This window comes from uncultured Cedecea sp. (genome assembly GCF_947498825.1).
GTDB lineage: Bacteria > Pseudomonadota > Gammaproteobacteria > Enterobacterales > Enterobacteriaceae > JGM124.
In genome coordinates, this window is record NZ_CANMLV010000005.1 from 173,015 (window position 1) to 230,685 (window position 57,671).

A 57,671-nucleotide genomic window follows, 5' to 3' on the forward strand; every position below is an offset into this window, starting at 1 on the left:
GGTAAGACAGTGGTGACAAGAACAGGATAAACAGGAATAGCACGCCCACAGTCAGCGCTGTCAGTCCTGTTTTACCTCCTGCAGCAGTACCCGCGGCAGACTCAATATATACCGCGGCCGGAGCAGCACCGACAAAACCTGAAAATACGCTACTGACCGAGTCAGTGGTCAGGGCTTTACCGCCATTGATAATCTGGCCGTCTTTATCCAGCAAATTTGCCTGGCCTGCAACGGCACGGATAGTTCCGGTAGCATCAAAGACCGCTGTCATGACCAGCGCAAAAACACTTGGCAGTACAATCGGATCCAGCGCACCAAGGATATCAAGGCTACCAACTAGCGAGTGCCCGGATTCATCTTGCAAAGAAGGCATTGCGAAGATACCGGTGAAATGTACCGATGGATCAAAAATCATCCCCAGAATCGAGATAACAATGATTGTCAGCAGAATACCGCCAGGGACACGTAATTTTTCCAGACCAATGATAGCGGCCAGGCCTGCCAGAGACATAATGACCGGGAAGCTGGCAAAATCTCCCAGAGCAACAGGAAGACCATCCAGTGGGTTTTTGACCACCAGGCCGACGCCGTTAGCGGCTATCAATAACAGAAATAAACCAATACCGATGCCCGCACCATGCGCAACCCCCATCGGTAAGTTACGCAAAATCCAGCTACGGATCCCGGTGACAGAGATAATGGTAAACAGTACGCCCATCAGAAACACAGCGCCCAGCGCAACAGGCACACTGATACTTTGTCCCAGCACCAGGCTAAATGCCGTAAATGCGGTCAAGGAAATAGCACACCCAATCGCTAACGGCAGGTTAGCCCACAGCCCCATCAGAATGGAACCTAGACCAGCAACCAGACAGGTAGCGACAAAAACGGCTGTTGGTGGAAAGCCCGCTTTGCCCAGCATACTCGGCACAACAATGACCGAATAAACCATGGCAAGAAATGTCGTCAGACCAGCAATCAGTTCCTGGCGAACGGTACTACCACGCGCAGAAATTTTAAACCAGGCGTCGAGAGAACCGCCGGCACGTGGAGAAGGAGTAGACATACGAAACATCCCCTGAGATTTTTAGGATTCGACTTATCTGTGCGAGGAAAAACTGACGTTATTCGTTGTTCTGCTCTTCTGACAAATCACGGGTCAAAAAAAGCAAACGTTTACCTGCACACAGACAATGCGTGTATTTGCCCTGAATAATTCGGATTGCGTTCAAGTGTAAAGTTATCGAGTCGATGAACATAAACAGACTATGTGATTCAACTTGATAAACGAAGACAACACCCGGGCAACGTGAAATATGACGGCATAAAGTGAAAGCAAACGATTATCTAGCGTTATTACAGGGATTTTCAACCTGAGTTTGCTGGTTTTCGTTAATAAAACGACAATACGGTCATTTTATCGCCACAACATGCGCAAACGTTATCGTTTATGCGTAACGGGATAACAAAAAAATCACATCTGCCGTTTTATCTCAGGCTCAGGCATCGCAAGAAATGAATAACATCAGGAAGAGGCTATTCGTCCAGAAGCAGCCGCGCTCCGGTTCCTTCATCACCCAGTTTATCGCCCGGATTTCGTAGCGGACAATCCACTCCCGACAGACACCCGCAGCCAATACAGCCATCTAACTGATCGCGCAGAGCAATCAACATACGGATACGGCTATCCAGCTCTTCACGCCATGTTGAAGAGAGATTCTTCCAGTCATTTTTATTAATCACATGGCCATCAGTAAATGCGCTAAAAGCATCACTCACCGTACTTAATGGCAAACCAATACGTTGTGCCACTTTGATGATACCGACCGTTCGTAGCACATCACGCCGGTATCGCCGCTGATTACCTGCATTTCTGGTACTACTTATAAGCCCCTTACTTTCATAGAAATGCAAGGTTGAGACCGCAACACCACTCCGTTTCGCAACCTCGCCAGGGGTGAGTAGCGCCTTAATTCTCTTTTTTTTCTTTTCCAAAATACGCTTTACCTCAAGTTAACTTGAGGAATTATACTCCACAAAAAAGTAATCGGCTAATCTGTAATAGAGGATAATTTATGGCGCATCAGGATATTATTCATACGTTAACTGAGTGGATTGACTCCCATATTGACCAGCCACTTAATATCGATGTCGTGGCAAAAAAATCAGGATATTCAAAATGGTATCTACAGCGAATGTTTCGCACCGTGATGCGTCAAACCCTGGGTGATTATATCCGCCAGCGTCGTCTGCAAATGGCCGCAGAAGAACTCCGTGCCACAAAGAGACCTATTTTCGATATTGCGATGGACTATGGGTATGTATCGCAACAAACCTTTTCCCGCGTCTTCCGTCGCGCATTTGATCGCACTCCCAGCGACTATCGCCATCAGTGTTAGTCTTTCCGGAACCGCCGACAGACATTCGTACTCTTGTTCGGCGGTCGGCTATGGGTGACGACCCATTCGTTTAATCTCCAGAATTCTGTCCCGGCCCCTCATACCCTTCCCTGTCTTCGACGGTCCATAATTAGCGCGACTCAGATCGACCTTGTAATCGATTGTCACAATAAAAAAGTGTGATAGACTTCACATATCAAAGCCAAGTAATCACTTTTATATTTTAATGCTTGTTCATTGACGGTCGATCATCCTTACGGCCTGTATTGATGAATCTGCTTTAGAGGAACCATTTTATGGGGACAATCACTGCTGGTGTCGTATTAATGCGCTGGCCGCTAATCAGTGCGACGCTGATGTTTATGGCAAGTACACTCAACATAAAGCTACGCCGGTCACACTACCCTGCTCTTGCTATTATTAGCACAATGATGGGTGTCAGTGCTTCATGCTGGTTTGCGACCAGCCTGCTTGGTTTGACCAGCGCAGAGATGGCCACCAGCTGGATGGCGGTTAAAGATACGGTGATTGAAGTGATGAGCCAAACGCCCCCAACCTGGCCACTACCTTAGCAACACAGACTTTGTTTAAATCCTGCCATCTGGCGGGATTTTTCGTTTATCGATATCCTGCTGTGTGAATAACCTGCCTCTGACGAACAACCAAGCGATGCCGCCCGCTTTCTGGATTCAGTCATAAATAATTAATATTGCATCTACGTTACAGAAGACAGATTTATATTTTCCACCACATTATCTGTTTGATTGGCGCTCTATTCTCTTAATAACAGCCGACTTAGCAATATAACGGGATACCTTATCAGGTATGTTTGCCATCTTCTCTTTCTGGTCAGGCCAGATATTAAAAACGATGATTATTAGATACCTGACACTCATTTTTTATTTTCCCCGCTGACCATATGCACACAAACTACATGGTTATTACAAAAAACAACAATAAGCATATGTTTTTATTGATGAAAATTAATGATTGAGCAACGGGGTAAAAAGCCATATATTGTCGTCGTTTTTATATGCCGTAGTTCCCTTTTAAATTAATTCAACCGGTGAGCTTTAGCCTCCGGTTGTAGGAGAGATATGATGACGGATAAAGTCCGTATTGACACTTTAGATGCACAATCTGCAAAAACCACCAACGAAACTTATTTAGCAAGACAAGCTGAATTTGAATCTAATGTCAGAAGCTACCCACGCAAATTACCTTTTGCGATAGCTAAAGCTCAGGGTGCATGGATTACCGACGTTGAAAACAATCATTATCTTGACTGTCTGGCTGGTGCCGGAACATTAGCACTTGGCCATAATCATCCTGACGTTCTGCAGAGTATCCAAGATGTCATTACCAGCGGCTTGCCGTTGCATACTCTTGATCTTACTACCCCATTAAAAGATGAGTTTTCTGCTTATCTGCTCTCTTTACTGCCAGGTCAGGGTAAAGAGTATTGCCTTCAGTTCTGTGGCCCGTCTGGCGCGGACGCCGTAGAAGCGGCAATTAAAGTGGCGAAAAAACATACCGGCCGCAGCGGCATTATTAGCTTCTCTGGTGGTTACCATGGTATGACTCACGGTGCACTGTCAGTGACCGGCAACCTGTCACCAAAAGAAGCTATTCACGGTTTAATGCCTGAAGTTCAGTTCCTGCCTTATCCTCACGAGTACCGTTGCCCGTTAGGTGTTGGTGGTGAAGCGGGCGTTGCCGCTCTGAGCTACTACTTTGACAACTTAATCAATGATGTTGAAAGTGGCGTGCGTAAGCCTGCCGCGGTGATCCTTGAAGCCGTTCAAGGCGAGGGTGGCGTTAACCCTGCTCCTGCTGCATGGCTGCAACGTATCCGTAAAGTGACCCAAGAACACGGCATTTTATTGATTATCGATGAAGTTCAGGCTGGATTCTCCCGTACCGGTAAGATGTTTGCCTTCGAACACGCAGGCATTGAACCCGACATTATTGTTATGTCAAAAGCCGTCGGTGGTGGCTTGCCATTAGCCGTGCTTGGCCTGAAAAGAGAGTTTGATGCCTGGGAACCTGGCCACCACACTGGCACCTTCCGTGGCAATCAGTTAGCCATGGCGACCGGCCTGACCACGCTTAAGTATCTGAAAGATAAAAAAGTTGCCAATAAAGTTGCGCAGCAAGGCGAGTGGTTAAAAGATAAACTGAAACAGCTACAAAAACGCTATCCGGCTATCGGACATGTCCGTGGTCTGGGCTTAATGCTCGGTCTGGAAATAGTTAAGCCAGGAGAAGCACAGGATCATATGGGTTGCTACCCGGCAGATGGTGCTGTCTCTGCGCTAATTCAGAAAAAATGCTTTGAACATGGTTTAATTCTGGAGCGTGGTGGTCGCGGGGGTTGTGTTTTACGCCTGCTGCCATCCCTGCTTATCACCGATGATGAGCTGGAAATCTTCCTGAGCAAATTTGAACAGGCTCTGTTAGCTGCTGGTGTTAAACCAGTCTGAGTGGACTGGTCTGAGTGGAGTCGTACCAAATGTCACAAATAAATCCAATTCTGGCCTCGTCAGCACAAAGCATTGAAGCTTATCAGCAGGCGATTACGCAAAGTACCCAGGCAGTCATGCAGTGGTTACAGCAGCCAGAAATGTATCAGGGCAAAACCGTTGCTGAATTACGCGAACGTATTGCACTGGATTTTAATCCTCAGGGCCTGGGTAACCAGGCTGCTATTGAACGTGCAATTGAGTACTTTCTGAAAGACAGTTTGTCAGTGCACCACCCACAATGCGTGGCGCATTTACATTGCCCAAGCCTGGTGATAAGCCAGGCTGCTGAAGTACTGATCAATGCAACCAACCAGAGTATGGACTCTTGGGATCAAAGCCCGTCAGCCACCATTATCGAGATGAAGCTGATTGAATGGCTACGTGCCCAGGTGGGTTATACCGCTGGCGACGCAGGTGTGTTCACCAGCGGCGGCACACAAAGCAATCTGATGGGTCTGATGCTGGCGCGTGATGCCTTTTTTGCGCGCCAGGGGCATTCGGTACAGCAGGACGGTTTAATCGGTAATCTGAAGAAAATTAAAGTCTTCTGTTCTGAAAATGCACACTTCTCTGTGCAAAAGAATATGGCTTTACTGGGCTTTGGTTATCAGTGTGTGACACTTATCAAGACAGATAGCTTTGCCCGCATGGATCTCGATGATTTAGCCGAGAAAATTGCCCAGGCTGAAGCGAATGACGACCAGATCATGGCGATTGTCGCGACCGCAGGTACCACCGATGCCGGTGCTATCGATCCGCTCGCTGACATTGCCCGCCTGGGTGCGCAACACAATATCTGGGTGCATGTTGATGCGGCCTGGGGGGGCGCTCTGCTGCTGTCTGAGAAGTATCGTCATTACCTTGATGGTCTTGAGTTGGTTGATTCTGTTACGCTGGATTTCCATAAACAGTTCTTCCAGACCATCAGCTGTGGCGCATTCTTGCTGAAAGATGAGCGTCACTATGAACTGATGCGTTATCAGGCGGCTTATCTGAACTCCGAGTTTGATGAAGAACAAGGTGTACCGAATCTGGTTTCCAAATCACTGCAGACAACGCGTCGTTTTGATGCTCTGAAACTGTGGATGGGACTGGAAGCACTGGGACAGAAACAGTATGCCGCTATTATCGATAGCGGTGTGACTCTGGCTCAACAGGTTGCACAGTACATCGAAGAACAGCCATCACTGGAGCTGGTTATGCAGCCTCAGCTGGCGAGCGTTCTGTTCCGCTACCGTCCGGCTTCACTGGCACAAGCAGATGACGCAAGTATTGCGCTGCTGAACCAGAAAATAGGTGATGCCTTGCTCGCTTCCGGCCGCGCTAACCTGGGTGTGACTGAGCATAACGGTATAACCTGTCTTAAAATGACCTTATTAAATCCTGTGGTGACACTGGAAGATATTAAGCGTCTGCTGGAGCTGGTTGACGTTACTGCTGCGCCGCTGATTGCTGGCTAATAGCAAAAGCTGTAAACAAGGCCGTTCACGGGAAACCTTGAGCGGCTTTTTTACGATTAACTATCATATAAACGCTAAAAAAACGGCCCGCATTCGCGAGCCGTGAGACTGATGACAAAGCTAAAGTGATATCTGATTATCAGCGCTTATTTACGAAAATAAGCAGGAAAATCAATTCATTGATTTTCGGCTGATAACAATAATCACATCTCCATCAGGTACGAACGCGTAGCTTCGCCTCTATCTTATCGGCAACCTTGGTCACCACATAAGCAATAAACATATAGAACCCGACTGCCACCAGGAAGGCTTCCAGATAGTAGAAGTTCAGCGCGGCAGCCAGCTGAGCCTGAGCAAATATCTCGACAACGCCGATAGCAAACGCCAGGGATAACGCCTTCATCACCACCATAAAAGAGTTGGCAAAATCAGGAATAGCGGTGACGATTATCTGCGGGAACATCACACGCCGAAATAACTGTCCGCTACTGTAACCCAGCGAAGCAGCTGCATCTGACTGCCCGCTATCAAAGGCATTAACAGCGCCTTTCCAGACTTCAGCCTGAAACGCTGAAACACAGGCTGTCAGGGCCACAATAACAATCACCCAGTTAGGAAGTGAGTGGGCATTTACTTCTATCGAAAATTGAGTGGCAATAAAATCCAGCGCTGCAGGAAGGCCATAGTAAGCGAGAAAAATCACCACCACCATCGGCATACCTTTAAAGGCCACTTTGTAAGCAAACACTAACTGACGCAGTACCGGAACACGGCGAAACTCAATAAACGCAAACAATCCGCCAAGCAGTGTCGATAACAAAAATATCACTACCGCCATCAGCAGTGTGGAGGGAACCACACTCAGGATGCTCCAGAAGTCAAAAACCAATACCTCAAAATCAAACATCAAGTTTTCTCCTTCATTCAAACGCTTGGGGTAAGCTTGACGCGAGTCGCTGACTTCGAGCTGTATTTCGCGTGACGCCTTTCAAAGAAGCGGATAACCAGCCAGGCAACCAGACACATGAGCGAGTAGATAACAGCCAGTACCATATAAGTCGCAAATTGATACTGGTTATAGTCATGTTCCATAATCACATGGGCTGTCGCCATCAAGTCAGCTGCTCCGATATACATCACCAGCGCCACGTTATGAATTAAATAAATAATCGCGTTACCGTAACCAGGCAAAGCAAAGTGCACCGCTTGTGGCCCGATGACACGTTTCATTTTTTGCAAGAAACTATAGCCCAGGCTGTCTGCAGCATCATGCTGGCCTTTCTCTACTGCCAGAAATGCCGGACGCATCACTTCAGACAAGTAACCGCCGTGGTAGAGACTCAAGCCAATCATTGCCGCAATGTTGGACGAAAAAAAGTCTTCAACGCCCACCAGACCTGCGAGTAACGGCATACCATAAAAGGCGACGAATAATTGCAGCACGACCGGTACACTACGTGCATAGGACACGTAGACATCGGTCAGTTGACTCAAAACCGGGATACGACGTACCCGAAAAAAGGTGACGATCAGAGCCAGAAAAAACCCGACAATGATCGCAGCGAATAATATACCCAGCGTTAATGGCATTGCCGTTAACAGCTCAGGGAGCATGGTAGAGAGATCCACGGTGCAACACTCCTGCTATCAATGACTGCTGAAGCCCTGTGTTCACAGGGCTTCAGGTAAATCTTCTACTTCATATACTGTGAAACGTCTTCACCAAACCACTTCTGAGAAAGCTGGTCGAGTGTGCCATCCGCTTTCAATTCTTTCAGAGCTTGAGTGATGTCGTCGTTCAGTGCCTGGTTTTTAGCTGAGCGGTTAATCAGAATATAGGTCTGATTAATCACCACAGGTTCACTGGCTTTAATAGACAGTTTCTGGTTATCAATAACGGTTTGCTGGCCGAGGTTTGAAGGCAGGATCAGCGCATCATATTTACCATTCTGTACTTCTTTCAGGCGGTCCGGATAAGGGATACCTGCGCTAGAGGCCGTGATAGTCACTTTTTCATTTGGATGATCTTGCTGCCACTGGGTGACAAATTTATAGACCCCGCCGCCTGCGGTCACAGGAACGATTTTCTTACCGACCAGGTCTTTCATTTCTTTGATGTCACTGTCACTACGACTGTAGATCTTCATCAAACTGGCGCCGATTGGCGCATCTGGTATCAGGAACTGTTTGCTGCGACTTGGCGCTTTATAGTAACCACCGGTCGCCATATCGTACTTACCAGTGACCAGCCCCGTTTCCTGAGCAATATCAGCAGCACCTTCCATCACAAATTTATACTGTGGCAGCTTCGCATTGATAGCTTTCAGAACATCTGGCTCATAACCTTGTGGCTCATAGCCGATAGCTCCCCATGACAGAGGTTTAGACTCTGCGGCAGTAGCGATTTTTATCGTGCGGACTTCATCAGCAAAACTATTAGCACTGAAAAGTGCCAGAGCAATGATGCCGGGCATGGCGAAGCGGGATAACGTTTTTTTAATTGCAGGCATTTGTTTTACTCCCTTTAAAATTATTAGAATGCATGTTCAGTATTAAGAAACTGCGCCAGACGCGGCGAAGCGGGATTATCGAAAATCTCTGTCGGACTACCTTCTGCTGCTACCACACCCTGATCCATAAATACGATACGGTTCGAGACACTTTTGGCGAATTGCATTTCATGTGTCACTAACAGTGAAGTAATACCGGACGAGGTCACATCTTTAATCACTTTTAACACCTCACCCACTAACTCCGGGTCAAGGGAAGAGGTCGGTTCATCAAATAGAATCACATCAGGCTTTACTGCTAAAGCTCTGGCGATACCAGTTCGCTGTAACTGACCACCTGAAAGCTGAGAAGGATAATGGTCAAGCTTTGCTCCAAGGCCTACGCGTTCCAGCTCCTGCGCGGCAATATCACGCGCTTGTTGCTTGGTTTTTTTCTGGATAACCACCAGCGGATCCATCACGTTTTCCAGCACTGTCATGTTTTTAAAAACATTAAATTGCTGGAAAACCATCGCAGTACGTAAACGAATCGCCTGGATGGTCGCTTTATTGGGTGACTGGTAGTCCATCTGGTGCTGATCGAGCACGATAGTGCCGGATGACGGCTTAGCCAGATAATTAATACAACGCAGTAAAGTCGTTTTGCCGGTACCACTTGGGCCAATTATCGAAACCACATCGCCTTTATTAACCGCCAAGTTAACGCCCCGCAGAATAGGTGTCTCGCCGTAGGACAGGGTGATATTTTTCAGTTCTAACATTCTGTTCTGCCTCTATTTATTCATATCAGCATGGCCAAGCACATGCATCAAACGGTTGGCCCAACCAAAAATGGCAATCGCGTGGATAAGATCAATAATTTCACCATCATCCATCCCTGCTGCTCGCAGTGCGGCAATATCTTCCTGGCTCGCTTGTGCAGGTGTCACTGACAGACGTTGTGCAAAACGATAAATAGCCAGGTTCCGTGCATTGAGCAGGTCATCACGTTCAAAGTAAATCGCACTGACTACAGCGTCATCTTCTGATAACTGGACATGGCGGCGGGCATGAACCACAGCGCAATATTTACAGCCATTAACAATAGAAGCACCCAAAGCCCCCAGTTCTCTGTCAGCGCGATCTAATCCACCCTCGACATACATAATGGCGTTAAATAATACGGTACGTGCCACATAGCTTTCCGGATCATGAACCAGGGTACGTACATACTCGGAAACCTTCTTATTAGAAGGCGTTACCGCCATGGCTTCCAGCTGAACAGGCGTCGCTTGTGCCACTTCAACAGGCGTAATATAAGGGTGCCAGTGTAAAGGCTTCAGCGTGACAGAGGGGATCATGATGACCTCAGCAGACGTAAACCCGCAATCACACGAGTCTGGAAATTAACAAACGCAATCAGTTCAGAAAGCGCCACTATCTGTGCATGACTAAAACCAGCCTGCTCCAGTAAACGAATATTTTCCTCTGTTGCCTGGGCTGGAGACTGCGTGACCATGTCAGAATGACGGGCCAGGGTTGCCAGCGGCTCAGCAAGAGTATGTTCGCCACGACCCAGGGCTTGCAGTGATTCTGATGGCTGATACTGCGCCAGCTGAGTCTGGTAATCCTGCTGTAATGCATAGTCGTTATTCAGCGTTGCAATACGCAGCGCCAAGGCCAGACGTAGATCAACCCCCAGCCCTTGGTCATCATGCGGAGCCAGCACGGATTGCAGACATTGCTCTGCACCGTTAACAAATTCAGGGCGTTGGCGGCGAGTAAGCGCTAACGTATCTTCCGGTAACAGCCCGGCTGCTCTATCAATCGCGTCACTCACAACGCATTCTCCTGTTTAAGTAAGGGGGTTGAGTCCACCCATTCATCGCCCTGCAGTTCAGGAATATCGAACGCCTGTAAACTGGCATAATGTTGTTCAACATCTTCGGCAAATAGTGAGGCGATAATGCCGCGAGCCAGACGATCGGCCCCGGCACTGACCGCAGGAATATCGCCTGAAACCTTGCCGTGGGTCAGCATGGCGGCATCATTGAAACAATAGATATGTGCAAGGAGCGGACACTCACCGGGCGTCCGCTCGCGGAATTCAAATGAAGGCCCCAGGTCCGGGGCTTCCAGCATGCTCTGACGCGCATTGCCCATTTCACTGTTATAACGTCCATCAGCCCAGCTACGGATATAAGGAGCAATAGCGGCAAACTCCGGACGCCCGTGAAAGTTATTGGTGAAGCCCGTTGCCGCTATCAAATAGTCGTAATACAACGCGCCCTGAGTGGTGTTTAATTGCAGCCCATTTTCCTGCTGTTTAACACTGTTAACGCCACAATCAAGGAAAAAACGCGCATTTTCATGCCTTGATACGCGTAGCGTAGAAGAGCGCGGCGGTGGTGTCTGAGTAGATGCGGTGTAATCGACAAATTTCCATTTCCAGTCATCCGCCAGCAGATGCATACCGTGAACCACACCCTGGCTGCCGATACCGGTCATTTTATTTATGCGTGGCATGGCTTTGCGACGAATGATCAAATCGACTGCCGCTGCGCCATTTTCCAGGGCAGTGGCCGCATTATCCATCGCCGAAGCACCCGCACCCAAAATAGCGATCCGCTTGCCTTGCAAAGCATCAAAATCAATTTCATCGGCGGAGTGAGCCCAGAATTTACGGTCGATACCAGAGAGGAAATCAGGCACTGCAAAGCCGCCCAGTCCTGAACGGCCAGTAGCCAGAACCAGACGACGGGCATAGACCACTCCGCTTTGCGCTCCACTGAGTTCCAGCGCTAGCAAGCCATCAACAGGAGTAACTCGGGTCACACGCACATTGTTCTGTACCGGCAGATTCAAAACCTTGCGATACCAGACCAGGTAGTCCATCCACTGATCTTTAGCTATTTTATCCAGCGCCTGCCAGGCATCAGAGCCCCACTGTGCAGTGAACCATGCCCGGAAAGTCAGCTGAGGCAGCCCCAAAGCCGGACCATGCAGGCTTTTTGGCGAGCGTAAGGTTTCCATACGAGCAAAAGTCACCCACGGACCTTCTAAACCAGCAGGTGCCGCGTCATAAGCCACCACATTGCTCACACCGGATAGCTGTAATTTTGCTACCGCCGCCAGGCCGCACATTCCTGCACCAATCACGACCACATCACGTACTGGAACACCCTTGTATTGATGTTCAGGCACCCAGGATTTAGCTGGAAGTTCAAGGTATTCCAGATCTTGTCTCAGCTGAGCTTCCAGCGCGACCAGACCATCGGCAGTATGTGTCATATCAGTATTCCCTGGAGTAAACGGCAGCGTAGGCTTGCGAAAATGGCTAAATCACATTATTGACTATGCATTTTCACTATATGCATAACGCATAATCCACCATTAATAATTTTAAAAACGCATAATAAGAACTAAGGTTTCGCATATTCCTCTTGACCCGAAATAGAGTCAAGGAGGAGGCTCATATTTTAACCAATCGATTTATTATATCTTATGCAATAAAAGATATAAGGTGCCGGAGGAACCCGGAGACTCAAGACCTTAATCCTGATTAATTAACCGCATGATGCGCTGATGTTCACCCGCTGGCAGACATTCAAACTCAGGTAGCAGACGTGTCGCAGCCGTCGCCAGCGCTTCAATAAGTGCTTGTACCGGCGCTGAAATTTGTCGTCCTTGTGGTGTGGTGACACCAAAGAAATACGGAATTTTTTCGACTAAGGGACGAATAACGACTCCCGGCACAGGAACACCCCAGCCCGTTACCGGCTCAAGAATAGCCACTCCCAGCCCCGCCCTTACGCAACCAAGAATATTCGCTGAAGAGTTGGTTTCAATCGTCTCAGATAGCGGCGCTTTGATCTTTTTTAACGCCTTTTCATAACGCCCACGTAGCCGCTGCGGACTCCAGGGCACAATAAAACGCCGCCCAGCCAGTTGACTCAATTGTAACTCGGGTTCTGCTACCAGCGGATCGTTTTCAGGTAAGGCCACCACACAACTCGACTGCCCTATCCAATGCAGCTCCAGAGCATGATGTTCTAAAGGCAAACTACACAGCCCCAAATCCGCACTGCCCGTAATAACCGCATGCGCTGTTTGTTCAGCGGAATCACTCAGGATTTGTACTTTATTCTGTAAATTCAGCGCCGCTAACGCCTGGGGGAGCAACCCTGCAGCCAGTGCCGGGGTCGCAGCAATATTTAACGGAGGGTGTTGCTGGTGAGAAATCTCTGTTGCTCGCAGGCGAACTTGCTGTAATGACAGCAGCGCTTTCTGCACATACTGATAAAGCTGTAAGGCTTTTTCCGATGGGTGGATACGTGGGCCATTACGAATAAATAGCGGATAACCCAGCGACTGTTCAAGCTCCTGAATCTGTCGCGAAACTACGGGTTGTGAACGACTCAACGCTTTTGCTGCTGCAGTAACACTCCCGGCAGAAATGACCGCCGAAAAGGCTTCCAGTTGCCGTAAATCCAGGTCATTTAAGATTACCATCGGATGCTTTTTCCTGACTTATTGACTCACTCCCGAACATAATACGGGAAAAAAGCCATCATAGAGAGAGTCGGGACAATTCGCCACTACCCGCCAATATTAGTAATCAATCAGGATACCTTAGATCCCTCCTGCCCCTTACTTGCGTAAATCAAAGCGAATGGGCAGAGCAATGATGATTTTATATGATAGAACTGTGAATATAACTTGAATTAGCGAAACACGGATAAGAAAACTTAAGGCGGAGTATCGTGAATCCCAAGATTGGGATACGAATAAATAAGTGACAGTTCAAGTAAGAAGAAAAAAAATTATACTTTAATTCACTAACTCATGTTTAAAAAATGCCGCATAAAAAATACGGCATTTTACTTGAACCTTTCAGCAAAAATTACTGAACGCTTATAATCAATGAACCTTGAGCAGTAAAAGGCCCTTCTGCCAAATCACCAGGTCCTGGATTCGCTGTTTTGATTAAAGAGAAGGAAAGATCTTCGCTTCCTAATCCGCCTGTCAGTCTTGAAGGAAATTTACCAAAAGGTGGTACTATATTACCATCATGATACATCACAACGCCTAAACCACTTGTTGAAGTTGCAAATCCATCATTAGAAAAACTTAAAGGAGTAGCGCTCAAGTGGATATCAATATTCATATCGATACCTGGATTATCGCAATCAAAACTTATTGTTTTATCAACACGTACAGTACTTAAGGCACTGTTTGCACCCGTTGATATTTTCTTTTTACCGACATCACCAAAGTTGACTTCGATCGGTGCGCCATTATCAATTTCGCAGGTACCGGTTGCAAGAATTGCTCTGTTACCTGCAATAATACGCCAGCTATAATCAAAATCTGATTCCACAGGAAGACTGTGGAAATTGAGTCTAAGCACCATTAACTCGTCGCCAGGATTTATCTCAACATAGGGGCCAACTGCTTGAGTAACTTCAAAATAAACGTCAATATCGACTGGATGATAATCACCATCAGTCAATGTAAATACGTTAAATGGGCCATTCGTTTGACCAGCCCGAAAACGTTGACCGTTAATATAAACACCACCATCAAGGCCTAAACCTTGGACAGCGCTTCCTGGAATAATAGCATTTGGTGTTTGCAGATCGAGAAAGTCTGTATACTGGTCAGGAATTTCATTTTTACAGGAAATATAATCACCTACGTTAGCGAAAATATTTTCTCCCGCTTGAATATCAGAATCAAGAAAAACGACCAAATCTTGGTTTCCGCTTTTGAAGGTCTCACCTGTAAGTGTGTTCATACAAAGATAGGCATGTGTAGAGCCGGAAAATAAAAGGAAGATAAAAATAATATTTCTTAGCATGATGAATGAGCCCCACAATAATAAACTACAAAGTCAATCTGTTAATCATAGTTCAAGACAAAAGATGTTGTCGCGACGAAAGTACCAAGGCCAATGCTTTTATCTCGAATTGCTTGGGGTTCACCTTGAACTATGCCTTGAAAATCCAAGGTCACCGTCGGACCATCTATAGGGAAAACCGGTGTTGTAGAATTAATTGGAATCAATTCACCATTACTATTCTGAATACCTATAGCCACATTAGTTGCAACACTTCCGGAGTCTAGCGCCAAGAATCCTGGAATATTGGCGTTTTCTGTACCATTAAAGCTGACACTGACACTAGAACCCAAAATGACATCACAATCTTCCAATCGAATTTGGAACGATACCGGTTTAGTATTTGTATTAAGATATAAGTACTTATCAACTATGACGTCAAATGGAACAATAACATTTTCGTCATCTGTCACTAAAGTACATGGGTCATCAATCAGATTACCGGTTATCTTGAGATCACCGGAGCTATACGCTGGCACTGTCATACCCAAGGTCAGAAAGCAAAAAAATATACTTCTAACAACTGGATGAAAGTAGTGAGATATTATTTTCACGTTTGACCTTCCTCTATCATGTTCAGATCAATCATAAACCAGCTCGAATGAAACTAAAGCGTTATAAGCACCCGGGCGTAGAGAATCACTAACACGAATAGGGGTTAAATAATAACTTAACGTTCCTTGTCCCGGTCCGACAACTTGAGGGGCACTATTTTGCCCTAAAGGCAAAACGTTACCCTTATCATCACTTAGCTGTAAACCTATTCCTTCAATACCATTCAGTTTTATCAACTCAGGATAAAAAGGAACAGCAGGAGATACAAAACGCACTTTCACTCCTGTTTGATCTGTACTCCAAGAAACAGTATTAGTACGTCTATTTATAAGAGCTGTAGGTGCATCAATACAATCAATAAGTTCAAGTTTAAAAGGAACAGGTTTTCCTTGAGATCCGATTTTTTTAAAATCTGCAGTTTCCAGATTTCCAACATCAACTAACTGAGACATCGACTCCATGGTTAGCTGGCAGGGGCTTTCAGTCAGTGAACCATGGACATATAATTGCCCGTGGTCATTAACAACTTCATCTCTGTATTCATTTGATATCATGTACGCATCATTATAAGCAGCTGTAGATGCCATGGGAAAAAGCACACCAGAGATTAAAATAGCCGTAGGCCAGAGAGCATGGCGATGCCGTTGATGATAAAATAGGTTATAAGCCATCTCTCTTCTCCTCATTTATGATTTTTTACTAGGAACAACAACACATTGATCACTCTGGCATTTAAAAGGGAGTTTTAAACGACCGCCGTAATCATTAATATAAGTAAGTACTGGAGCATTACCGAGTTTTGAAACTGGTAAATTTAATGCCATTTCACCGAATGGAGGAACCATTGTTGCACTAAAATCATTAAAGGGTTGAGCAGTCTCTGAACTCGCCGCCGCAACTAATGTCGTATTAAATGCCGTTGGATTCTTAGCTACATACTGATTTCCTTTCTTGATCAGAATCAGTTTATTCTGCCAAGGATTAGCGTTCATCTCCGTATCAGACATTAAGATACCTGTTGGGCGATAAAACAGCTTAATCTTACTCTGTAATGCCAATTGTAAGACATTAGGTTTGTCACTTTTCGGTGGTATCTCACGCAGATTGAAATAAAAAACACTCTCTCTATCTTGCGGTAACTTGTCTACATCAGGTAAAGATTCGATACGTACTTGACTTGTTTTTCCCGGTTCCAAACGTTGCACAGGTGGTAACACAATAAAAGGATTAGTAATTTTCTTACCTTCACTATCTTCCATCCAACCCTGAGCTAAAAATGGGAGCTGTACATTTTTATTTGTTATTGTCAACGCGACGTTTTTACGATCGCCATTAAAGATTATTCTGGTACGATCCAACGATACCGCTGAAAAAACTTGGCTTGAAAAAACCACGCTCAGCAATACAGATAATGTTGAGAAGAGTTTCTTCTTATTTACTTTCATCACATTCCCTCTTAAAGTCACAAGCACTCTATATTTATAATAACTATTACTTCATAGTAGCTATTTTGCAAGGCATCAAAAAATTATTACTCACATCATCCAGTACGGCAGGGAAATGAATCTCACAACTTTCCGTTGAGGACCAACTAATAGTCATTACCTCATTTGGCTTGATTCCACTTATATACGCCTGTCCATTATCATCCATAACACCAGTATTTTTTCCTTTACTGTTTCGGATCATGGCACCAAATGGTGGATATTCGCCATTTTCGAAACGGATAGATACCATCTGTTTACGTCCGGCAACAACATCAAACTTACGGTAACCAATTGCACCTTCAGTCAAGGTGGTCTGCACCACAGAATCCGTTGCTTCTACATCAGGAGGAAGCTGGTTAACATCAATTTTTGTTTTGTTTCGGTAATAGCTATTTACATCCGGGATAACCGCCTTACCAAATATATTGGTATATACTGGCGCCCCAGTGCCTTTGACTGGCACATTCGAGATTCCATCCGTATCTACCAATAAGCGCGTGCCTCCCATATTAGAGACACGATGCAACCCTCCACCATTAGGCGTTAAGGTTATGCCCCCTTGGGCGCCTATACCAAATGCATTATAGCCATTGCTCAAAAAGTTCGCATTGGCGATTACACGAGCATTAGTGCCGTTATGGGTGATAAAAGCATTACCTGCTGCGCCTTGGCTAGTTGAACCGCCACCAATTTGATAAGAGGTAGTACTATTAATTCTATCATAATAAGTGACATTATTTGTTACATTGTCTCTGTTAGCTGCAAGTGAATAACCTATATTTGCACTATTTCCCCAAGGCATAGACAGAGATAAATACATGCCATCATCTGTTGTACCTTGGTATATATTACGATACGCAGAAAGAGACATATTAATATTCTTAAAATTACCAATATCAGCTGTTTTAGTAACCATTAAATTATAGCGATCGTTATTTGGACGATCCCAATATGTTTGATGGTTATAATTTAAATTAACTGATATACCTAAATCACGAAAAGCTTTATTGAAAGAGATTACATACATCTCCTTCCCACCATAATATTGACGACCACTATTTCTATATTCAAGGTAGTCAGACATACTCATATAATTACGCTCAGAGAAACGATATCCCGCAAATTGAACTGCACTATCGTATTCATCAAAGCGTTTAGAGTAGTTTATACGGTACGAACTCCCGCTAATATTTCCCTTATTAGTGGAATCCATATGACTATTCAAATTTGCCAAAGCATGAGTAATATCAAAGGAAATAGCACCAAAAGCCAGTAAGTCGCGACCCACGCCAATAGCAAAAGAGTTATAGTTCTGGCTATTGAGGCTACCGCCGAATAATGACCAACCATTAGATACCCCCCACGATGCTTCACCGGCCGCAAAAACATCACCTTGGCTACGATGGTCTATCGACGTAGGGCGTCCCACAGCAACTTTATATCTGACAGAGCCTGGTCTGGTCAGGTATGGAATACTCGCAGTATCGACATCAAAATTCTGTACCGTACCATTTTGCTCTTCGACGCGAACATTCAGTTTTCCGTTTACGGTATCATCCAGATTCTGGATCCTGAAAGGCCCGGCAGCTACTTGGGTTTGATAGATCACTCGTCCTTGCTGGCTGATAATAACCGTAGCATTGGTTGCTGCAACACCCGTCACTTCCGGCGCGTAGCCACGTAAATTAGGGGGCAGCATTTTCACATCAGAACGCAAACTACCACCAGTGAATCTGAAACTATCGAATAAATCGGAACTCAAATAGTCATCACCAAGGGTCAAGCTAGCACGTAATTTAACGATAGCACGATATACATAATAGCGAGTCCACTTTAGTTCATGATTATTGGAATTACTTGAATTCGTAGAATGATTAAAACGAGCTTGCCAATCAGCACGCATGCGCCATGCACCCATATTTGCACCAGCAACACCATTCCCCGTCACAGTATAAATATTAGTGCTATTCTTTTGAGAGTGGTTTGCTCGACCATTCATATTATAGTCAAGAAAAACACCCGGTATACCGTTATCCCATAATGACGGAGGGTCCCATGTCGCTGTACGGTATTCGAGGTAAGCTTGTGGAACATTAAGGTATAATGCTAAAGCAGACAGATCGCCTCTGGCTGTCACCCCCGGCAGACTAGATAAATCGAGACATTCACCATCATTCAACCATTTTAATTGGGCGAACATCTCCTCTTTCAAGCCTAGCTGGTTGGTAATATTTGGAGTAATACAAGGGACAGACCCTGCTTCGCTATCAGCTGTAGGTATAAATGTTACCCGTTGTTCAGGTAATGCATCAGTGTTAACTTGGATTTTAAAAGCATAAGTGCCAGGCATGATATACCCAGCCCGAGAAAACTGTTCGAGATTAATATTCTGTTTATCATTAATATCTAACAGGTCGGTATTAAATTCTACAACATTAGCTGCATAAGTAGAGTAAGAAGCCAACGCGCTCATCACGATCATGCATAATGGAGATAATTTATAAGCGCGATGTAACATGATAGTTTCCCTAAATAGTTAATTAACGACCTACGCTATAGTCTAATAATATTCAAGCTTGAAGCCGATTAACGTATGATATGTACCTATCTTAAACGGTTTGTTATCAGCAACTAACTGCAACTCATAATTTAATACCGCACTACGATTAGGAGTAGAAAACATTTTATCTTCTGCCATAGGCTCTCCTGGTTTTATAAGAGTGCCTTGGCTATTGAAGAGTGCAAGTTGCACACCTCTGGCTTCACCTTCAACAGTGAAATAATCACCATTTTGCGGCCCTTCAAAAATCATTTGAAATGAGCGAGGGGAAAGTAGATCCCTCGAACTTTGATGAACAACCGTGCAATCATAAAGTTCGATATTAAAACTTTTTGGTGGTGCCCTTCCCGATTGCCTTAATAGACTGACAGGGACCATTCCCATATCAATGGTTTGATCAAGTGAATCTGTTCCAATTGAACAAGCACTATCTATAATTTCTCCAGATAAATTAACAGTACCATGTCCATCAGGTGCTGCTGACATAACAGAAAATGATGAGAGCAACATGACAGACACTGATAATAACAACTGCAAATATTTTTTCTCAGCTTTCACGTCGTCCCTCATCTTTTCAAAAAAACAGTGGAAAATAGCTTAGCTAATTTTCACTCTTATCATTAGTTATAAGTCAGAGTGAAGTTAGTTACACCACTGAATCTACCTAATGGAATGTTCTCAACTGTTGCTCCTGTGTCTCCACGAACAAATGCACTATATAACAGTGTATTATTTCCATTCTGTAGAGTATTCACAGCCTGCTGTGAAGCAACATCATTGATATCGATACGCTCACCGTTAGAATCATTGATCTGAATCGCAACATTATTCTCGGCAGGAGCATTGATTGCCAGACCAGTAATACCCAACAGGCCATCGTCAAATGCAGATGAGGTACCAGTAAAGGCAACTGATACAGTCTGCGTTGCGCTTGATAATACGCAATCTTCTAACTCAATAGTAAATGGCTGAGCAGGGGAAGTACCACCACCGACCAAAGCTGAGTTAGCAATCTGGCCTAGAGGAACTGTCTGATCAATTGATTCCGGAGAAATTGAGCAAGGTGCACTAATGATTTCACCGGTAAAGGTAACTTTACCACTACCTTGATTATCTGCAGCAAATGCAGAAGTAGCCATCACGCCAGACACCAGAGCAGCCAAAATAATCTTCTTCATAATATTCCTCTACAATATGTTATATTTCATCAATAGAAATAAATTATACAAAATGATTTTGTATTAAATAAATTACACCATGGGCATATAGACAACGAACAGCACAGCGTTTCATATAAAACAGTAAAGCTACCAGCAGCTAGCACTTGTTAATAATTGACAGATGCCAACTATTGCAAGCAGCCAGAATACCAACACAATAAAACAAGCCCTGTGTTTTAGGATATGCAAAATATCGAGTCGGTAAAAACGTATAAACAATTACAAGATTGCGCCTTGATTTAAACAAATTTTTAGTAAGGTTAGATTCACTTTAAACACCTATAAAAAATAAGTATCAAACGTCAATTTAACAATAACAATGTAATAAAAGATGATGCTTTCATTACTGATAAATAGTTAAAAAATACATTTAAATCAACCCTGAAATATCATTTTCATTTTAGCCTCTTTAACTTACGTTGCTAAAAATAAATTTAGCACATAATTTCAAACTGTCAAAAAATGTTACTCATTTTTTGCGTAAAAATAACCAAGCCCAAATAAAAATAAAAAAAATAAATAAAAATCAATCACTTAATGTGATTAAGATTATTCTCTCTTGCCATAATAACCATCACTTACCAAAGATGTTTTTACCGTTCGCTTCAAAATCAGAAGCAGTCAAAAACTCGATGGAAGTAATGTTTCCTTCCAGCATTAACAATTTCATATCTTGATTCTATTTGTGAACAGCTTAGTTCACTCGCTATCTGTAAGGTCTTACAGTTAAGTTAACTATTCATGTTTAAGTGCAACAGCATTACAAAACATCACTTAAAAACATTGAACCAGAATTTAGAACCAATTGACGAAAACTTCATTAGTTTATCAACCCAAATACGTGATCCAAGTCACACCATTCGACCTTTGCAGTGTAGTTAAATAATATCGCCATTTTCTTGGCCTAGATCAATAAATTTTATTATTACAACGTTTTACTGGATGTTATAGGATTTATCTGTAGCCCAATTACCTATCTACAAATATGTTTTCAGATACAGATGTCGATTATCCGCGGGAATTCACTACTATATATAAGTATTTTTCTTACTGGTGACGATAACGAAGCATCCTGGTTTGATGGCACGACAACATGCCATATGATAGCAATAATCAATAGTTTCCTTGTTTACCTGGCATGGATCCAAGAAACATAGTTAAGAAGACAATATGAAATCCACTGTTACACTGTCCAATGAGATGATTCGGTAGAGAGAATCGACAATTTTTAATACCCGCTGCTTTTTGCAATCAACATACGGCTATAGTGGTCTGTCGTTGTAGTGATAAGGGATCAGAGGACGTACAACACCGTGACGCAGATTATTTACCACTAACAAAGCAGGAGATATGGCAGTAACAGTATCAATTCGGGGTACAGTCAACAGTTGCTATAGTAAATCACCGGAACGGCTATAAATTCTGACAACGGGTGATATCGCTCCGTTTTTTTCGGGACTGAGCACCAGCCATGCTTAACCAGTCCTCCCATAAACCAACAGACTAGAGCGTCTCATTTTTCCGGAAGAACTTTACGCAGTGTCACAAGTTAGGGGAAACCGGAGATCAAGGTATTGCTCTGGCGATTTAGTAACGTCAGTATCACCAAGAGAATCTCTGAGGCAACAGCAGAATGGGACATCTATTAGATGTCTGAAAACAGAATGGGTATAGAAGCCTCTTCGCTAAATCAGTATAGCAATCATGAAGGCTTGAAATTGAATGAGTCAGCTAGTCAATATCGAGTCCACTACAGAGCCAGACTCAATACTATCGGTTCTTCTTTGCTATATGCGTTAATTTCTTAATCAGCTTAGATTCAATGACCACACTCACCGAGCAAGTACGAAGAATACCGCGAAATCCACGATACACAATTATTCAACCAATCAAGAAATCCTGTGGGGCTTACCATGACTGGCTAAAAGGCTGATTCTTTCCACCTAACCAGCCTTGCCCTGACATACTACCCCGAGAAGTCTTTCAAGGCTCAACCCCACTATAGGGTAGGAATGAGCCAAACTTTCAAGAAAACGCCAACAATCTATGATTAACTAAAAAATTAACCAACTGATTTATAACTAAAAAATCAGAACGGAATGTCGTCGTCAAAGTCCATTGGTGGTTCATTAGACGGTGCAGGTGCTGCATTCTGTTGTTGCGGGCGAGATTGCGCGCCGCCGCTGAACTGATTGCTTGCCTGTGGCTGCTGTGGCTGGCCCCAACCACCTTGTTGCTGGCCTGCATTACCACCAGCAGGTGCTCCACCGCCCTGACGACCACCCAGCATTTGCATGGTGCCGCCAACGTTAACCACAACTTCGGTTGTATATTTTTCAACACCAGCCTGGTCGGTCCATTTACGGGTTTGCAAAGCACCTTCTATATAGACCTGGGAACCTTTACGCAGATATTCACCCGCGACTTCGGCAAGTTTGCCGAACAGCACGACACGGTGCCATTCCGTTTTTTCTTTGGTTTCGCCGGTTTGCTTGTCACGCCAGGACTCTGAAGTGGCCAGAGTGATGTTAGCAACAGCACCACCGTTTGGCATATAGCGTACTTCTGGATCCTGACCAAGATTCCCGACGAGAATCACTTTGTTTACGCCTCTGCTGGCCATATTCGTCTCTCCTGGGATATGTAATAAATAGTCTAAACGATCAATTCTATCATGCTACCGCCGATGTTTATAGCTGGGAGCAACATTCCAACAGTTGTCATGATGATACATTATTTCATCAAACCACTGGATATTCATTCAGCTTTTATTATGCCATAATAAATCACTAAGGCCTTCGGTGGTGCAATCGGCACCAGCCACACATCATTATCGTTCGGGAAAGGTGAATGGATAAGATAGAAGTACGGGGCGCCCGCACCCATAATCTCAAAAATATCAACCTCGTCATCCCGCGTGACAAACTTATCGTTGTCACCGGACTTTCGGGGTCGGGTAAATCATCACTGGCATTCGATACACTGTATGCTGAAGGCCAGCGACGTTACGTTGAGTCACTTTCTGCTTATGCGCGCCAGTTCCTGTCGCTGATGGAAAAACCTGATGTCGACCATATTGAAGGTCTGTCACCGGCAATTTCCATTGAACAGAAATCGACCTCTCACAACCCACGTTCAACTGTGGGAACCATCACTGAAGTGCATGATTATCTGCGCTTACTGTATGCCCGTGTCGGTGAACCACGCTGTCCTGATCACGATATTCCGTTAGCAGCGCAGACCGTCAGTCAGATGGTGGATAACGTGCTGGCGCAGCCTGAAGGCCGTCGCTTGATGTTGCTGGCACCTATCATTAAAGACAGGAAAGGTGAACACTCCAAAACGCTGGAAAATCTGGCAGGCCAGGGGTATATCCGGGCGCGTATTGATGGCGAAGTCTGCGATCTGTCCGATCCACCAAAACTAGAGTTACAGAAGAAACACACTATAGAAGTGGTGGTTGATCGTTTTAAAGTCCGGGAAGATATTAGTCAGCGTCTGGCCGAGTCATTTGAAACGGCTCTGGAACTGTCTGGCGGTTCTGCTGTTGTGGCTGATATGGATGATCCACAAGCAGAAGAAATGCTGTTTTCTGCCAATTTTGCCTGCCCTGTCTGCGGCTACAGTATGCGTGAGTTAGAACCGCGTCTGTTTTCCTTTAATAACCCGGCTGGAGCCTGCCCAACCTGTGACGGTCTGGGCGTACAACAGTATTTCGATCCTGACAGAGTCGTACAGAATACCGATCTTTCGCTGGCCGGTGGCGCTATTCGGGGTTGGGATCGCCGTAACTTCTACTATTTCACGATGTTACGCTCCCTGGCAGACCACTATAAATTTGATGTTGAGACCCCGTGGAATGAACTGAGCAGTGCTGTAAAGCAAGTAGTGCTACATGGTTCAGGTAAAGAGACCATCGAATTTAACTATATGAACGATCGGGGGGATACTTCCGTACGTCGTCATCCATTCGAAGGCGTTCTAAATAATATGGAACGTCGCTATAAAGAGACAGAATCTTCAGCGGTACGTGAAGAGCTGGCAAAATACGTTAGCAGCCGCCCTTGTAACAGTTGTGGGGGAACGCGTCTGCGTCGCGAAGCTCGCCATGTGTTTATCGAAAATACCGCGCTACCGACGATTTCCGATATGAGCATCGGTCATGCGATGGAATTCTTCCAGAACATGAAACTCAGCGGTCAGCGTGCACAGATTGCTGAAAAAGTGCTGAAAGAGATCGGCGACCGCCTGCGGTTCTTAGTCAATGTTGGTCTGAATTATCTGTCGCTTTCTCGTTCAGCAGAAACCCTGTCCGGAGGAGAGGCTCAACGTATTCGTCTGGCAAGCCAGATTGGTGCCGGTTTAGTCGGTGTGATGTATGTTCTGGATGAACCTTCTATCGGCCTGCATCAGCGTGATAATGAACGCTTGCTGGAAACACTGATTCACCTGCGTAATCTGGGAAACACGGTGATTGTGGTTGAGCATGATGAAGATGCCATTCGTGCTGCAGACCATATTATTGATATCGGCCCGGGGGCAGGAGTGCACGGCGGCCAGGTGGTTGCTGAAGGTACCATGAACGATATCATGGCCGTATCTGAGTCTCTGACCGGGCAGTATTTGAGCGGTAAGCGCCAGATTGCTGTACCAGCACAACGCGTCAGCGCTGACCCACAGAAAGTCCTGAAACTGATTGGTGCCAAAGGTAATAACCTTAAAGATGTTACCTTAACGTTACCCGTAGGGCTGCTTACCTGTGTGACGGGGGTTTCGGGTTCGGGGAAATCGACGCTGATTAATGACACATTATTCCCGCTTGCCCAGCGTCAGTTAAACGGGGCCACTATCATTGAGCCCGCTCCTTACCGTGATATCCAGGGGCTGGAACATTTCGATAAAGTCATTGATATTGACCAGAGCCCGATTGGCCGCACGCCTCGCTCTAACCCTGCAACCTATACCGGCGTCTTTACTCCGGTACGCGAACTGTTTGCAGGTGTTCCGGAATCACGTGCGCGTGGTTATACACCAGGTCGGTTTAGCTTTAACGTACGTGGCGGGCGCTGTGAAGCCTGTCAGGGTGATGGCGTAATCAAAGTCGAAATGCACTTCCTGCCGGATATCTATGTCCCTTGTGACCAGTGTAAAGGTAAGCGCTATAACCGTGAAACGCTGGAAATTAAATATAAAGGCAAGAGCATTCACGAAGTGCTGGATATGACCATTGAAGATGCGAGAGCATTTTTTGATGCGGTTCCAGCGCTGGCGCGTAAGCTACAGACACTGATTGATGTCGGTCTGTCTTATATTCGCCTGGGACAATCAGCCACTACGCTGTCCGGTGGTGAAGCCCAACGCGTAAAACTGGCGCGTGAGCTCTCTAAACGTGGTACCGGACAGACGCTCTATATTCTCGATGAGCCCACAACAGGGCTGCATTTTGCTGATATTCAGCAATTACTGGAAGTGCTGCATCAGCTGCGTGACCAAGGTAATACCATCGTGGTAATTGAGCATAATCTGGATGTGATTAAAACCGCAGACTGGATTGTTGATCTCGGTCCAGAAGGCGGAAGCGGTGGCGGTGAAATTCTCGTCTCTGGCACACCAGAAACGGTTGCAGAATGTGAAGCTTCACATACCGCACGGTTCCTCAAACCTTTACTTGCCTGATTAGCCTGCCCCTTACTGTCATGTCTTGCAGTAAGGGGCAATTCACGCCTTTTCTATGCTCGCGAAATAGCCCAGTTAACCGCCACTGCAACTCCGTGCTGATTGTTATCACTTGTCACAAAGGTCGCGGCTTTTTTCAAGCGCTCAACTGCATTGCCCATGGCGATTTTAATGCCTGCAATATTAAACATCGGCAAATCATTATGCTGGTCGCCAATCGCAATAATATCCTGTTCGACAAGATTAAGGCGTTGTTTAATAAATGCCACGGCATGCCCTTTATCAATTCCTGTCGGCTGAATATCAATATAGTTCTCACCCGTAGCCATGCTGCTAAAACCTGCTGGCATATCTTCCGCTAACGTCTGCTGATATTTCAGGATGCTCTCTTTATCGCCACAGACCGTGATTTTACAAATATCAGAAGCCTGATAAATTTCCGCCTGAGTCGATTGCTGCAAAGGTAAACCAAACACTTTAGCTTCATATTCCGTAAAGGAAGACAGTGGTTTATGTGCAGGATAGATAAGCTCAGTGGCAGTAAAAAAGTGATGAGGATATTTATACAGGCCGACAGCGCTATTAATATCACGCATATCCATGCTATTCATAAGCCCTTCAAATAATATTACATCTTCTTTCGTATCAAATACCTGACTGCCATTAAAACCTGCTACATAACGCACCAGAGAGAGGACTTGCTGCTCTTCCAGGAGTTTTAGCAAGGTTACCAGTGGACGCGCCGAACACACGATAACCTCACCACCCGTATGGTCAATAAAATCAGCCAGTGATTGGCGATTCTCTTCACTAATTTGCCCGGCAGAATTGAGCAATGTTCCGTCCATATCGATAGCTAATAATTTCATGGTATTGATTTCCAATCAGGGGAAATATCCCCACTAAGAGAGTTAAATAACCGTACAAATTCTATGACTGTAAATAAATTTCAAATATTGAGATCATTATTTATACCCAAAATAATTCGAGTTGCTTGTAGGCACCCAGTTCAGCCCGTCGATGAGCATAGATAAACTATGTGATTCGGCGGGCTGGACGCAGGTAACACCCAAGCAACTTGAAGTATGACGGGTATATAACCAGAATAATATTACCGCAGATTCAAAAACATAGCGAAACTGACAATAATCATCTTCACATTTTAATAACACATACTCTAAATAATCCGCGAGGTCTTAACGTAGGCGACAACCAGGCGGATTAAGTATGGCAGACTTAACCTATTCAGCTACTGCCGCAGATTGTTCTTGCTTTACGACCGCTTTAAACCGGTTTGCTACCAGTGTAGTAACACAGGTCAGCACCATCACGACTGTCATAATAATGGCCATATTCACCGTATCGTTGGACATAAAGGGTGAGACAAAAGCCGGGACATAGGCAATACCCATAACATTGAAATAGCCCAGCATCATGCCCCCCAGTCCTGAGAACAGAATGGCGGCGATAAACACCACTTTATTGGCAAACATAAATGGATAAGCCGACTCAACGAAGGTCCCGAATCCAAGGTTAATCAACAGCCCAGGTGTGGCAACGGCTGCTTCGCTTTTATCACGGGGAGCAATCACATTCGCCAAATTAATACCTGCAGCAACCATCACCAGTCCAACCATATCCACGGCACCGAGGAAGCTAACACCGGTTTTTTCCATCTCCAGCAGAACCAGTGGCAGGATAACGGCATGATAAACGCCCGCCAGAATAGCAGGCCAGATAACCAGACCTGCCAGCAGACCGGCAAGAATTGGACTGTAAGCCAGGGTAGCAGCCAGGGCGTCTTTAATGTAATCGCCCACGACCAACGCCAGCGGGCTGAGCAGATAAAACATAATTAAACCCGCAGCCAGCCCCGATATCCCCCCGGCAACAATATTGACGGTGGTGGTCGGAAAGCGCCAGCTCAGACAGAGTTCAAACAGATAACGAACAAAGATACCCGCCAGTAAACCACCGACAATCCCGCCAATTACCCCCCCTTCGACCGAAAGAACCCCGGCAATAATCCCGGAAACAATCGAGACTTCATCTAACTCAGAAACCTGCTTGGCAGCCAGAACGGCAACCAGCACAGGCAGTGCTTTAAGCATAATTTCAAAGACATCTTTGAGTTTTTCAAATCCAGGAATATGACTGGCCGCCAGTACTATCGCCATGGCAATAAATCCTGGCAAAGCGGGGATCATAATGCCGCGGATATTGCAGCGCTGCATCAGACTCTTATTTGAGCGCTGGCTACCCGACATATCTCCGGACAGATTAGGACGATATTTAATGCCCCAGTGTTTCGCCAGAGAAGCAACAAAGGAAACCGCGCGGGTTCGGTTAGTGGTTCCTGTTGTTCCTGAGGTTGCAATGACTTTTGCGCCCGTTGCGGCGATTAATGCCATTGATGTCCCTCCGGTTCCAACCACTGGTAGCTGGATTTCAGCGGCTGCCTGAAAGACTTGCTGATTAGCGCTGGTCGGGTCAGCACTCATCACGATTATGCCATCAATATTGCCGTTGCGAATTTCCCGGGCAATGCGGGCATCCATCTCTTTAGCGGCATCATTGACGGCCGACAACGCCCCTGCAAACGTACGTTTTGGTGATGTTCCATTGCCGTCAGGCAGACTATAGAGGCTGGCAGGTGTCGTCAGTTTGACGCCATCCATTGATGCTTCGGCTGCGATAAACTGTACCGCTGCAACTTCAAGGCCTGCGGCATCACACTGAACATAAATCTCTGCCAGTAATTTTTCAGGAAAAGATCCACCGAGATTATAAAGATTCCCTCCACTGCTCCCGATAATGGCAATTTTTTTCATATCGTTCTCTTAGATAAGATGTTCTTTTGAGCAGGTCTTTGTTTTGTATCTTTTTGAAAATAAGACAAAAAAAACCGACAAAAAGACATTAGTTTTATAAAATTTTTAAAATGAATAACGAGGATATAACACGATGATTAAATAAGGGAATCAGTTATTAATAATCATTAACAATGCCAGAACAACATCATTAACACTAATGCCTACTGATGAATAGCGGTAAATAATGGCAGAGAATAAGTCAGAGATAATAAGCCCTTGTTACCGCAGTAATAAGAGCTTATCCGTCGCAACTTACATTACAGCGGCAAAAGCCTGCGCTACGCGCTGTACGTTATTGTGATTAAGACCCGCGACGCACATACGACCGCTGGCGATCAGATAGATACCAAACTCTTCCCGTAATCTGTCTACTTGCGCAGCACTCAATCCGGTGTAGCTAAACATACCGCGCTGTTGTAGCAGATAATCGAAGTTACGATCGGGGATTTCTGCTTTCAGTACATCCACCAACACCTGACGCATTTCCAGAATACGGACACGCATCTGCTCAACTTCGGCCAGCCAGCTGGCTGTCAGTTGCTCGTCATTCAATACTGTCGCGACAACTTGAGCACCAAAATTCGGTGGGCTGGAGTAATTACGACGCACTGCCGCTTTCAGCTGTCCCAGCACACGCTCGGCTGCGTCCGAATCTTCACAGACGACAGATAAACCGCCAACACGCTCACCATACAGAGAGAAGATCTTAGAAAATGAGTTGCTGACCAGTGCCGGTAAACCCGCATCAGCAATCGCCCGAATAGCATAGGCATCCTGCTCCATACCTGCACCAAAGCCCTGATAAGCAATATCAAGGAAAGGGATCACATTACGGGCCTTCAATACTTCGATAACCGCATCCCACTGACTATTAGTCAAGTCAGCCCCGGTCGGGTTATGGCAGCAAGGATGCAGCAAGACAATGCTTTGCTCAGGTAAACCGTTCAGCGTTTCCAGCAGCGCATCGAAACGAACCCCTTTGCTCTCGTCATCAAACCAAGGGTAGGTATTTACTGTAAAACCGGCCCCGGAGAAAATGGCAATATGGTTTTCCCAGGTCGGGTTGCTGACCCAAACCTGTGAGTCAGGAAAATAGGTTTTCAGGAAGTCAGCACCCACTTTCAAGGCCCCCGAACCACCCAGAGTCTGAATGGTAGCGATACGGCCTTCACGTAACGCCCGGTTATCGCTGCCGAATAATAACGGCGCAATGGCGGAACGATAGCCACTTAAACCTTCCATTGGCAGATAAAGAGAAGCCCCGTGTGGTGCGGCATTGAGTTTTTCTTCTGCGGCAGCAACTGCCTGAAGCTGAGGAATCGTCCCCTCTGCGTCGTAATAGAGGCCAATGCTCAGGTTTACCTTATCCGAACGCGGGTCTGATTTGAAACGTTCCATCAACGACAGGATGGGGTCGCCTGCATAGGCGTCAACTTTTTGAAACACTTTGGGGTTCTCCTGGTTTACAGTCGTGTGCCTCACCACTGTAAACCAGGCAGGGACAATCAGTCCAGATACTCCATCACTGCGCGTGATGTCAGTCTGGTGACAAGTTCGTAAGCACTCACCTTTGTGATTTCAGCAATACGCTCAACGGGTAAGCCATCTCCCCACATCACCACGCTATCGCCGGGTTTATCCTGTGCTCCGGGTCCTAAATCAACAGAGATCATATCCATTGATACACGCCCGACGATTGGCACTTCGCGACCGTTCACCAGCACAGGAGTACCCGAAGGAGCACATCGCGGATATCCGTCCCCGTATCCCATCGCGACCACGCCCAGACAGGTATCACGTTCAGCAGTCCAAGTGCCACCGTAACCCACGGGCTCACCTTTTTTATGCTCACGGACAGCAATCAGATTAGAGCGTAATGTCATTACAGGCTGGAATCCTAGCTCATCCGCCCAGGGTTTATTTTCCAGCGGTGAAATCCCATAGAGAATAATCCCGGGTCGTATCCAGTCGAAATGAGATTCAGGCCAGAAAAGAATGCCATTGGAAGCCGCAATCGACAGCTGCGCGGGTTTATTTGCTGTGAAGTTTTTAAAAACAGACATTTGGCTTGAGGTCGCGTCAGATTCCAGCTCATCGGCCCGGGCAAAGTGGCTCATGATATTTACCGGCTGGCAGACATTTTTACACTGGCTCAAACGCTGATAAAAAGCCTCAGCCTCTTCTGGCCTGACCCCCAGGCGATGCATACCTGTATCGAGCTTCATCCAGACTCTGACAGGTTGTTCCAAAGTTGCCTGTTCTAACGCTTCGAGTTGTTGAATGCTGTGAACCGCAGTGTGAAAGTTTTGTGCCGCAATAGTCGGTAAATCTGCAGATTTAAAAAAACCTTCCAGCAACAGGATAGGTTTAGTTACTCCCCCGGCTCGCAGGCGCAGCGCCTCTTCAAAGCGTGCCACGCCGAAAGCATCAGCATCGGTAAGCGTCAGAGCACTTTCCAGTAAACCATGCCCATAGGCATTCGCTTTAACGACGGCAACGATTTCACTCTTTGGTGCCAGTTCACGCAAACGCTGTAAATTGTGTCGCAAAGCACGGCGATTAACCACAACAGTGGCCGCTTTCATATCTCTTCCTTGCTTAAAACAGGTTAAACATTTCCCTTGCACTGGTCAGGCAATAACCCGAGCAAAGGGTCAGAGAGCTATTCTTCGTCGTATTGTGGCCCGGCGTAGTTATCAAATCGTGACCACTGACCGTTAAAGGTCAGACGTACCGAACCGATCGGACCGTTACGCTGCTTACCAATAATAATTTCCGCAATCCCTTTCAGGTCACTGTTTTCGTGATACACCTCATCACGATAAATAAACATGATAAGGTCAGCATCCTGCTCAATCGAGCCTGATTCACGCAAATCTGAGTTGACCGGGCGTTTATCTGCACGTTGTTCCAGAGAACGGTTAAGCTGGGAAAGCGCCACAACAGGAACCTGTAGCTCTTTAGCCAGCGCTTTCAGAGAGCGAGAAATCTCAGCAATTTCTAAGGTACGGTTGTCAGACAGCGCCGGAACACGCATTAACTGCAAGTAGTCGATCATGATAAGGCTGAGCCCCTCATGTTCACGATAGATACGACGCGCGCGCGAACGCACTTCCGTCGGCGTCAGGCCTGAAGAGTCATCAATATACATATTGCGCTTTTCAAGCAAGATACCCATGGTACTGGAGATCCGCGCCCAGTCTTCATCATCTAGCTGGCCGGTACGGATACGTGTCTGATCGACTCGGGATAACGAGGCCAGCATACGCATCATCAACTGCTCACCGGGCATTTCAAGACTGAAAATCAGGACAGGTTTTTCCTGCAACATTGCCGCGTTTTCACACAGGTTCATCGCGAAGGTGGTTTTACCCATTGAAGGACGAGCGGCAACGATAATTAAGTCAGAACGTTGCAGACCTGCGGTTTTCTTATTCAGATCGTTATAACCGGTATCAACCCCTGTCACCCCGTCATGGGGTGTCTGATAAAGAGATTCGATACGTGATACGGTCGCTTCAAGGATCTGATCAATGCTTTTCGGGCCTTCATCTTTATTAGCACGATTTTCTGCTATCTGGAAAACGCGCGACTCAGCCAAGTCCAGCAGATCTTCACTGGTACGTCCCTGAGGATCGTATCCGGCATCCGCGATTTCATTCGCTACCGCGATCATTTCACGCACTACCGCGCGTTCACGTACGATATCGGCGTAGGCACCAATATTCGCCGCACTGGGTGTATTTTTTGAGAGTTCTGCAAGATAGGCAAAGCCGCCGACACTTTCAAGATGCCCCTGAAGTTCAAGTGACTCAGACAGGGTGATCAGGTCGATGGGCTTGCTCATTTCCAGCAGGCGCTGCATTTCAGTGAAGATGGTGCGGTGCGGTCGACTAAAGAAATCGTTGCTGACAACACGCTCAGAGACATTATCCCAGCGTTCGTTATCCAGCATTAAGCCACCCAACACCGATTGCTCTGCCTCAAGCGAGTGTGGCGGCATCTTCAGGCCTTCGACCTGGCGGTCGCGAGGGGCAGAAGGTTGGTTGAAGGGTTTTTTTACTGCCATAATGAAGGAGTTACCAGGTTCATAGTAGAAGAGTTGAAGTATAACCAGTCTTTACCCCCGAAGACACTAGGAGTTTCTATGGCAAAGCGTATTCAGTTTACTCAGCATGGCGGGCCAGAGGTACTACAGACTGTTGATTTTACGCCTAATCCCCCTGCTGATAATGAAGTTCAGGTAGAAAATAAAGCGATTGGGATCAATTACATTGATACTTATATTCGCAGCGGTTTGTATCCCCCCCCGTCGCTGCCGAGCGGCCTGGGTACTGAGGCGGCGGGTATCGTTAGCAAAATCGGTCGCAATGTCACCCATTTAGCCGTCGGCGATCGTGTGGTCTATGCTCAGTCAGGTTTAGGGGCTTACAGTACGGTACATAACGTGCCCGCAGCGAAAGCCGCAAAACTACCGGACGCCATCTCTTTCGAACAGGCTGCGGCGTCTTTCCTGAAAGGATTAACCGTTTACTATTTGCTACGCAAAACCTATCCCATAAAGGCGGGGGAAACCTTTCTGTTTCACGCCGCAGCAGGTGGCGTAGGGCTGATAGCCTGCCAGTGGGCAAAAGCACTGGACGCGAAACTGATTGGTACCGTCGGCTCTGCTGAAAAAGCGGAGCGTGCAAAACAGGCTGGAGCCTGGCAGACCATTAATTACCGTGACGAGAATATCGCCGAGCGTCTTCAGGTGCTAAATAACGGCAATAAAGTTGCCGTGGTTTACGACTCGGTGGGTAAAGATACCTGGGAAGCCTCGCTGGATTGCATACAGCCGCGCGGATTAATGGTCAGTTTTGGTAACTCATCCGGTCCGGTTTCTGGGGTTAATTTAGGAATATTGAATCAGAAGGGTTCACTGTATGTCACACGTCCTTCCCTGAACGGATATGTCACCACCCGGGAAGAACTTAGCGAAGCGAGTAGTGAACTATTTTCGTTGATTATCAGCGGTAAAATTAATGTCGATGTTCCCGAAAATCAGATGTTTGCGTTAGATGATGTGGTTCTGGCTCACCAGACTCTGGAAAGCCGTTCCACGCAGGGTTCCAGCCTGCTGATCCCATAAATCAGCCTGTAAATACAAAGAATTAGGGCTTCCCGTAGGAAGCCCTTTCTTTTTTTATTTCGTACTGTATGTAGGGTACAGCGCGATAAATGAGTAAAGCGCTAAGGATACTCTCAGATTTTGAATCTAATTAAAATGCGCTGATTAGGAATAAATACCAGCTTGTGATCGGCCCCTCAATCCCGCGCGCATTCTGACTATTTTTACTCAAAAATTATCGTCTGTTTTCAACTAATGACAGCGCTTGTTCGACAACGCTGACCCCGGCTCCGGGCTTATGCGCATTTTCACTTAAATAACGACGCCACTGACGCGCCCCTGGGATCCCCTGGAACAGACCCAGCATATGACGCGTCACATGACCCAAGTAAGTGCCTTTGGTTAGCTCATGTTCAATATAAGGATACATGGTACGCACCACGGCAAACGGACAAGGCTCAGGTTCAGTTGAACCGAATATTTCACGATCCACTTTCGCCAGTAAACCCGGGTTCTGATACGCTTCACGGCCAACCATCACGCCATCAAGATGCTGCAGATGTGTCTTAGCCTCTTCAAGCGTTTTAATGCCACCATTAATCGATAACGTCAGTTGCGGAAAATCGCGCTTTAACTGATAGACGCGCGGATAGTCCAGCGGCGGAATTTCACGGTTTTCTTTTGGGCTGAGTCCGGATAACCAGGCTTTTCGGGCATGAATGATAAACTCATTACATTCCCCTTTGCCGGATACGGTTTCAATAAAATCGCACAGAAAGGCATAGCTGTCCTGGTCATCAATACCAATACGGGTTTTCACCGTTACCGGAATAGAGACCACATCACGCATCGCTTTGATACAATCAGCGACCAGCTGGGCATCTCCCATCAGGCAGGCTCCAAACCGACCATTCTGGACACGGTCAGACGGGCAGCCAACGTTGAGATTAATTTCATCATAACCCCGGGCCTCCGCAAGCTTTGCACACTCCGCCAGCGCCTGTGGATCGCTCCCGCCTAGCTGTAAAGCAACCGGATGCTCTTCTTCACTGTAGGCAAGATAATCCCCTTTTCCGTGAATAATCGCGCCTGTGGTCACCATTTCGGTATACAGCAGGGTATGACGTGACAGCTGACGTAAAAAATAACGGCAGTGACGGTCAGTCCAGTCGAGCATGGGGGCAATGCTAAATCGTGAAGGACTATATTTTTTCGCTGTATCAATGCTGTTTTGCTGCAGGTTGGGTGATTCTTTATTTTCGGGCATGTTTGTCTTTATATCGTATTTTTGCTTGCCCAGTACACCATCGGTATGGTGTACCAGAATACAGGATTTGGCACTTACTATAGCATAGTGAGATGCTCGCTTGCTGGCGGTATATAAGAAGTAGATGGTGGCAAAAAAGCAATAACATGCCAAGGGGTGGAGTATCAGGCAAGGGCCAGTTTGTGCAAATGGCTAAGGTCGGTCTTTTGCCTGGCCTGATATAGACTGCAATTTATCTGTATTTTTAACCAAGTTTCAGGAGTACTGCCAATAACAGCAGACAGTCTCAAGGCCATTTCTGGCGTAACTGCGGTTTGACCTGATAGTAATCTGCTGGCTGTTGATGGCGCAATATTCATTGCCTTCGCAAACTGCCGGAGGCTCACATGCATATCTTCCAGTGTCTCTGCAATAATTTCGCCTGGATGGGCAGGGTTAGCCATTTTCATTAGTGATAATCCTCCAGGTTGACGATCTCTGCATCACCATCAATGAACTTGAAAGTACTACGCCAGTTACCAGAAACATTAATTGACCAGATGTTTTTGCGCTCCTCTTTAAGCTGATGCAGGTTATATCCAGGCATGTCGATCCCGTCTATGCCGTCAGCTGCATCAATTACGGTAAACCGTGTTCTTATGCGAGCAATCAATTTTTGCTCAATACCACTACTATCATCTTTGAGAAAAAAGTTTTTCAATCCTTTATGCCTAAAACTTTTAATCATGACACTATACGTGTTCCTCAATATGGAACGGCATAACATGTGTTCCACACTGTGCAACAGTCTTCCTTCCGAATTGGAAGCAAATAAAAAGAAGAAAGTGAAAGCAAGATATCTAACCAGAATTTCTTGTTGTGGTCGCTATGCCTGATATGTCACTGACTGCTTTATTTCCTTTCTCGTGTACTCGATAAGGGTCTTTGGAAAAGAAAATTATGCCCACTCCGGCACCGCTTTGGAGGCTTCATCCATCTCTTTCGGCCACTTTACGGTTTTGAACGGCGTCCAGCTGGGGGGTATATGCGTTCGCAGGGGTTTATCAGACACGGTCTTGCCCTGCATATACTGACAGCAGGCGCTCCACAAGCCGTAAACCTCATAAATATTGCCTTCCGTCCAGGTCAGGATAAACCGGTCTTTGACCAGATATGTCCCCGGCTCGCAGACTGCACAGTATATCCGGTGGCCCCAGTCAGCGTGCCCGGCCATCTGCACCCTTTCGCCCTGAATATCCGCCCAGTCAAATACCTTGATTTCCACCGGCCATTTCCACCAGGGCCAGAGTGTGTTCTTCTGTTCGTAAACATAGACTTTTTGCTGTTTACGGTTAAAACGAATTGGTGCTCCACGAACAGCAAAGAGTGCGGTTCTGAAGCCCCAAATAACGAATGAAAAAAGCGTAAAGTCGAGTAGCCCCCATATTGGATTTGGCAGGAAATAAATTTGTACATCAATCCACAGCAAAAAAACAAAGCATCCTAATAATAGAAAACTACCGATCCAGATCGCCCCCCACACAATATATCTGTCGCGGGGAATTTCCATCCACACATCGTTAATTTCATTGACCCGGATAAGCCTCGGAAAAACCATCTGCTCTTCTTCCGGATCCGGCAGGTCTTCACTCCAGTATCGGACCGGTTTAATCAGGCGGGATTTTTCGTTATTCATTACTTCACACTCCATTGTTCAGTTACATCACTGTTTACCCGGGATGTTTTTTTCATTTTTGGGGATAAAAGGACTTCCAGAAAATTATGCCCACTCCGGCACCGCTTTGGAGGCTTCATCCATCTCTTTCGGCCACTTTACGGTTTTAAACGGCGTCCAGCTGGGGGGTATATGCGTTCGTAGGGGTTTATCAGACACGGCCTTGCCCTGCATATACTGACAGCAGGCGCTCCACAAGCCGTAAACCTCATAAATATTGCCTTCCGTCCAGGTCAGGATAAACCGGTCTTTGACCAGATATGTCCCCGGCTCGCAGACTGCACAGTATATCCGGTGACCCCAGTCAGCGTGCCCGACCCTCTGCACCCTTTCTCCCTGAATATCCGCCCAGTCAAATACTTTGATTTCCACCGGCCAGCGCCACCACGGCCAGACACTGCACTGCTGCTCATAGACATACACTTTTTGTTGTTTGCGGTTAAAGCGCACTGGTGCTCCTCTGGCGGCAAATAGAACTGTTCTAAAACACCAAACCATCATGGACATTAATGGAAAAAATATCGTGAAGTAAAAAATAAACGACGAAGAATCAGAAAGCATGTCCATAACTACATATGGAGAAAGGATAAAATATATAAAACATGATAAAACAAGTATTCCCCCAAACCATAGAACGCCCCATCCATGATTAACGTAACGGGGAATTTCCATCCACACATCGTTGATTTCATTGACCCGGATAAGCCTCGGGAAAACCATCTGCTCTTCTTCCGGATCCGGCAGGTCTTCACTCCAGTATCGAACCGGCTTAATCAGGCGGGATTTTTCGTTATCTGTCATTTCACACTCCATTGTTCGATTGTGTCACTGTTCACCCAAGAGGGTACGGCCATGACCGTCAGCCCCATCCGGGTATCAGGGTCGGCGTTATCCAGCCAGTAATCAGCTACCATCGTTACGCCCGGCGTCCGGCTCTGTGCTGCCCAGACATTGCCCTCTATCACCAGCGCCGTGCCGTCAGGACTTATCTGTAGCATTCCAGGATAGCTGTCAGAAGCCCGAACACGCTGCTGATGATCGGCAATACCAGGCGCATTTTGTGACTGAGAGAACAACACCCGGTTATCGCTGTTACTGGTTACCCTTACCGACCAGCCCCCTCTGGCAGCATTCCAGCCCGGCAGGGCCACCCGGAACTCAATCCGGTTATACGCCACGGACTGAATTGGGGTGGTACCACCGAAAGCAACATTAGCCACCATCCCGCTACGGATAGCCAGGTAATTAGCCAGGGCGGCAGTCAGGTCAGTCTGGCTCTCCGCTTTCCACACCGGCAAAGCATTAATCGCCTCGTTGGGGATGCCAAAGCAGGTGCGTCGTAGCCAGATTTCAAATGGTGTACTCCGTAAAGCTTTTGCCTTAGTGGCCCAGACAGCTCCTGCCAGTAAAAGTAATGCAGCCCAGCCAATCGGTCCTAACACTAAAATACCAGATGCTGTTGTAGCGGTTAGGGAAAAGACACCAAGACCTCCAGAAAATAAAGCTACTCCTCCCCCAACAACTGAAGCAGCAGCAGAGGCTTGATAATATCTTCCAGCCTTGATGTCTCCATCATCAAGTGCTTCAGAGCCATGATGCCACTCCCTAATCCCCTCAACGATCCCGGCAATTCCCCCCAGTACCCCACCAAACCGCACCCCAAAAGGCACCTGTGCCGACTTACTCAGCACCAGCCAGTTTTCCTTAACCGCCAGCTTGGTCGCAAATCCCAGCATCTCGGTAAATCCTTCCATCATCAACAGCGTGCTGATGGTCACATCGGCGGTCACATCCACTTCGTTTCCGGTTTCCCGGCGCAACCGATCCTGTAGATCGTGCCAGCCATACATCTGGATAGCCATCAGCCCGGCCCCCATTATGAGTCCGACACCGTCACCGCTGATCACTCGTTTACCCAGCTCGTTAAACTTGGCCAGCTCTGCCTCCGTGGCTTGCATCACGACCCCGGCGTTTTGCCGCCCGCTCAGCGACAATTCAGAAACCGATATGTCATACAATGGCAGACTGGCCGCCGGCTGTGCCGCGGAAATGACGCGTTGCGGCAGACTCTCCACCGTCCCGGGTACCGCCACGCTCATTTTTACCGGCATATCCATCGCCTGAGCATTCAGAACGACCACGGCACCGGTAGCCGCAGCGGCGGTACCGCCCTTCGCGGCACTGTCTCCGCCGCTATTGAACCGCTGCTGCAGCTGGCGCAGTGTACTGGTATAATTCACGATGAAGGCGGGTTCACCGGCACTCTGCATCGCCGCCTGTATCATCCACGCCAAGCTTTTCCGCGTTGAGGGCGATAGTTCTTTGACCAGCCGTCCGGCTGAGCCGGATACTGCCAGCATCCTCGCGCCCAGCCCCTGCTGGACCCGTTTACTCTGCAGGGCTGCGTTAAATTCATCCGAAGTCAGCACGGTTTTGTAGTTACCGAAATTGAACACGTTATTCAATTATGACGGGTCCATTCCGGTAAAGCCCGTATAGGCTGGTGAAGTACCCGTTTCAAGCCAGTTCAGCCACACTTTGTCCGTCGCCGCCCCCATTGCCCCACCCTGCAGACAGACCGCCAGCGTGCCGTTCTGTGCCACCCAGCTGTGCACTCGCGTGTCCGGAGAATAGTCATGCTGAATCACCGTTAGCCATTCATCAGACTGATACCAGCCGGCAAGGTCGTTATCAACCGCCGTCAGTAGTGCCTGTGGCTGACTGAAACGCTGCTCAAACTCCCGCTCGAATGCCGCCCTGGCCTGCTCGTCATAGCTTTTTGCCAGCCGAACCTGCAGCGCAGCGAAGGTGTTTTTCGCCACATCCTCTTTCGAAATCATGATCGGCGATTTGCCAAATGAGGGTCCGGCCAGCACATACTCTGACGGCTTAAGGTCAAATTCCGGTTGCGCGTTCGCGTTAATGCCCGCTTTCAGCGAATCCATATACGAGGTGATAGCCAGTGAAATCAGGTGCCGGTGAAAGATACCCGGCTGTTCAAGATAAGCCTGAGTCGCCTCGGCTATCTGCATACGGGCGTTGTTTAGCTCCTGCACCACTCCGACGCTGTCATTCAGCACCAGCGCCGAGATCTGGCAGCGGTACTGCTCGCTCATGGCAATAATATGCATCCCCATCTGTCGCTGCTTATCACTGTCCATGCGCGGATAAAAACCGTGAATACTGCCCTCCACCTTTTTCCCTGTGCGGGAAGTATCCTGGAAGAATGTGGTCTCAAACTCAGCCACATTCGCGTTTAAAGAGTCCAGATCCGGTGTCAGTACCATTGCTTCCGGGACACTGCGCGGACTGTTTTTCAGGTCGGCGATGGAAATTTTGGTGAAACGGTTGTGCGGGCGCAGGGCATTTTTATAACCGTCCAGCACGGTTTTTGTCCATGGATCGGAGCTAAATGCCAGCCATGCCTCGCTGTAGCGCTGGTCATCAAGATTGATAAAACTGGTGATAACATCGTGTCCTGCTGTCCGGCAGGACTCTGAGAGCGGCGGTACGCTGTCACCTTCCGGCATATCATAGGGATGAAACTGGCGCATACAGCCAGCAGCGGTCACCTCATAGGCCTGCCAGACAGATTTATCGAGCAACACATACAGGTAGCCTATACGCAACGTACGCAAGGCGTATTTGAATGCCTTACCGGACAACGGCACGGTTTGTGCCGGCACAGTTGGATGCCAGTCAGTTCTCACCATGCATTCCGGCACGGCGGCAACTCTCAGTGGCAGTATGGGGATCCCGGTTCACTGACAGGCTTTGCAGCCTGAGGGGGTTGAGGCCGCCTGGCGAGCTGCGGCGGAATTTTTCATCACCTGCGCTTTTATATCCATTCAGAAAATATCCCTATTCTTTGTGGTGTTTATATCCTCATCATACACCGGTCCGTACGGGGCATAAAGAAGGGCATTAAGCAGGAGGCAAACAGGGGCTTAAAGATTTACCCTGTGCGTTCACCAATATGCCGCTTAATTCTTCATTTCCTTTCCCTTATGGTACTATATTGAGTCAAATATCGGGAGAGACTGATGGATACGACTACTGCTCAAAATATATTGGCGCAGGCTGAAAAGCTGTGTTTGCAACGTCATGTACGCCTGACCCCGCAACGTATGGAAGTACTGCGTTTGCTGGCAGAGCAAAGCGGAGCCATTAGTGCTTACGATCTGCTGGATTTACTGCGTGTCAGCGAGCCACAGGCAAAGCCGCCAACCGTTTATCGGGCGCTGGATTTCTTGCTGGAGCAGGGCTTTATTCACCGCGTAGAGTCCACCAATAGCTATGTGCTGTGTCATCTGATAGACCACCCGACGCACTCTTCAGCGATGTTTATTTGCGACAGATGTGGCGCCGTGAAAGAGCAGGCAGCCCAGGGCGTTGAGGATATTATGCATAAACTGGCCTCGCGCATTGGTTTTGCCCTGCACCATTCGGTTATGGAAGCCCATGGTTTATGCGCCGACTGCGCTGAAGTGGAAGCCTGCCACCATCGGGAAGAGTGCGGGCATGACCACAGTATTCAGGTGAAAAAGAAGCGTTAAGCTCAAAATAAAGGTACATCAGTTTGCCTCAAATACGTGACGCTGAGGAAAACTGATGTACCAGACCGAAGATCAGTGTGGGTTCACGCCATCAAACCAGGTATCGTTTTTCCAGTGCCGTCGCCAGATAAAGGCCAGAGAAAGTCCACGCAGAGATAAAAATACCGCCAGTGCCAGCCATAAGCCATGATTACCCAGCCAGGGCAAGGTGAACAGCGTCAGACCAAACCCTGCCGCCGCAATAGCCATACTGTTACGCATATCGGCGCCACGCGTTGCCCCAATAAACATACCGTCCAGCAAATAACACCATACTCCAACCAACGGCAAGATGACTTGCCACGGCAAATAGTGGTCTGCCAGTTGCCTGATTTCGGGTAATGAGGTCAGCAAAGCAATAATATATTGCCCCGTCAGCGCATAAATAACCGCAAACGCCAGAGCAACGAGCCCGGCTTGTCGGCAAGAGGCATACCAGACTTCACGTAAATGGCGAGTGTCTCGTGCACCGTAGGCTTGCCCGGAGTAAGCTTCAACAGAATACGCAAAACCGTCCAGCGCGTAGGCAGTAAAGGTCAGCAGCGTCATCAGTACCGCGTTAACGGCGACAATTTCGCCCCCCAGACGCGCACCAAAAATGGTGATACCCGCAAAACAGAGTTGCAGCAGCAGCGAGCGCAGCATGATATCGCGGTTAAGCGCCAGCAGACGACGGATATCGCCGCGCCAGCTATTTTTAAACATGCGCAGGGTTATACCGCGCAGCGTCATGACTTTTTTCACCATCAGTAAGCCGATGATAAAAGTGGCATACTCCGAAGCAACAGTTGCTAAAGCCGCCCCCTCGACCTTCATCTGCAAACCGATAATCAGCCAGAGATCGAGAGCAATATTTAACAGATTACCCACCACCAGCAGTATCACCGGCGCACGGGCATACTGAACCCCCAGCAACCAGCCAAGTAGCACCAGATTAGCCAGTGAAGCCGGTGCGCTTAACCAACGAATTTCCAGGAATGCGCGGGCCTGGGCTAATACCTCTTCGTTACCACCGACAATACGTAATGCCAGATCAATCAAAGGAGTCCGGAAGATAACTATCGCGATACCCGCAATCAGGGCCAGCAACAGTGGCTGGACTAACGCCCGGGCGAGACGTTCGGTATCTTTAGCGCCAAACGCCTGTGCCGTCATGCCGGTGGTGCTCATGCGTAAAAATAACAGCAACATAAACAAAAAACTGGTCGCCATCGTCCCGACAGCGACGCCACCCAGGTACACAGGACTTTCAAGATGACCAATAACGGCAATGCTCACTAACCCAAGCAAAGGAACAGAGATATTAGAGAAAATCATCGGCAGCGCCAGCCGCCATAGAGCACTGTCCGCAGAGGAGAAGAATCGCATAGCTGAGCCTAAGTTGAATCAGGTAGGGATTGCATTAAAGTGATGCAAGTTACGGTAACTGCATCACTTTAACTGATACGACTCATTGATACTATTAATTAATACTACAGCCATTCACCATTACGAATCACGCCAACGGCCAGACCTTCAATGGTGAAACTTTGCTGACGCAAGTCAACCACGATAGGCTGAAACTCGCTGTTTTCTGACAATAACTGAACAATATTGCCCTGCTTCTTCAGGCGTTTTACGGTGACTTCGTCATCAATACGGGCAACGACAACCTGTCCGTTACGCACATCCTGTGTTTTATGCACGGCCAGTAAATCACCGTCCAGAATACCGATGTCTTTCATTGACATACCGCTTACCCGCAGCAGGAAGTCAGCACCAGGTTTGAATAAGCCAGGATCAACCTGATAATGCCCTTCGATATGTTGCTGAGCTAACAGGGGTTCCCCGGCCGCAACGCGCCCAATCAGAGGCAAACCTTGTTCTTCTTCGACCAACAGGCGAATACCACGAGAGGCGCCAGAAACAATTTCGATAACCCCTTTACGCGCCAATGCTTTAAGGTGTTCTTCAGCCGCGTTGGGAGAACGAAACCCAAGACGCTGGGCAATTTCGGCACGCGTTGGTGGCATGCCAGTCTGGGTAATATGATCCCGAATAAGATCAAATACCTCTTGCTGCCTGGTAGTTAATGCTTTCATTCCGCCCCCTGGGTGTTTATACAGTTATGCTGTGAGTATATACAGCTAATGGCGAATATGAAACCCAAAATTAAGCGGAAACAGGCGAAAACAAGTGACTCAGGCAGTTTTGGGACCACTATCGGAAATGAGACCACAATAATGTTGCCCAGGTGACAGCGGCCAAAATAAGCGCTATCAATACAGCAGCAGATCCCATGTCTTTAGCACGCCCGGAAAGCTCATGATAATCAGTGCCAACCCGGTCAACCAAGGCTTCGATAGCACTGTTTAGGATCTCAACGATCATCACCAGCACCACGGACCCTATTAACAGAATACGGGTAACAGGAGAGACATCCAGCCAACAGGCCAGTACGATAGCAATAACCGTCATCACGCCTTCTTGCCGGAACGCCGCTTCATTGCGCCAGGCGGCTTTTAATCCTTGCCATGAATAACCTGCTGCCTTAATGATACGTGTGATGCCAGTGGTCTTACTCGCCATGAAAAGAGAACCTTTTTAAATTTTGAGCGTCAATGCTCGTAGGTTAAGAGCCTGTCCCATCAGGCGTATACTATTACTGTTAGCCCGGACTGCGCGGAAAATCCGCAATCAATACGCAGCTCGTAAAGGTTTTTAGCAAACCCCGGGCCAAAATGGCAAATAAAGCCTGATGGGATAGCCGCTAAGTTGACAACAAAAATAATTCGAATTACTTGTAGGTGCAGAGCAGGTACTCAACGATCCGGCCAGAAATTCTCTGGCGTTTCTGATATCCTTGCGCTGTTTTTGTATTATTAACCTGAGGCTGTACATCGTCTATGTCAGGCTGGTCACGAATTTACTATAAATTACTGAATTTACCATTACGTATATTGGTAAAAAGCAAGTCTATCCCTGCAGATCCTGTCTGCGAGCTGGGGTTGGATACCGCACGCCCAATAATGTATGTCTTGCCTTATAACTCTAAGGCCGACTTACTGACGCTACGCGCGCAATGTCTGGCCCATGACCTTCCGGACCCTTTGATCCCTCTGGAAATGGATGGCGTCTCTTTACCCCGTTACGTCTTTATTCACGGTGGGCCGCGTGTTTTCAGATATTACACGCCAAAAGAGGAGTCAATTAAGCTCTTCCACGACTACTTGGATCTGCATAATCGTAACCCTGGGCTGGATGTCCAGATGGTTCCGGTTTCGGTGATGTTTGGCCGCTCGCCTGGACGCGAAAAAGGGGAAGTTAATCCCCCCTTACGGACATTAAACGGCCTGCAAAAGTTTTTTGCCGTTTCCTGGCTGGGCCGCGATAGCTTTGTTCGTTTTTCCCCTCCTGTGTCACTGCGCCGTATGGCAGATGAACACGGCACGGATAAGTCAATTGCACAGAAACTGGCCCGTGTCGCGCGTACCCATTTTGCTCGTCAGCGTTTAGCCGCCGTCGGTCCGCGTCTGCCCGCTCGTCAGGCTTTGTTTAATAAACTCCTGGCCTCTAAAGCAATAGCGCGCGCCGTTGAAGATGAAGCCCGCAGTAAGAAAATCTCTCATGAAAAAGCGCAGCAGAATGCGATTGCGTTGATGGAAGAGATAGCCGCCAACTTCTCCTATGAAGCCGTGCGTCTGACGGACAGAATTCTCGGGCTGACATGGAACCGCTTATATAAAGGGATCAATGTCCATAACGCAGAACGCGTACGTCAGCTGGCACACGATGGGCATGAGATTGTCTATGTTCCCTGTCATCGTAGTCATATGGACTATTTGTTGTTGTCTTATGTGCTCTATCACCAAGGCTTGGTGCCACCGCATATTGCGGCCGGTATCAATCTGAATTTCTGGCCAGCAGGCCCGATTTTCCGCCGTCTGGGTGCCTTCTTTATTCGTCGAACCTTTAAAGGTAACAAGCTCTACTCCACCGTATTCCGTGAATATCTGGGTGAGCTGTTCAGCCGCGGTTACTCGGTTGAGTACTTTGTTGAAGGGGGTCGCTCTCGTACCGGTCGTTTGCTGGATCCGAAAACCGGAACGTTATCGATGACTATCCAGGCGATGTTACGGGGAGGAAATCGCCCTATTACTCTGGTACCGATTTATATCGGCTATGAGCATGTAATGGAAGTGGGTACCTATGCCAACGAATTGCGGGGAGCAACCAAAGAGAAAGAAAGCTTCCTGCAGATGGTCCGGGGGTTAAGCAAGCTGCGTAACCTGGGCCAGGGCTACGTTAACTTTGGTGAACCACTGCCCCTGATGACTTATCTCAACCAGCACGTTCCGGAATGGCGTGAATCAATTGACCCTATCGAATCTATTCGCCCGGCATGGCTGACACCCACGGTCAATCATATTGCTGCCGATTTGATGGTGAGAATTAATAACGCTGGCGCAGCCAATGCAATGAATTTATGTTGCACCGCGTTACTGGCCTCACGTCAGCGCTCACTGACGCGCGAGCAGTTAACCGCTCAGCTGGATTGTTATCTTGACTTGCTACATAACGTCCCTTACTCACCAGATGCTACAGCACCGACGATGAAAGCGGATGCGCTTATTGATCACGCTCTGCAGATGAATAAGTTCGAGCTGGAGAAAGATACCATCGGTGACATCATCATTCTGCCGCGCGAGCAGGCGGTACTGATGACCTATTACCGTAACAATATCATGCATATGCTGGTATTACCGTCGCTTATTGCCGCGATTATTACCCAACATAGCCAGCTTGCGCGTCAGGAATTAATGGCGCAGATAACCGTTATCTATCCGATGCTGAAAGCAGAGCTATTCCTGCGCTGGAATGAACAACAGCTGGAAACAGAGGTTGAAGCTTTACTGGCTGAACTGGTTCGCCAGCAGCTGGTCATTGTCGATGGCGACCAAATAGAGGCGAATCCCTCGCAGGCTCTGGTGCTGGAACTTCTGGCTGCAGGCGCACGTGAAACCTTACAACGCTATGCGATTACTTTCTGGTTACTCAGTACCAACCCGTCGATTAATCGCGGTACGCTGGAACGTGAAAGCCGTACACTGGCACAGCGCTTATCTGTACTCCACGGGATCAATGCCCCGGAGTTCTTTGACAAAGCGGTGTTTACTTCTCTGGTATTAACCCTGCGTGACGAAGGTTATATCAGTGATACCGGTGACGCAGAGCCCGTTGAGACGATCAAGGTGTATCAGATGCTGGCAGATTTAGTGACAGCTGAAGTCCGGTTGACGATTGAAAGCGTAACCACGCAGGATGCGGCTCCGACCCTCGCTGCCACAGTCTAGTTATTGAACAGAGGAAAAAGCGGGGAAACCCGCTTTTTTCTTTTATTCGCGATAACATTACAGCCTATATTTTTTGTACCTGAGTCATACCCGCGGTCAGTACACCACCAGTCTCGGTTACTGGCGTCATGTAGCTCACCGGATTACCAGTTTGTTTATCAATAAGCTCTGAATGGCGCTCATCAGGTAAGAATAAATGCAGCTCTCCCCACTGGCGCATCGCCACAATAACAGGAAACAGACTCTCCCCCTTGGCAGTGAGCACATACTCCTGATAGGCCGTACCATCTGAAGCGGCCTGCATTTCCAATACTCCAGCAATAACCAGTTTCTGCAGCCGATCCGATAAAATATTACGCGCCATACCCAGATTCCGCTGAAAGTCTCCGAAACGACGGATACCGTCAAAGGCATCACGTACGATCAGTAGTGACCAGCGATCGCCCACCAGACTTGCAGACCGCGCCACAGGGCAAGGCTCATAAGGCAAAGATTGTGGTGTAGACATAGTAACTCCCGAAGGCTGAATAACAGGTTGCATTTTAAAACCACTTATCCTAGCATTCAACCAGTTTCATTTCGAAACTTGTTGAGTGGAAATCAAATAATGAAAAGTACGTCTCGTCCCGGGCCGTTACCAGCAAGTCTGCTATGGCTGTTTGCCGTCGCCAGCGGTTTAAGCGTTGCCAGCGTCTACTATGCCCAGCCTTTGCTGGATATTCTGGCAGAAGATTTTACTATCAGCCGGGCCGCTATTGGTGGAGTGATAAGTGCTACGCAGGCAGGCTGTGCCGCAGCTTTGCTATTGCTGGTTCCACTGGGCGATCGCCTGGACAGACGCCATCTGATGACGTGCCAGCTCTTTGCTCTGGCGATCGCACTCGTCACCGTCGCGATGGCACAATCAACGCTGATATTACTGGTCGGTATGTTTGCCGTGGGTCTTCTGGGAACCGCGATGGCACAAGGTCTGATTGCCTATGCAGCAAGTGCAGCTTCTCCTGAAGAGCAAGGCCACGTGGTCGGTACAGCCCAGGGGGGTGTTTTTATTGGCCTGTTGCTGGCCAGAGTCTTTGCCGGCGGCGTAAGTGATATTGCAGGCTGGCGAGGCGTCTATTTTACCGCTGCGGTATTAATGATCGGGCTTGCTTTGCCTTTATGGCGCCAGTTACCTGTTCTGGCACCTGCCACACATAATTTAAGCTATCCGCGCCTGTTGGCTTCAATGCTGACGTTACTGCGCCAGCAACCAGTACTCCAGGTACGTGGCATTCTGGCATTACTGATGTTTGCCGCCTTTAATATATTCTGGAGCGCACTGGTGCTCCCGCTCAGCGCCCCTCCTTATGATTTTTCCCATACCCTGATTGGCGCTTTTGGTCTGGTCGGTGTGGTGGGTGCTCTCGCGGCAGCCCGGGCCGGGCGATGGGCTGACAGGGGTTATAGTCAACGGACCAGCGCAGCGGCACTAGCGTTATTGCTACTGGCATGGTGGCCATTATCCTTAATGGAACAGTCACTCTGGGCATTGGTCATTGGTATTATTTTACTCGACCTTGGCGGACAGGCGCTGCATGTCACCAATCAGAGCTTAATCTTTCGCACGACCTCAGGGGCACACAGCCGTATGGTGGGGCTCTATATGCTGTTTTATGCAGCAGGCAGTGGTCTGGGCGCAATTAGCACCACCTTTATGTATGCGCATACTGGCTGGGAGGGAGTCTGTCTGCTTGGTGCAGCTGTCAGTCTGGTGGCGGGACTCTTTTGGTGGTTTACCCGGGGGATAACAGCGGATAAGGCAGAATGATGGGACAACAAGCCGTCTGTGATAAAGACGGCTTGCCGGAAGTATCAGAAATGCAGGAAATTTACAGCAATGCCAATAAACAACACTAATCCGACATAGTTGTTATTCATAAAAGCCCGGAAGCATTCATTTCGCCCGCGGCGAGCAATCAATTTTTGCTGATGAATAAACAAAGCACCGGCCAGTAAAAGAGACCAGTAAAATACGCCATTTAGCCCATTCAGTACGCCAACAACCGCCATCAAAGCAATGACGGCTATTTGCAAGATACCGATGATTAACTTGTCTTGCTTACCAAACAAGATGGCGGTGGATTTAATACCAATTTTAAGGTCATCATCACGATCGACCATGGCATATTGAGTATCATAGGCCACCGTCCAGCAAATATTGGCAATAAACAATAACCAGCAAGTCAACGGAACAGACTCACCAACAGCAGAAAAAGCCATGGGTATTGACCAGCCAAAAGCAGCACCTAATACCACTTGGGGCAAATGGGTGTATCGCTTCATAAACGGATACATCCAGGCCAGAGCGAGCGCCGCTATTGATAACAGGATAGTCATCGTATTCAGTAAAAGCACCAGCAGAAACGCGAGCAATACCAGACTCACAAAAAGAATTTTTGCCTCTTTTTCGCTGACAGCTCCGCTAGGCATCGGTCGCTGGGCGGTACGTTTCACATGGCCGTCAAATTTACGATCGGCATAGTCATTAACAACGCATCCGGCAGCACGCATCAGCCAGACACCCGCCATAAAGATAGCCAGAATAGCCAGCGGTGGAACACCTGGAGTTGCCAGCCACAATGCCCATAATGTCGGCCATAACAGCAATAAGGTTCCAATAGGCTTATCGGTACGCATCAACTGATGATAGGCCCGTAATTTTTTCTGGTTCAGACTCCACGCCATTAACTATCTTTCCTCTTTATATAACGGAGAGTTCGGCAAGAAGAGTTCGGTAAGTAATAATGGCTTACCTGACAACCTCAAACGAGAACGTCGCCCCCATAGTGCTTCGCTACGCCCAACTTGAATATAATCACGTGTTAAAGAAGACGAGCTGAACAGATAACGTCCCAGCGGGGTACTACCCAATTGCTGTAACGCCAGTTCAGGCCCCTCGAGAGTACTTTCTGGCACCACTGTACGGGCCAGCAGCCAAGGCTCTTCATCTCCACAAAGTATAATTTCACGAAGCCAGTAACGTGAATCAAGCGGCAGCAGGCCAGCTTCTGGCAGAGAGTCGTCCTGAGAGATAAAGCCTTCCCGTACAATACGAACGGTGACCCGGGAGCAATACTGCTCGAAGCGCTTGGTCATCGAGTCTTCCAGCAATAACCAGTCAAGCCAGCCGGCACTCAGCTCCTGTGGAAGAACGTCGAAAAAATGTAAGGCGCGCAAAGGCGACAGCGCGTCGGTCATGAAAATATACTCCGCTACGATATCTGGCAGTATTGTAACGCAGAATCGCCTTTACAGGGCGGACAAGCAGAAAAAACGCATTAACAACTTAAAAAGACAAAGCTATCAGCTACGGATAGCTCATAAGGTAGCGGGACACTGGCAGGGTTATTCGCGTTTTAGTCTGCCGCTATTACACAACCACAGAGTGACAACCAGGATAAGGATCGCGCCAGAATAAATCAGAACATCCGATGGGGATTTATGATCGATGATGATCAGGCGAACAATGGCAGTAATCCCGATATAGACAAAGTAGCGCAGTGGAAAATGGTAGCCTGACTGAAAATATTTGACGATCAGGGCAAGAAATTCAAAATATAAGAAATAGACCAACAACGCTTCAATAAACATGTATTTACTGGCTTGTTCCGTTGGAGCGAACAAGACTTCCGCCATATGAAAGGTCTCTTTTCCAAGGAAAATAATCAGAATCACGGCAAGCATGAGCAATCCCAGATTAAGTACCGCCTGTAATCCCTTCGATACCCATTCACCGCGTGGCGTAGCTGGCATATAAAGCCTCTTTTATTGTAAGTATTAAGGGGATATTACAAGCTTAAAGTGTGATACACATCTAATTTTTTAACCCATATGCAATTTTTATTTTCATCAGGGGAAGCCATAGGCAGGCAGGGGCTGGGATTGCGACCGGGATTTAAGGCTTGAGATTTTATGTGACAAGCATCACAAAAAAGTTGATATTGGATAAAATAATGTGTATATTTTGTGCATTAGGTCACAAAAATAAATTCACTTGTTTAGGATGCCATCATGAAACTGATTAATAAAATCATTAACTCCTTCAACAACATCAACGTTTCTTTCGGTACCTTTAACCTGTAAGAAATTGCTGTTGTTGCCCCAGTCACAAACCACGTGAAATGGGTAAAATACGCAGACAAGAGGCTATTTGCGTAATACTTGTCGGCCGGTTTTTTAAGAAACCGCAATCTTTATAGATTGCGGTTTTTTTATGGAAAATCGGTTATGCACGCCATGCTTTGTAACGGTTAATCAGGCTATTGGTCGAACTATCATGACCTGTTACCTGCTGATCGTTATCCAGTTCTGGCAGAATACGGCTGGCAAGCTGCTTACCAAGCTCCACACCCCACTGGTCAAAGGTGAAGATATTCAGAATCGCACCCTGGGTGAAGATTTTATGCTCATAGATAGCGATCAGTGCGCCCAGGCTAAATGGTGTGATTTCACGCAGTAAAATAGAGTTGGTCGGACGGTTGCCTTCAAACACTTTAAACGGCACCACGTTTTCCAGAGTCTTAGGATCTTTACCCTGAGCAACAAATTCTTGTTCAACCACTTCGCGTGACTTGCCAAACGCCAGCGCTTCGGTCTGAGCAAAGAAGTTAGACAGCAACTTAGGATGATGATCTGACAGTGGGTTATGGCTGATAGCTGGCGCGATAAAATCGCAAGGGATCAGTTTGGTTCCCTGATGGATCAGCTGGTAGAAAGCATGCTGGCCATTGGTACCTGGTTCACCCCAAATGATAGGTCCGGTCTGGTAATCAACTGGCGCGCCAGTACGATCAACATATTTACCATTTGACTCCATATTACCCTGCTGGAAGTAAGCCGGGAAACGGTGCATATACTGATCGTATGGCAGAATAGCTTCAGTTTCAGCACCGAAGAAATTGTTATACCACAAACCAATCAGAGCCAGTAGAACCGGGATATTTTGCTCTGCCGGCGTTTCGGCAAAGTGCTTATCCATGGCATGTGCACCGCTCAGTAATTCAACAAAGTTGTCATAACCAACGGACAGAATAATCGACAGACCAATCGCTGACCACAGGGAGTAACGTCCACCCACCCAGTCCCAGAATTCAAACATGTTGGCGGTATCAATGCCGAACTCACCCACAGCCTGGCCGTTGGTCGACAGCGCAGCAAAGTGTTTAGCGACATGTTGCTCATCAACGGCCGCTTTCAGGAACCAGTCACGCGCACTGTGCGCATTGGTCATAGTTTCCTGAGTAGTAAAGGTCTTAGAAGCAACCAGGAACAGCGTCGTTTCCGGGTTAAGGTTTTTCAGAACTTCAACGATTTGCGTACCATCGACGTTGGAAACAAAGTGCATATTCAGGTGATTTTTATACGGACGCAGTGCTTCGGTGACCATAAATGGACCGAGATCCGAACCACCAATACCAATGTTCACCACATCAGTAATGGATTTACCGGTATAACCCTTCCAGTGGCCGCTAATGATATTTTCTGAGAAGGATTTCATCTTCTCCAGCACCGCATTCACTTCTGGCATCACGTCTTTGCCATCGACCAGAATAGGTGTATTGCTGCGGTTACGCAGTGCGACATGGAGTACTGCACGGTCTTCGGTACGGTTAATTTTTTCGCCCGCAAACATAGACTTGATAGCACTTTGCAGGTCGGTTTCTTTCGCCAGAGCCTGGAGTTTTTCAAGAGTTTCGCTGGTAATGCGGTTTTTAGAGAAGTCTACCAGGATGGAATCATTGAAAGTGGCAGAAAATTTTGCGAAGCGATCATTATCTTGTGCGAATAGTTCGGCAAGGGTGACATCTTTAAGTTCTTCATAGTGATCCTGAAGTGACTGCCAGGCTTTGGTATGCGTTGGGTTAATATTTTTCATAGCAATACTCATGTGATTTAAGAATCGGAACTCTTTTGATTGTAACGTCTACTGGCAAAAATTGTGACGCTTTTCATATTCAGTTTATACCCAAAATAATTCGAGTGACTTGTAAGCGCGAAGTGAGGCGCGGCGATGGGCACAGATAAACTATGTGATTCGACGCATCTCACGCACGCAACCCCCAAGCAACTTGAAGTATGACGGGCATATGCGTTATCTATTTCAAATATACCTGTCAATGTATAGGAGTTATTAGTTAAATTCCTGCACCCCTGCTGCCGATAAATAATCCGTATAATCCCGACGTTGACATCCCCCCAATTAACCTTTATTTATTAGGGCCTAACCTGTGCTTGCACAGGCCAGAAGAGGCGCGTTACCCAGGTAATATATCGTAGGAGCCAATCCTGTGATGATATATAAGGGGGAGTAACGCCGAGATGATGCAACGCATGGTAACGTTCATCATCGGCCACAGGGGCTGAATCCTCTGGGTTGTCACCCTGGATGTTCGTTAACGAACGTTTTATAACCGACTTACTGAGTCCACGTTCTGAGTCGGTCAACAAGGTGGAGCACTTCTGGGTGAATCCGTAGTCGTCTGCGTCCACCCCGTATATCGCTCTTTCCTTGTGCCAAGGCTGAATCATTTTTGCCAGAAATCTGGCACCCTGACACGAGGTAGTTATGTCTCAAATAGTAGTCGCCAAATTTGGTGGTACCAGCGTTGCCAATTTCGAGGCGATGAATCGTAGTGCCGATGTTGTTCTCTCTGACAGCCAAGTCCGCGTTGTCGTGCTGTCTGCTTCCGCAGGCGTAACAAATTTACTGGTTGCACTGGCTGAAGGGCTTGAGCCTGCCGCACGTCAGGAAAACCTCGAGACGCTGCGTAAAATTCAGTACAACATCATTGAGCACCTTGTTCAGCCAGAAGTGATCAGCGAAGAAATTGATCGTCTGCTTGAAAATATTTCGACACTGGCAGAAGCTGCGTCTCTGGCAACCTCTAACGCATTGACCGACGAACTGGTCAGCCACGGTGAGCTCATGTCCACCCTGCTGTTCGTTGAAATCATGCGTCAGCGTGATATCAATGTGCAGTGGTTCGATGTGCGTAAAGTCATGCGCACAAGTGACCGCTTTGGTCGCGCCGAACCAGATGTTGCCGCGGTAGGACAACGGGTTGCTCAACATTTAGCGCCACATTTATCCACGTCATTGGTTATTACCCAAGGCTTTATTGGTAGCGAAGAAAAAGGGCGCACCACGACACTGGGTCGTGGCGGTAGCGACTACACTGCAGCCTTGCTGGGTGAAGCACTTCATGCTGCACGAGTCGATATCTGGACCGATGTTCCGGGGATCTATACTACCGATCCGCGCGTTGTTCCTGCTGCCAAACGTATCGACAAAATTGCTTTTGAAGAAGCGGCTGAAATGGCCACTTTTGGCGCCAAGGTTTTACACCCTGCGACGCTGATGCCTGCGGTACGCAGTGATATCCCGGTATTCGTGGGTTCAAGTAAAGATCCAGCAGCAGGTGGCACTTTGGTCTGCAATAAAACCGAGAACCCACCGCTTTTCCGTGCTCTTGCCCTGCGTCGTAAACAGACTCTGCTGACGCTGCATAGCCTGAATATGCTGCACTCACGCGGTTTCCTCGCTGAGGTATTCAGCATTCTGGCTCGTCATAACATTTCTGTGGACTTAATTACCACTTCTGAAGTGAGCGTAGCCCTGACACTGGATACCACCGGCTCAACCTCAACAGGTGACAGCCTGCTGACCTCTGCCCTGCTAACCGAACTGTCTGCATTATGCCGCGTTGAAGTGGAAGAGAATCAGGCGCTAATCGCGATTATCGGTAATAAACTGTCTAAAGCGTGTGGCGTAGGAAAAGAGGTGTTCGGTGTACTTGAACCCTTCAATATCCGTATGATCTGCTACGGCGCATCCAGCTATAATCTGTGCTTCCTGGTTCCGGGAGATGACGCAGAAAAAGTCGTGCAAGAGCTACACCGTAATCTGTTTGAGCAATAAGTCACAACAGAAAAACCTTACAGAAGGCCGAACAACAGTTCGGCCTTTTTATTTTTCCACGTCAGCAGCAGCACGAACTCACGATTGGTGTTATGTTGATGTGGACAGAACCTGCGTTGTTTTACGCCAAAGAACCGTTCTCTAAGAGGTCGTACAGATGTCCACAGTCAGACTGACACAGAAAGATATGACGGAAAGGGAGCAGCGTGAACTTAAAACGTTGCTGGATCGCGCACGCATTGCTCAGGGTCGCCCATTGACCAACTCAGAAACAAACCAGGTAAAAAAAGAATATATCGATAAGCTAATGGCTGAACGTGAGTTAGCAGCCAAAAAAGCCCGCCAGCTTAAGAAGAAAAATTCATTGAAACCAGATACTTCAGCCTCATACTCATGGTCAGCAAATAATCATACACGTGGAAAGCGGTGATTTATCTGAGAGGGGAAAGAGTGATTGGCTCCCCTCTCAACCTGTTAGCGACCTTTCTTTTTCCGTCCAGGTGAAGTGAAACGCTTGCGTGAAGCTAACTCGGCAGGGGTCTTAGCCATATTTTTAGCGCCACCAACAGCCGGTTTTTTTGCCACTGAAGCGGTGGTTTTCGCTTTTGCCTTAGCAGGTTTCGCTGCTTTGTCCTCTGAGCTGGAGTTTTCGATCAGCTTAAACAGCTCAATTAATTCATCATCACTCAGGTCTCGCCATTCCCCCAGAGGAAGCCCGGACAGACCTACGTTCATAATACGTGTACGCTCAAGTTTGGTGACTTCATAGCCAAAATGCTCGCACATGCGACGGATCTGGCGATTGAGTCCTTGCACCAGCGTAATACGGAAAACAAAAGGGGCTTCTTTTTTAACCTTGCACTTCTTGGTAACCGTTCCGAGGATTGGTACTCCGCGGCTCATACCAAGAATGAATTCATCAGTAACCAGTTTGTTCACTGTCACCAGGTACTCTTTTTCGTGGTCATTACCGGCACGTAAGATCTTATTAACCAGATCACCGTGGTTAGTCAGAAAAATCAACCCCTGGGAATCTTTATCAAGACGACCAATCGGAAAGACGCGTTTACTGTGATTAACAAAATCGACAATGTTATCGCGTTCACCGTCTTCCGTGGTACTGACAATACCCACCGGCTTATTCAGTGCAATCAGGACGAGATCCTCTTCCTGACGGGGTTCAATGAGCTGACCATTCACTTTTACGCTATCACCAGCCAGCACCTGATCGCCAATCTTGGCACGTTTACCGTTAATGAAAACCAGCCCCTGCTCAATAAAACGATCGGCTTCACGACGCGAGCAAATACCGCTCTCGCTAATATATTTATTAAGACGAATAGATGAGTCAGTCAGCATGGTTCCTCCGCAAAACCAGGACTATACCTTACCCGCGGGACCTTGCGAATAAGGCGGATAAAAATTGTTTGAATATCATGGTTGCTCAGAGAAAAGAGCCTGCCTGTCAGACTCCTTCTGAGCATTATGAATCGCTATCTCGCTCATCATCTTCATCAGGCTGATTCATCACGCTGTAGGCAACCGTACAGAACAGGGAGTTCAGTCTGTTCATGTCTCCCAGTAAACCTAAGTGCAGTGAGCTGGTTTCAATACTCTGGACGTTTTGCTGATGCAAACGGTCAACATGTGCATGAGAATAACGACGGTTCATGATACGAAAACGGTGTTTATTCCGTCGCAAACGCCGGGCACTGTTAATATCTCGGGAGAAAAAGACCGACATACTCAACTGTAAATTACTGAGCAACTGCTGATACAGGCTATCGAGTTCTTTCAATCCATCAGCAGAAAAAGCACGACGTGCCGTCAGTGATTTATCCGCCACAGCGCTTCCCATACGTTCAATAATATCTGATGCCTGTTCAAGGTTAAGCGAGATTTCAATGATCTCAGCCCAACGGCGTGATTCCTCTTCAGATAAACCGTCTCTCGGCATCTGGGCCAGGTAGAGTTTAATTCCGGTATAGAGAATATTGACATCGTCCGCCTGTTTACGGAGCTCTTTTTCTTCACGGAGTTCACCCTGAACAACCTTACGCCAGCTATCCAGCATTTGCTCCAGTACATCACCCATTCGCAGGGTCTCGCGCGTGGCATTAACCAATCCCAGAGCCGGAATTTCAAGATCGGCGGGATCCAGATGTTTAAGTTTCATCCGCGCATCAACTTCTGGAGTTTCACGGATCACCCGCCGACAGAAACGCGCCATCGGATCCGCAAAAGGCACCATAGCAAGACAACGAATGATGTTATAGAACACATGGAAATAAATCACTAAATCAGCCTGCCCCAGGGGCAATCGCTGCATTTGTGCTGCCAGCACATGAACAAAAGGCAGGACTATCACACCGCCCACTAGCTTAAATAACAGGCTTCCCAGTGCGACCCGGCGAGCAGCTGCATTCGCCGCACTGTTATTAATCATTGCCAGTAAACCAGAACCCAGGTTCGCACCAATCACCAGACACAGTGCCACGTCAAAGGAGATAATACCGGTTGCCGTCAGTGTGGCCGTCAGTAGCACCGCAGCC

51 protein-coding genes and 1 riboswitch (2 of these 52 running past the window's edge) are annotated in these 57,671 nt (G+C 47.3%); of the genes, 11 read left to right on the forward strand and 40 right to left on the reverse strand.

The genetic code is table 11. The features are described 5' to 3' along the window. Positions 1 to 1,066 carry the 5' portion of an NCS2 family permease gene (locus Q1A40_RS08260; protein ID WP_299999164.1) on the reverse strand. It extends 284 nt beyond the left edge of the window, so 1,066 of the gene's 1,350 nt are visible here — the first part of the coding sequence; the start codon lies at positions 1,064 to 1,066; the stop codon falls past the left edge of the window. Positions 1,067 to 1,536: 470 nt separating this feature from the next. After that, positions 1,537 to 1,995 carry a redox-sensitive transcriptional activator SoxR gene (soxR, locus tag Q1A40_RS08265; RefSeq protein WP_299999166.1) on the reverse strand — a complete coding sequence of 153 codons (459 nt, stop codon included), beginning with the start codon at positions 1,993 to 1,995 and terminating at the stop codon, positions 1,537 to 1,539. Positions 1,996 to 2,075: 80 nt separating this feature from the next. On the opposite strand from soxR, the gene soxS reads away from it, so the two are divergent. The 4 genes from soxS to Q1A40_RS08285 all read left to right on the forward strand — a co-directional run bounded on the left by soxS (position 2,076) and on the right by Q1A40_RS08285 (position 6,384). Then, a complete protein-coding gene (gene soxS / locus Q1A40_RS08270) occupies positions 2,076 to 2,399 on the forward strand; it encodes a superoxide response transcriptional regulator SoxS (RefSeq protein ID WP_259052694.1) in 324 nt (107 codons plus the stop codon). A 296-nt stretch (positions 2,400 to 2,695) separates the two neighbouring features. Next, positions 2,696 to 2,971: a YjcB family protein gene (locus tag Q1A40_RS08275; protein ID WP_299999169.1), complete on the forward strand. Its 276-nt coding sequence runs from the start codon at positions 2,696 to 2,698 to the stop codon at positions 2,969 to 2,971. Between the two features lie 528 nt (positions 2,972 to 3,499). Continuing rightward, positions 3,500 to 4,882: a diaminobutyrate--2-oxoglutarate transaminase gene (locus Q1A40_RS08280; protein ID WP_299999252.1), complete on the forward strand. Its 1,383-nt coding sequence runs from the start codon at positions 3,500 to 3,502 to the stop codon at positions 4,880 to 4,882. Between the two features lie 29 nt (positions 4,883 to 4,911). Then, the gene (locus Q1A40_RS08285; RefSeq protein ID WP_299999171.1) at positions 4,912 to 6,384 is read left to right on the forward strand and encodes an aspartate aminotransferase family protein; all 1,473 of its coding nucleotides are present in this window, start codon (positions 4,912 to 4,914) and stop codon (positions 6,382 to 6,384) included. A gap of 214 nt (positions 6,385 to 6,598) precedes the next feature. Here Q1A40_RS08285 and Q1A40_RS08290 read toward each other — a convergent pair whose 3' ends face one another. From Q1A40_RS08290 to ssb1, 16 genes are all read right to left on the reverse strand, one after another. After that, positions 6,599 to 7,291 (reverse strand): ABC transporter permease subunit, encoded by a 693-nt coding sequence (locus Q1A40_RS08290; protein WP_299999172.1) that lies wholly within the window; start codon positions 7,289 to 7,291, stop codon positions 6,599 to 6,601. A gap of 17 nt (positions 7,292 to 7,308) precedes the next feature. After that, positions 7,309 to 7,998, reverse strand: coding sequence for an amino acid ABC transporter permease (locus Q1A40_RS08295; protein WP_299999254.1), 690 nt, complete (start codon positions 7,996 to 7,998; stop codon positions 7,309 to 7,311). Between the two features lie 80 nt (positions 7,999 to 8,078). Further along, entirely contained in the window at positions 8,079 to 8,894 is an 816-nt protein-coding gene (locus tag Q1A40_RS08300) for a transporter substrate-binding domain-containing protein (RefSeq protein WP_299999173.1), read from the reverse strand. A gap of 23 nt (positions 8,895 to 8,917) precedes the next feature. Next, a complete protein-coding gene (locus tag Q1A40_RS08305) occupies positions 8,918 to 9,655 on the reverse strand; it encodes an amino acid ABC transporter ATP-binding protein (protein ID WP_299999174.1) in 738 nt (245 codons plus the stop codon). A gap of 12 nt (positions 9,656 to 9,667) precedes the next feature. After that, entirely contained in the window at positions 9,668 to 10,234 is a 567-nt protein-coding gene (locus tag Q1A40_RS08310) for a peroxidase-related enzyme (RefSeq protein ID WP_299999175.1), read from the reverse strand. After that, positions 10,231 to 10,713 (reverse strand): hypothetical protein, encoded by a 483-nt coding sequence (locus Q1A40_RS08315; protein ID WP_299999177.1) that lies wholly within the window; start codon positions 10,711 to 10,713, stop codon positions 10,231 to 10,233. Before Q1A40_RS08315 ends, Q1A40_RS08310 begins: the two co-directional genes overlap by 4 nt. Then, positions 10,710 to 12,164, reverse strand: coding sequence for an NAD(P)-binding domain-containing protein (locus Q1A40_RS08320; RefSeq protein WP_299999178.1), 1,455 nt, complete (start codon positions 12,162 to 12,164; stop codon positions 10,710 to 10,712). Before Q1A40_RS08320 ends, Q1A40_RS08315 begins: the two co-directional genes overlap by 4 nt. Positions 12,165 to 12,425: 261 nt before the next feature. Then, positions 12,426 to 13,385: a LysR family transcriptional regulator gene (locus tag Q1A40_RS08325; RefSeq protein ID WP_299999179.1), complete on the reverse strand. Its 960-nt coding sequence runs from the start codon at positions 13,383 to 13,385 to the stop codon at positions 12,426 to 12,428. Positions 13,386 to 13,776: 391 nt separating this feature from the next. Continuing rightward, positions 13,777 to 14,733, reverse strand: a complete 957-nt coding sequence (locus Q1A40_RS08330) for a fimbrial protein (protein WP_299999180.1) — start codon at positions 14,731 to 14,733, stop codon at positions 13,777 to 13,779. Between the two features lie 41 nt (positions 14,734 to 14,774). After that, complete coding sequence (locus Q1A40_RS08335) at positions 14,775 to 15,326, reverse strand: fimbrial protein (RefSeq protein ID WP_299999181.1); 552 nt, start codon at positions 15,324 to 15,326, stop codon at positions 14,775 to 14,777. Between the two features lie 27 nt (positions 15,327 to 15,353). Next, positions 15,354 to 15,998, reverse strand: coding sequence for a fimbrial protein (locus tag Q1A40_RS08340; RefSeq protein WP_299999182.1), 645 nt, complete (start codon positions 15,996 to 15,998; stop codon positions 15,354 to 15,356). A 15-nt stretch (positions 15,999 to 16,013) separates the two neighbouring features. Next, a complete protein-coding gene (locus Q1A40_RS08345; RefSeq protein WP_299999183.1) occupies positions 16,014 to 16,772 on the reverse strand; it encodes a fimbria/pilus periplasmic chaperone in 759 nt (252 codons plus the stop codon). A 46-nt stretch (positions 16,773 to 16,818) separates the two neighbouring features. Further along, a complete protein-coding gene (locus Q1A40_RS08350; RefSeq protein ID WP_299999184.1) occupies positions 16,819 to 19,332 on the reverse strand; it encodes an outer membrane usher protein in 2,514 nt (837 codons plus the stop codon). 42 nt (positions 19,333 to 19,374) lie between these two features. Next, positions 19,375 to 19,932, reverse strand: a complete 558-nt coding sequence (locus tag Q1A40_RS08355; protein WP_299999185.1) for a fimbrial protein — start codon at positions 19,930 to 19,932, stop codon at positions 19,375 to 19,377. 62 nt (positions 19,933 to 19,994) lie between these two features. After that, complete coding sequence (locus Q1A40_RS08360; RefSeq protein WP_299999186.1) at positions 19,995 to 20,552, reverse strand: fimbrial protein; 558 nt, start codon at positions 20,550 to 20,552, stop codon at positions 19,995 to 19,997. Positions 20,553 to 22,683: 2,131 nt separating this feature from the next. After that, positions 22,684 to 23,217 carry a single-stranded DNA-binding protein SSB1 gene (gene ssb1 / locus Q1A40_RS08365; RefSeq protein ID WP_299999187.1) on the reverse strand — a complete coding sequence of 178 codons (534 nt, stop codon included), beginning with the start codon at positions 23,215 to 23,217 and terminating at the stop codon, positions 22,684 to 22,686. Positions 23,218 to 23,444: 227 nt separating this feature from the next. Between ssb1 and uvrA the strand changes: the two genes are divergently transcribed. Beyond that, the gene (gene uvrA, locus Q1A40_RS08370) at positions 23,445 to 26,270 is read left to right on the forward strand and encodes an excinuclease ABC subunit UvrA (RefSeq protein ID WP_299999188.1); all 2,826 of its coding nucleotides are present in this window, start codon (positions 23,445 to 23,447) and stop codon (positions 26,268 to 26,270) included. Between the two features lie 53 nt (positions 26,271 to 26,323). Here uvrA and Q1A40_RS08375 read toward each other — a convergent pair whose 3' ends face one another. The 5 genes from Q1A40_RS08375 to dnaB all read right to left on the reverse strand — a co-directional run bounded on the left by Q1A40_RS08375 (position 26,324) and on the right by dnaB (position 33,212). Then, on the reverse strand, positions 26,324 to 27,139 hold the full coding sequence (locus tag Q1A40_RS08375; RefSeq protein WP_299999189.1) for a Cof-type HAD-IIB family hydrolase: 816 nt from the start codon (positions 27,137 to 27,139) through the stop codon (positions 26,324 to 26,326). Between the two features lie 372 nt (positions 27,140 to 27,511). Further along, positions 27,512 to 29,101, reverse strand: coding sequence for a PTS sugar transporter (locus Q1A40_RS08380; RefSeq protein ID WP_299999190.1), 1,590 nt, complete (start codon positions 29,099 to 29,101; stop codon positions 27,512 to 27,514). Positions 29,102 to 29,395: 294 nt separating this feature from the next. After that, complete coding sequence (locus Q1A40_RS08385; RefSeq protein WP_299999192.1) at positions 29,396 to 30,589, reverse strand: amino acid aminotransferase; 1,194 nt, start codon at positions 30,587 to 30,589, stop codon at positions 29,396 to 29,398. 59 nt (positions 30,590 to 30,648) lie between these two features. Next, positions 30,649 to 31,728, reverse strand: a complete 1,080-nt coding sequence (alr, locus tag Q1A40_RS08390) for an alanine racemase (RefSeq protein ID WP_299999194.1) — start codon at positions 31,726 to 31,728, stop codon at positions 30,649 to 30,651. 77 nt (positions 31,729 to 31,805) lie between these two features. Then, positions 31,806 to 33,212, reverse strand: a complete 1,407-nt coding sequence (gene dnaB, locus Q1A40_RS08395) for a replicative DNA helicase (RefSeq protein ID WP_299999196.1) — start codon at positions 33,210 to 33,212, stop codon at positions 31,806 to 31,808. A gap of 78 nt (positions 33,213 to 33,290) precedes the next feature. Here dnaB and Q1A40_RS08400 point away from each other — a divergent pair, with 78 nt between their 5' ends. After that, on the forward strand, positions 33,291 to 34,274 hold the full coding sequence (locus Q1A40_RS08400) for a quinone oxidoreductase (RefSeq protein ID WP_299999198.1): 984 nt from the start codon (positions 33,291 to 33,293) through the stop codon (positions 34,272 to 34,274). A gap of 214 nt (positions 34,275 to 34,488) precedes the next feature. Here Q1A40_RS08400 and dusA read toward each other — a convergent pair whose 3' ends face one another. The 7 genes from dusA to Q1A40_RS08435 form a co-directional block, all read right to left on the reverse strand. Continuing rightward, positions 34,489 to 35,520 carry a tRNA dihydrouridine(20/20a) synthase DusA gene (dusA, locus tag Q1A40_RS08405; RefSeq protein ID WP_299999200.1) on the reverse strand — a complete coding sequence of 344 codons (1,032 nt, stop codon included), beginning with the start codon at positions 35,518 to 35,520 and terminating at the stop codon, positions 34,489 to 34,491. A gap of 164 nt (positions 35,521 to 35,684) precedes the next feature. Further along, a complete protein-coding gene (locus Q1A40_RS08410) occupies positions 35,685 to 35,969 on the reverse strand; it encodes a HigA family addiction module antitoxin (protein ID WP_299999201.1) in 285 nt (94 codons plus the stop codon). Next, positions 35,969 to 36,247 carry a type II toxin-antitoxin system RelE/ParE family toxin gene (locus tag Q1A40_RS08415; RefSeq protein ID WP_299999202.1) on the reverse strand — a complete coding sequence of 93 codons (279 nt, stop codon included), beginning with the start codon at positions 36,245 to 36,247 and terminating at the stop codon, positions 35,969 to 35,971. Before Q1A40_RS08415 ends, Q1A40_RS08410 begins: the two co-directional genes overlap by 1 nt. Before the next feature lie 210 nt (positions 36,248 to 36,457). Then, complete coding sequence (locus Q1A40_RS08420; protein WP_299999203.1) at positions 36,458 to 37,195, reverse strand: DUF6708 domain-containing protein; 738 nt, start codon at positions 37,193 to 37,195, stop codon at positions 36,458 to 36,460. 84 nt (positions 37,196 to 37,279) lie between these two features. After that, a complete protein-coding gene (locus Q1A40_RS08425) occupies positions 37,280 to 38,035 on the reverse strand; it encodes a DUF6708 domain-containing protein (protein ID WP_299999205.1) in 756 nt (251 codons plus the stop codon). Next, positions 38,032 to 39,699: a hypothetical protein gene (locus Q1A40_RS08430; RefSeq protein ID WP_299999207.1), complete on the reverse strand. Its 1,668-nt coding sequence runs from the start codon at positions 39,697 to 39,699 to the stop codon at positions 38,032 to 38,034. Before Q1A40_RS08430 ends, Q1A40_RS08425 begins: the two co-directional genes overlap by 4 nt. Further along, positions 39,700 to 40,989, reverse strand: a complete 1,290-nt coding sequence (locus Q1A40_RS08435) for a T6SS effector BTH_I2691 family protein (protein WP_367275733.1) — start codon at positions 40,987 to 40,989, stop codon at positions 39,700 to 39,702. A gap of 288 nt (positions 40,990 to 41,277) precedes the next feature. On the opposite strand from Q1A40_RS08435, the gene zur reads away from it, so the two are divergent. Beyond that, complete coding sequence (gene zur, locus Q1A40_RS08440) at positions 41,278 to 41,790, forward strand: zinc uptake transcriptional repressor Zur (protein WP_299999209.1); 513 nt, start codon at positions 41,278 to 41,280, stop codon at positions 41,788 to 41,790. A gap of 72 nt (positions 41,791 to 41,862) precedes the next feature. On the opposite strand, the gene dinF is transcribed toward zur, so the two are convergent. The 3 genes from dinF to Q1A40_RS08455 form a co-directional block, all read right to left on the reverse strand. After that, positions 41,863 to 43,197, reverse strand: coding sequence for an MATE family efflux transporter DinF (dinF, locus tag Q1A40_RS08445; protein WP_299999211.1), 1,335 nt, complete (start codon positions 43,195 to 43,197; stop codon positions 41,863 to 41,865). A gap of 104 nt (positions 43,198 to 43,301) precedes the next feature. Further along, the gene (lexA, locus tag Q1A40_RS08450) at positions 43,302 to 43,910 is read right to left on the reverse strand and encodes a transcriptional repressor LexA (protein ID WP_299999213.1); all 609 of its coding nucleotides are present in this window, start codon (positions 43,908 to 43,910) and stop codon (positions 43,302 to 43,304) included. A gap of 118 nt (positions 43,911 to 44,028) precedes the next feature. Next, positions 44,029 to 44,397, reverse strand: a complete 369-nt coding sequence (locus Q1A40_RS08455; RefSeq protein ID WP_299999215.1) for a diacylglycerol kinase — start codon at positions 44,395 to 44,397, stop codon at positions 44,029 to 44,031. 317 nt (positions 44,398 to 44,714) lie between these two features. Between Q1A40_RS08455 and plsB the strand changes: the two genes are divergently transcribed. After that, positions 44,715 to 47,162: a glycerol-3-phosphate 1-O-acyltransferase PlsB gene (gene plsB, locus Q1A40_RS08460; RefSeq protein ID WP_299999217.1), complete on the forward strand. Its 2,448-nt coding sequence runs from the start codon at positions 44,715 to 44,717 to the stop codon at positions 47,160 to 47,162. 64 nt (positions 47,163 to 47,226) lie between these two features. Here the strand turns inward: plsB and Q1A40_RS08465 are convergent, their stop codons facing one another. Continuing rightward, the gene (locus Q1A40_RS08465; RefSeq protein ID WP_299999218.1) at positions 47,227 to 47,670 is read right to left on the reverse strand and encodes a helix-turn-helix domain-containing protein; all 444 of its coding nucleotides are present in this window, start codon (positions 47,668 to 47,670) and stop codon (positions 47,227 to 47,229) included. A gap of 99 nt (positions 47,671 to 47,769) precedes the next feature. Between Q1A40_RS08465 and Q1A40_RS08470 the strand changes: the two genes are divergently transcribed. Continuing rightward, a complete protein-coding gene (locus Q1A40_RS08470) occupies positions 47,770 to 48,969 on the forward strand; it encodes an MFS transporter (RefSeq protein ID WP_299999219.1) in 1,200 nt (399 codons plus the stop codon). A 44-nt stretch (positions 48,970 to 49,013) separates the two neighbouring features. On the opposite strand, the gene ubiA is transcribed toward Q1A40_RS08470, so the two are convergent. The 4 genes from ubiA to pgi form a co-directional block, all read right to left on the reverse strand. Beyond that, positions 49,014 to 49,886 carry a 4-hydroxybenzoate octaprenyltransferase gene (ubiA, locus tag Q1A40_RS08475; protein WP_299999221.1) on the reverse strand — a complete coding sequence of 291 codons (873 nt, stop codon included), beginning with the start codon at positions 49,884 to 49,886 and terminating at the stop codon, positions 49,014 to 49,016. Between the two features lie 3 nt (positions 49,887 to 49,889). Next, positions 49,890 to 50,399 (reverse strand): chorismate lyase, encoded by a 510-nt coding sequence (ubiC, locus tag Q1A40_RS08480; RefSeq protein ID WP_299999223.1) that lies wholly within the window; start codon positions 50,397 to 50,399, stop codon positions 49,890 to 49,892. Between the two features lie 147 nt (positions 50,400 to 50,546). After that, a complete protein-coding gene (gene psiE, locus Q1A40_RS08485) occupies positions 50,547 to 50,954 on the reverse strand; it encodes a phosphate-starvation-inducible protein PsiE (protein WP_299999225.1) in 408 nt (135 codons plus the stop codon). A 472-nt stretch (positions 50,955 to 51,426) separates the two neighbouring features. Further along, positions 51,427 to 53,076, reverse strand: a complete 1,650-nt coding sequence (gene pgi / locus Q1A40_RS08490; protein ID WP_299999226.1) for a glucose-6-phosphate isomerase — start codon at positions 53,074 to 53,076, stop codon at positions 51,427 to 51,429. Between the two features lie 361 nt (positions 53,077 to 53,437). After that, positions 53,438 to 53,668, forward strand: a riboswitch (Lysine riboswitch). 98 nt (positions 53,669 to 53,766) lie between these two features. Between pgi and lysC the strand changes: the two genes are divergently transcribed. Beyond that, entirely contained in the window at positions 53,767 to 55,119 is a 1,353-nt protein-coding gene (lysC, locus tag Q1A40_RS08495) for a lysine-sensitive aspartokinase 3 (RefSeq protein WP_299999227.1), read from the forward strand. A gap of 157 nt (positions 55,120 to 55,276) precedes the next feature. After that, positions 55,277 to 55,549, forward strand: coding sequence for a DUF3811 domain-containing protein (locus tag Q1A40_RS08500; RefSeq protein ID WP_299999228.1), 273 nt, complete (start codon positions 55,277 to 55,279; stop codon positions 55,547 to 55,549). 44 nt (positions 55,550 to 55,593) lie between these two features. Here Q1A40_RS08500 and rluF read toward each other — a convergent pair whose 3' ends face one another. Next, positions 55,594 to 56,478, reverse strand: coding sequence for a 23S rRNA pseudouridine(2604) synthase RluF (rluF, locus tag Q1A40_RS08505; RefSeq protein ID WP_299999229.1), 885 nt, complete (start codon positions 56,476 to 56,478; stop codon positions 55,594 to 55,596). A 124-nt stretch (positions 56,479 to 56,602) separates the two neighbouring features. After that, positions 56,603 to 57,671, reverse strand: partial view of a Na/Pi cotransporter family protein gene (locus tag Q1A40_RS08510; RefSeq protein WP_299999231.1) — the 3' portion only. Its footprint extends 566 nt past the window's final position; 1,069 of the gene's 1,635 nt are visible here — the last part of the coding sequence; its start codon lies off the right edge, out of view; it ends in the stop codon at positions 56,603 to 56,605.

Bases quoted from the DNA above. Each gene is read 5' to 3' on its own strand.
- Q1A40_RS08320 (WP_299999178.1), bottom strand. From the start codon at position 12,164: ATGACACATACTGCCGATGGTCTGGTCGCGCTGGAAGCTCAGCTGAGA.
- ubiA (WP_299999221.1), bottom strand. From the start codon at position 49,886: ATGGCGTGGAGTCTGAACCAGAAAAAATTACGGGCCTATCATCAGTTG.
- Q1A40_RS08345 (WP_299999183.1), bottom strand. From the start codon at position 16,772: ATGAAAGTAAATAAGAAGAAACTCTTCTCAACATTATCTGTATTGCTG.
- Q1A40_RS08425 (WP_299999205.1), bottom strand. From the start codon at position 38,035: ATGACAGATAACGAAAAATCCCGCCTGATTAAGCCGGTTCGATACTGG.
- Q1A40_RS08275 (WP_299999169.1), top strand. From the start codon at position 2,696: ATGGGGACAATCACTGCTGGTGTCGTATTAATGCGCTGGCCGCTAATC.
- lysC (WP_299999227.1), top strand. From the start codon at position 53,767: ATGTCTCAAATAGTAGTCGCCAAATTTGGTGGTACCAGCGTTGCCAAT.
- Q1A40_RS08500 (WP_299999228.1), top strand. From the start codon at position 55,277: ATGTCCACAGTCAGACTGACACAGAAAGATATGACGGAAAGGGAGCAG.
- Q1A40_RS08330 (WP_299999180.1), bottom strand. From the start codon at position 14,733: ATGCTAAGAAATATTATTTTTATCTTCCTTTTATTTTCCGGCTCTACA.
- Q1A40_RS08295 (WP_299999254.1), bottom strand. From the start codon at position 7,998: ATGCTCCCTGAGCTGTTAACGGCAATGCCATTAACGCTGGGTATATTA.
- Q1A40_RS08340 (WP_299999182.1), bottom strand. From the start codon at position 15,998: ATGGCTTATAACCTATTTTATCATCAACGGCATCGCCATGCTCTCTGG.
- Q1A40_RS08285 (WP_299999171.1), top strand. From the start codon at position 4,912: ATGTCACAAATAAATCCAATTCTGGCCTCGTCAGCACAAAGCATTGAA.
- Q1A40_RS08420 (WP_299999203.1), bottom strand. From the start codon at position 37,195: ATGAATAACGAAAAATCCCGCCTGATTAAACCGGTCCGATACTGGAGT.
- Q1A40_RS08455 (WP_299999215.1), bottom strand. From the start codon at position 44,397: ATGGCGAGTAAGACCACTGGCATCACACGTATCATTAAGGCAGCAGGT.
- Q1A40_RS08400 (WP_299999198.1), top strand. From the start codon at position 33,291: ATGGCAAAGCGTATTCAGTTTACTCAGCATGGCGGGCCAGAGGTACTA.
- ssb1 (WP_299999187.1), bottom strand. From the start codon at position 23,217: ATGGCCAGCAGAGGCGTAAACAAAGTGATTCTCGTCGGGAATCTTGGT.
- psiE (WP_299999225.1), bottom strand. From the start codon at position 50,954: ATGCCAGCTACGCCACGCGGTGAATGGGTATCGAAGGGATTACAGGCG.
- Q1A40_RS08325 (WP_299999179.1), bottom strand. From the start codon at position 13,385: ATGGTAATCTTAAATGACCTGGATTTACGGCAACTGGAAGCCTTTTCG.
- lexA (WP_299999213.1), bottom strand. From the start codon at position 43,910: ATGAAAGCATTAACTACCAGGCAGCAAGAGGTATTTGATCTTATTCGG.
- Q1A40_RS08350 (WP_299999184.1), bottom strand. From the start codon at position 19,332: ATGTTACATCGCGCTTATAAATTATCTCCATTATGCATGATCGTGATG.
- dnaB (WP_299999196.1), bottom strand. From the start codon at position 33,212: ATGGCAGTAAAAAAACCCTTCAACCAACCTTCTGCCCCTCGCGACCGC.
- Q1A40_RS08300 (WP_299999173.1), bottom strand. From the start codon at position 8,894: ATGCCTGCAATTAAAAAAACGTTATCCCGCTTCGCCATGCCCGGCATC.
- dusA (WP_299999200.1), bottom strand. From the start codon at position 35,520: ATGCCCGAAAATAAAGAATCACCCAACCTGCAGCAAAACAGCATTGAT.
- Q1A40_RS08360 (WP_299999186.1), bottom strand. From the start codon at position 20,552: ATGAAGAAGATTATTTTGGCTGCTCTGGTGTCTGGCGTGATGGCTACT.
- zur (WP_299999209.1), top strand. From the start codon at position 41,278: ATGGATACGACTACTGCTCAAAATATATTGGCGCAGGCTGAAAAGCTG.
- rluF (WP_299999229.1), bottom strand. From the start codon at position 56,478: ATGCTGACTGACTCATCTATTCGTCTTAATAAATATATTAGCGAGAGC.
- pgi (WP_299999226.1), bottom strand. From the start codon at position 53,076: ATGAAAAATATTAACCCAACGCATACCAAAGCCTGGCAGTCACTTCAG.
- soxS (WP_259052694.1), top strand. From the start codon at position 2,076: ATGGCGCATCAGGATATTATTCATACGTTAACTGAGTGGATTGACTCC.
- Q1A40_RS08290 (WP_299999172.1), bottom strand. From the start codon at position 7,291: ATGTTTGATTTTGAGGTATTGGTTTTTGACTTCTGGAGCATCCTGAGT.
- Q1A40_RS08280 (WP_299999252.1), top strand. From the start codon at position 3,500: ATGACGGATAAAGTCCGTATTGACACTTTAGATGCACAATCTGCAAAA.
- dinF (WP_299999211.1), bottom strand. From the start codon at position 43,197: ATGCGATTCTTCTCCTCTGCGGACAGTGCTCTATGGCGGCTGGCGCTG.
- alr (WP_299999194.1), bottom strand. From the start codon at position 31,728: ATGAAAGCGGCCACTGTTGTGGTTAATCGCCGTGCTTTGCGACACAAT.
- Q1A40_RS08310 (WP_299999175.1), bottom strand. From the start codon at position 10,234: ATGATCCCCTCTGTCACGCTGAAGCCTTTACACTGGCACCCTTATATT.
- Q1A40_RS08470 (WP_299999219.1), top strand. From the start codon at position 47,770: ATGAAAAGTACGTCTCGTCCCGGGCCGTTACCAGCAAGTCTGCTATGG.
- Q1A40_RS08305 (WP_299999174.1), bottom strand. From the start codon at position 9,655: ATGTTAGAACTGAAAAATATCACCCTGTCCTACGGCGAGACACCTATT.
- uvrA (WP_299999188.1), top strand. From the start codon at position 23,445: ATGGATAAGATAGAAGTACGGGGCGCCCGCACCCATAATCTCAAAAAT.
- ubiC (WP_299999223.1), bottom strand. From the start codon at position 50,399: ATGACCGACGCGCTGTCGCCTTTGCGCGCCTTACATTTTTTCGACGTT.
- Q1A40_RS08410 (WP_299999201.1), bottom strand. From the start codon at position 35,969: ATGAAAATGGCTAACCCTGCCCATCCAGGCGAAATTATTGCAGAGACA.
- Q1A40_RS08415 (WP_299999202.1), bottom strand. From the start codon at position 36,247: ATGATTAAAAGTTTTAGGCATAAAGGATTGAAAAACTTTTTTCTCAAA.
- Q1A40_RS08375 (WP_299999189.1), bottom strand. From the start codon at position 27,139: ATGAAATTATTAGCTATCGATATGGACGGAACATTGCTCAATTCTGCC.
- plsB (WP_299999217.1), top strand. From the start codon at position 44,715: ATGTCAGGCTGGTCACGAATTTACTATAAATTACTGAATTTACCATTA.
- Q1A40_RS08380 (WP_299999190.1), bottom strand. From the start codon at position 29,101: ATGAAAAAAATTGCCATTATCGGGAGCAGTGGAGGGAATCTTTATAAT.
- Q1A40_RS08465 (WP_299999218.1), bottom strand. From the start codon at position 47,670: ATGTCTACACCACAATCTTTGCCTTATGAGCCTTGCCCTGTGGCGCGG.